We start from the raw sequence: 57,671 nt of genomic DNA on the forward strand, positions 1-57,671 counted from the left end.
ACCAGATCATCGAAGAAGCCGCGGTCGTAGGCCGCCGCCATGTTCTTGTGGCTCGCTGCGGCCAGTTCGTCCTGGTCCTCGCGGCGGACGCCGAATTCCTTGGCGGTGATGGCGGCGTGGTCACCCATCGACAGGCCGGTGCGCGGCTCGCCGTTGCGCGGGATCTCGATGCCGAGCATGCCGGGGCGGACGTTACCGAGGAGCTTGATGCGGTCGGTGGTGCTCTTGGCCCGGTTCAGCGACAGCAGGAACTCGCGCAGTTCGTCATTGACACCGATTGGGGCGTCGGACGTGGTGTCGACACCGCCACCGATACCGGCGTCGATACGGCCCGACGCGATGGCGTCGCCGACGGCGATGATCGACTGAAGACCGGTGCCGCAGGCCTGCTGGATGTCGAAGGCCGGGGTGTACGGGCTCAACGCGCTACCGAGTACGACCTCGCGGGTGAGGTTGAAATCGCGCGAATGCTTGAGCACGGCACCGGCGGCGACGAGGCCCAGGCGCTCGCCCTGCAGACCGAATCGCGAGACCAGCCCGTCGATGGTCGCGGTGAGCATGTCCTGGTTGGACGCCAGCGCGTACTTCTTGTCGGAGCGCGCGAAAGGAATGCGGTTGCCACCGACGATTGCGACCGGTCGTAGCTGCTTGCTTGTCACTGACGTCTCCAAACATCGTCGAAAAAGGCCCTGGTGGAGTTTCATCTTACTGGCGAGTAAGTTGGTTGTCGACACCCGGTCGTGCGCCTCGCTCCTCGAGCGAGCAGCGCTGAATGAAAGGTACGACAGTGGCAGCCTCCAAGGGAGCCCCAGATCTCTACTCAACGTTCCTCGCGTCCGCGCCGGGAGCCTTCATCGCCAAGCAGGCCGGCCTGCCGCAGCCCGAGAAGCTGCGCCGCTACAAGGCAGGCGAGCCGCCGCTGGCCGGACCGGTTCTGATCGGCGGCAACGGCCGCCTCGTCGAGCCGCTGCGTGAGCTGCTCTCGGACTACCCGCAGTCGCAGCCGCACGACGACAAGCACGGCGGACTGGTGTTCGACGCCACCGGCATCGGCAACGTCGCCGAGCTCGAGCAGCTGTTCAAGTTCTTCCAGCCGGTCATCCGCAACCTGGCACCGTCCGCTCGCGTCGTCGTCATCGGCACCACTCCCGAAGAGACCTCGAGCGTCGACGAGCACATCGCCCAGCGCGCCCTCGAAGGCTTCACCCGCAGCGTCGGCAAAGAGGTCAAGCGCGGTGCCACGGCGCAGCTCGTCTACATCTCCCCCAACGCCTCGACCGGTCTCTCCGGTCTCGAGTCCACCCTCCGCTTCCTGCTCTCGGCCAAGTCCGCATTCGTCGACGGCCAGGTCATCGCCGTCGGTGACGCCGATTCGCAGGCACCCGCATCGTGGGACAAGCCGCTCGCAGGCAAGGTCGCCGTCGTCACCGGAGCCGCCCGCGGTATCGGTGCCACCATCGCCGAGGTCCTCGCCCGCGACGGAGCCACCGTCATCGCAGCCGACATTCCTGCTGCCGGAGAAGCACTCTCGCAGACGGCCAACAAGGTCGGCGGCACCTCGCTGGCCCTCGACGTCACCTCGCCCGACGCCGGAGAGGTACTGAGCAAGCACCTGCTGGAGCGTCACGGCGGCGCCGACATCATCGTGCACAACGCAGGCATCACCCGCGACAAGACCCTCGCCAACATGGACGACGCCCGCTGGAACTCGGTCATCGGCGTCAACCTTGCTGCCCCGCAGCGCATCACCGACGAGCTCGTCGAATCCGGCGCACTCAAGGAGGGTGGCCGCGTCGTCGACGTCTCCTCCATCGCCGGTATCGCAGGCAACCGCGGCCAGACCAACTACGGCACGTCCAAGGCCGGCGTCATCGGCTTGGTCCACGCGTCCGCACCGGTGCTGGCGAAGAAGAACATCACCATCAACGCCGTCGCCCCCGGCTTCATCGAGACCGCGATGACCGCGGCGATCCCGTTCGCCACCCGCGAGGCCGGGCGACGCATGAGCTCGCTGCTGCAGGGCGGCGAGACCGTCGACGTCGCGGAGTTGGTGTCGTACTTCGCTTCTCCCGCATCCAACGCCGTTACCGGCCAGGTCGTACGCGTGTGCGGCCAGAGCCTGCTCGGCGCATGAGCGTCGTCCAGCTCCGGGAGCAGCCCAAGACCTCCGAGATCTACAGGTCGGCTGCGCTCGGCGCGCTGCCCTTCTTCGGATCCACGTCGTCCACGGTGCCCAACACCGTGTACGAGCTCGAGGGTCTGCGAGTGGACCCCGACAACCTGGCCGGGTACTGCCGCGCGACAGGGTTGCGATTCGGCGATCAGCTCCCGGTGACCTACCCCTTCACCCTCGTCTTCCCGACGGTGATGAAACTGATGGTGTCCAAGGGCTTTCCGTTCGCGGCCATCGGCTCGGTGCACGCCGAGAACGTCATCGAGCAGTTCCGTGGCATCTCGGCCTCCGAGCCGCTGGACATACGCGTGCACGCGGAGAACCTGCGCGAGCACCGCAAGGGCTTGCTGGTCGACCTGATCAGTGAGGTCAAGGTGGGACGCGAACTGGTCTGGAAACAGACCTCGAGCTTCCTGAGCCTGCAGAAGACCTCACTGTCCGGTGGTCCCCGAGAAACGCCGCCCGCCGACGAGGTGCCGCCGCCCCCGACCCGCACCCTGCGCGTGGACCAGCGGATCATCAGTCGGTACGCGGCCATCTCCGGAGACCGCAATCCGATTCACGTATCCTCGCTCGGCGCAAAGGCATTCGGATTCCCGAAGACCATCGCGCACGGCATGTGGAGTGCGGCAGCCGTCCTGCAGACCGTCGAGGGCCGAATCCCGGAGGCCGTGAACTACAGCATCCGCTTCGGTAAGCCGATCATCCTGCCCGCGACGGTGAACGCCTACGCCGACGCCGTCGGTACGGGGTGGGACCTGTCGCTGAAGAACCCGAAGAAGGGGTACCCGCATCTGACGGGAACCCTGCGCTGACTGGCTCGAACTCGAAGTTATGGACGGATTTCCTCGGATTTTCGTCCATAACTTCGAGTTCGGCAGCGCTAGGTCGTGACGGCCAGCTAGGTGGCGGCGGTCTTCTTGCCGGCCAGGCCGCGCCACGCCAAATTCTCCAGCAGGTCCGCTGCCGCGTCGACCTCTATTTCGCCGCCTGCCACTCGGTCGGCCACGGCCTCGCCGGCCCCGACCAACGCGACGGCCATCAGCCCGAAATTCTGCGACTGCTCCGGATCCCTCGTACTCATCGCGAGCAAGCCGGCCGTCAGCTCGATCAGCCGATCACGACTGCTCTGCACCTGTGAGGCGAACGCCTGCTGACCGATCGCCTGACGGTAGAGCACCATCCACGACTTCCGGTTCTCGCCGACGAAGCCGAGGAAGCCGATCAGCGCCTTGCGCAATTGCTCGCGTGGCGTCAGGGTCGGATCTGCAGCGGGTGTCAGAGCTTCGACGAACTTGACGCCCTCGCGGTGGATGCACGCGGCGAACAACTCGTCCTTCGACCCGTAGTACAGGTAGAGCATCGGTTTGGAGATGGCCGCCTTCTTGGCGATCGAATCCATCGACGTCTCATGAAACCCGTTGTCGGAGAACACATCCACCGCCGCGTCGAGCATCTGCTGCTCGCGGACGGCGCGGGGCAGTCTCTTGGTGCCGCCAGCCATGGACCCTCCAATACGTACGAAGTACTAGACGTTACTCCACGGTAAGGTCCATTACCTCCCAATCAGGCCCCGCACGCCCCCTTGAACCGGGCAACCGTCGCTGCGGCCTCGTCCACCTGACCCGCCGGGAGGCGTCCCGTCGCCACCGCGTCCTCGAGATTGTCCAACACTGCGGGCACCTGATCGGTGGTGAGCCACAGCGCCACGTCGGCTCCCGCGACAAGGGCCGCCTCGACCGCGTCGACGATCCCGAGTCGAGCCGTGATCGCCGCCATGCCGCTGAGGTCGTCGGTGAAGATCGGGCCGTCGAACGGCGCGGCACCGTATCCGACGCCGTCACGCAGCAACGCCATCGCTGCCGGGCTGATACTCGCAGGCACTCCTGGCTCGGTCAGCCCCGGCACGTCGAGGTGCCCCACCATGACGCCGACTCCTGGGCTGTTCAGCGCTGCGAACGGCAGGAGATCCTTGGCCTTCAACTCGTCGAGCGAAGGAGTCGTCACCGCGCCGGTGTGCGAATCGCCCGAACCCGAACCGTGTCCGGGGAAGTGCTTGATGACCGGCTTGACGCCCGCGTCTTCCAGACCCCGCGCGTAGGCCCCCGCATAATCGATGACGACCTGCGGATCGTCGGAGAACGACCGATCGCCGATGACGGAATCAGCAGGCTGAGCGCTCACGTCGACCACCGGGGCGTAGTCGACGGTGACCCCGAGGTCCTTCAGACCCCGACCGCGTGTCAACGCCTGCTGATACGCCTCGTCCACCGACACCGTCTGGGCCAGCACGCGCGCCGACGGTGCCTCCCCCAGCAGATCCGCGACCCGCGAGACCCGTCCACCCTCCTCGTCGATCGTGACCATCGGAGCCACCGCGGAGGCGTCGAGCACCTGCGGAACCTCACGATTACCGAGCATCGACTCGTCGGTCCAACTGCCGATGAAGATCCCACCCACCTGTTCGGTGGACATGATCTGCACCGCGTCCGCAGTGCCGGTGACTCCCACGGTGAGGAGCTGAGCCAATCGCTGGCGCTCCGACAATCCATCGACGAACGCAACGCAGTCGTCGACGGGCGGTACCGGTTGCGGGACCGTCGTATCGACGGCGGTGGTCGTCGACGCAGAGGCCGCAGCCTGCGTCGACGCCACCTGCGCGGACTCGGTGGAGCACGAGACCAACAGGCCGACACCGACCGTCATCACCGCAGCGGACCGAACAGAAAACCGAAGTCGCATGATTCGACGGTAGCCGAGATGGGGAGTGTTGCTGCCACCCCTCCGGTTGGGATCAATGTGGCTTTCTTGCACTCCGAGCGACTGGAAGCCACATTGATCCAGACCGGGGGCGCTAATCTGGACGAACGCGACATGAGGAGGAGTTCGAACCATGACCGCAGACCTCATCCTGATTGCCTACGACGGCTCCGACAACGCCAAACGCGCCATCGACTACGCAGGCCGATTTCTCACCACCTCGCGAGCGATCGTTGTCACCGCCTGGGAACCGATGGTCCGTCAGGCCGCTCGAATGTCCGGCCTCTCCGGCGTCATGCAGCCCGAGTGGGTGCCCGACGACGAGGCCGAGGATGTCGCGCTCACCGATGCGAAAGTGACCAACAGTGAGGGCGTCGCCCTGGCCGAGGCCGCAGGCCTGAAGGTGGAAGGACAGTGCACCGAATGCACCACCGCCATCTGGAGCGCGATAGTGGAGAAGGCCGACGAGATGGACGTCGACATCATCGTCACCGGTACCCGAGGTGCCACCGGACTACGTGCGTTGCTGCAGAGCTCGGTGGCCGAGCACGTTCTACGACACAGTCATCGACCCGTCCTGATCGTTCCCCCCGGCAAGTAACGCGTCCAGCGGCCTGATGGGCGGATGCGAGTGATACCGTGATGCCCGCGTGGGGGTCCACCTCACCCGCTTCTTTCCTGAGCCGACTGACTGGAGAACCGAGATGAAGTTCGCTGTCCCGGGTGTCATTGCCGCCGTCGTCGGAGCCGTGTTGGGTGCGGGCGTCGTGTTCGGAGTCACCGCAGCCGCAGCCGACAATTCTCGTCCGGATATCGATCGCTCCGGAAACGCCGACTCGTCCTTGCTGAACCAGGTTGAGTACGGCAGCCGCTGACGCTGGTCGCTTTCGTGAATCGATGATCTCGGCCGAGTCGCTCGGCCGTAAGTGGCTTCTCGGCGTCTCGATTCTGGCGTTCCTCCTCACCTTTCTGCAGGTCCCCGGCTTCACCGTCGCCGACACCAAGTACGACCTGGCTCAGAACCCCCTCGGATTTCTCGAGCGCGCCTCCCATCAGTGGAACAGTGCAGCGCCGCTCGGCCAGGTACAGAACCAGGCCTACGGCTACTTCTTCCCGCACGGGGCGTTCTTCGCCGGCGGGGATCTACTGTCGATTCCGCCGTGGATCACTCAACGACTCTGGTGGGCGCTGCTGCTCATCGCCGGTTTCTGGGGAATCGTCCGGCTCGCCGAAGCCCTCGGTATCGGCAGCCGCACCTCCCGGCTGATCGCAGCGACGGCCTTCGTTCTCTCGCCCCGAGTCATCACCACCCTCGCGTCGATCTCCTCGGAGACGATGCCGATGATGCTGGCACCGTGGGTGCTGGTCCCGATAGTGCGGTGTCTGAACACCGAGTCCGTGAAACAGGCGCTCTGGCGACCGGCTGCACAGTCGGCGCTGGCAGTGGCGTTGATGGGCGCAGTCAATGCCGTGGCCACCGCCGCCGCCGTTCTGGTGGCCGTGATCTGGATGCTCACGCATCGACCGAACAGGCGTTGGTTCGTCTTCGCTGGTTGGTGGACGGGCTTCCTGGTACTCGCGACGCTGTGGTGGATCGTCCCACTGCTGTTGCTGGGGAAGGTCTCGCCACCGTTTCTCGACTACATCGAATCGTCCGGCACCACCACGCAGTGGACGTCGCTGACCGAGGTGCTGCGCGGCACTGGTAGTTGGACGCCGTTCGTTTCTCCCGAGCGAGTGGCCGGAGCCGTTCTGGTGACTCAGCCCGCTGCAGTCATCGCGACGGGCCTGATCGCGGCGGCTGGAATCGCGGGCCTGGCGATGCGCTCGATGCCCGCCCGCGGCCGGTTGACGATCATGCTGTTCGTCGGACTCGTCGGTCTCGGTGCCGGGTTCGTCGGCGATCTGGACGGTCCGTTCGCAGCCACTGTCCGATTGTTCCTCGATTCCGCAGGCGCACCGCTGCGCAACATCCACAAGCTCGAACCGGTCATTCGCATCCCGTTGGTGCTGGGCCTGGCTCACCTGTTGGCGCGAGTTCCGCTCCCGGGCTCCGCTCCACGGACGCAGTGGCGCGAGGCCGTCGCGCATCCCGAGAAACACCCGATGGTGGCGGTGACGGCGTTGGTCCTCGTGGCCTTGACGCTGTCCACCTCGTTGGCGTGGACGGGCAAGCTCGCGCCGCGCGGCGCATACGAGGCCGTTCCGCAGTACTGGCACGACGCCGCCGACTGGCTCACCGACAATGCCTCGGGGTCGAGCCCCGACGGGTCCGACGCCCAGCGAGCGCTGATCGTGCCCGGCGCGCCGTTCGCCCTGCAGACCTGGGGCCTGACCCGCGACGAACCACTGCAGGCTCTGGCCACCACGCCCTGGGCCGTGCGCGACGCCGTCCCGCTCACCCCGCCGGGTGCCATCCGCGCACTGGACTCCGTGCAACGACTCTTCGCCGACGGACGGCCGTCGGCCGGATTGGCCGATACCCTTCGGGGCCAGGGCATCAGCTACGTCGTGGTGCGCAACGACCTCGATCCCGAGGACTCCCGATCCACCCGTCCGGCATCGGTGCACCAGGTGCTCGACGGTTCGCCGGGACTCGAGAAGGTGGCCGAATTCGGTGAGGACGTGTCTCCCGGTGAGGTCGACGGCGTCGTTCTCGACGGTGATCTGCGCCCTCCCTATCCAGCTGTGGAGATCTATTCGGTGGGCGATACGGCAGACATTCCCGCGTCCGGTCCCTACACCGTCGACCTCGACCGCGTCCCCGTGATCCAGGGTGGCCCGGAGTCGATTCTGCGCTCGAACGAACTGCGGAACAGCGGGATTCGCACTCCCGTGCCGGCCGGGCCGACACTGCTGGCGTCGGACGCGGCTGCCGCCGGCATACCCGTCGACTCGGTGACGGTGACCGACACCCCGATGAATCGCGAGACCGACTTCGGCCAGGTCGACAATCACAACTCTGCACTGCGAGCCGCCGACGAGCCGCGACGTTCGCTCAACGAGGTGTCCGACTACCCGGTGTACGGGGCGAAGACGGTGAACGCCGAGTGGGAGGGCGCAACTCTGACGGCGTCGAGCTCGGCGTCGGACGCCACGCAGATCGGCGGCAGCGCCCCCGGCAGCGGTGTCGCCGCCGCGGTGGACGGCGATCTGGCCACCGGCTGGATCAGCAACGGCATCGAACGTGCTGTGGGGCAATGGCTTCAACTGGACTTCGATACCCCGGTGCGCGGCGGACTGCTGCACATGCGCACGAGCCCGGGGACGATCGGCGACCCGGTGAAGTGGGTGGAGATCACCACCCCGAACGGCTCGACGGCGGCGCGCGTCGACGAGCCGGGTGAGCCGATGACGGTGTCGCTGCCGGGCGGCGAGACTCCGTGGCTGCGCATCACCGCGAAGTCGACGGTCGACGGCACCCGGGGCAGCCAGTTCGGCATCAGCGAGGTCTCGGTGGACGACTACTCCGACCGGGACAACCCGTTGCCGGTACCGATCGTGCACCGCGCGGTGCTGCCGGAGACTCCGGCCGGAGCGAGCGTCGACGCCTGGGAACTGGGCCAGGAATTCCCGGGCCGCTCGGGGTGCCTCGACACCGAGGATCGAATCCGGTGCAGCAGTGGACTGTCCAAGTCGCCCGAGGAACTGGGGCGCTTCTCCCGCACGATCGACGTGCCGATGGGCACCGCGGTCATTCCCGACCTGACGGTGCGGACCCGTCAGTCTCCCGAGCTCGAAGCGCTACTGGCGCAACCGGGTCGACCGTTGGCCCGCGGGGCGTCGGACGTCGCCGACCTGCACGGCTCGGCGTTTGCCGCAACCGACGGTGATCCGCGCACATCGTGGACCGCGCCGGAGAAGTCGATCACCGATCGAGCCGGCACCAACCCCACCCTGACCATCGAATTACCGGCTCCCACACTGGTGGACGGGCTCGAACTCACCCCCAGCCTCGGTGAACTTCCGGCACACCCCACTCGGGTCGCCGTCAACCTCGGCAACGGCCCGATGGTGCGCGACGTCGACACCGACGGCTCGACGACCCTCGAGCTGGCACCGTACATGACCGACAGGATCGTGTTGTCGATCGTGGACTGGGACGGCGTACTGGACCGAAACTCTTTGGGCTTCATCCAGTCTCAGCCACCGGGGTTTGCCGAAGTGACGCCGCTGTCCGGTGGAGAATCGATCGGCGCACCGTACGACGGCGATCGCGTGATCACCGTGGACTGCTTCAACGGTCCCATCGTCTCCATTGCCGGGCAGACGGTGCGCACGTCGGTGACCGCTACCGCCGACCGATTTCGCTCCGGCGAACCCATGAAGGCCTCGGTGTGCGACGCCGATATCCCGGTCGACGAGAACTTCGTCAACCCGGTCTCGTTGCCCGAGGGACGCCAGGACATCGTGGTGCAGCCGGGAGCGTCGTTCTTCGTCGACGGTATTCGATTGCGCACCATGCCCATTCCGGCGCAGTGGCCGACGAGCTCAGCACCGCAGTCCGCGAGGACCACCGCCTGGAGCCCCGATCACCGCGAGGTGACGCTCACCTCCACGACGGAGGATCGCTTGCTCGTCATCCCGGAAAGCAACAACAATGGTTGGCGCGCAACCACTCCCGGTGGCGTCGAACTGTCCCCGGTAGTGGTCGACGGCTGGCAGCAGGCCTGGATCGTTCCGGCCGGGGCGTCGGGCACGATCTCGTTGGATTTCGCCACCGATCGTTGGTACCGACTCGGCATCTTCGGTGGGCTGCTGCTACTGATCCCGCTGTTCTTCGCGGCGCTGCGTCGGCCGCGTACTGCGCCGGATGTCGGTCCGCCGCCTCGGCCGTGGCAGAGCGTTCCGGCCGCAGTTGCGGCGCTGCTCGCAGCCGCGATCGTGTTGGCCGGGATCACCGGCGCTGCCGCGGTGGCCGTGATCGGTGTCGGCGCGGTGCTCGTGGACCGCCGCTACGGTCCCGCGCTCTCGTCGCGCGTGTTGGTCTCCACGGCAGGCGGATTCACGCTGCTGGCTCCAGCGCTGCTCTCCCTCGGTCCGTGGCGATCTCCCGACGGGTATGTCGGCGGGTCCTACTGGGTGCAGCTGGCCGCGCTGATCGGGATCGTCGCGTTGGCGATCAGTGCGATACGGAAGCCGTGACCGCTTTCTTGCGGGATGCGAGGCGTCGTCGAGCAGGGTCTTCCACCAGGGCGTAGCTCGCCGCTGCCACCGGAATCGACAGTGCGAGAGTCACCGGCAACACGAACCACATCCCGCCCGAGAAGGGGACGATGCCGAATACCGGGAACACGACGGCCAGCACAGCCAGATGCCAGATGAACAACCCGTACGACCAGCGGCCCAGCGTCAGCATCACCGGATGCTCGAGGAAGCGATGCCGACGACCGTCCTCGGCGAGAATCAGCGGGGCAAGCATCGCGAAGGCCAGTATCGCGCCGAGCAGGATCTTGATCTCGAACTGCCAGGCCGCCGGGCGCACCAAGCCCTGCGGACCCGCCAGAGGAGTCGCCGACAGGGCGAACGCGGCAACCGCGATGGACGACATGACGAACCGGCGACGAGCCATCCGATGCACCCAGGTCGGTGGCCCCACCGAGATCTCGGCGAGCAGCATCCCAGCCGCAAACCACGGGAAGTAGCCGGGGAGCCAGTTGTCGTGGTGAATGCCGTCGGGAGTCGACACCGGAACGAAGGCCCACGACAGCGTCAGTACCGCAGCGCCCAGAATGACCGGGATACGGCGGGCGGCGGCCGCACCGCGCAGGCGCACCATCAGCCACGCGAACACCGGCAGCAGAAGATAGAAGGCGAGCTCGACCGACAGCGACCACATCTGCGTCAAGCCCTGGGTCAGGGTCAACGGCACGAACACCTGAGTGAACGACAGGTTCGCCAGCCACACGCGGTAGTCACCGCCGGCATCGGGTAGAAACATCAGGATCAGTGTCACGCCGACCAGGTAACCGGGCAGAATCCTCGCGAACCGCGATCGGAAATAGCGGCCGAGCGGCTGGGCACTCCCACGACCGCGGGCTGCCGCCGCATGCGGACGCCACAGCAGGAACCCCGACAGCGAGAAGAAGATCGCCACAGTCAGGTCGAACCTTCCCCAGACATGACCCAGGATCGGCGACGTCGCGCCACCGGTCTGAAAGGCCACATGGGTGACAACGATTCCGATGCACGCGACGGCACGCATCCCCTCGAGTGACGGTACGAACCCACGAAGCGGGACAACGCTTGCCGAACGGGTCTGGGTGCTCATGGTGGCCTCAAGTGTGCCGTGTCGAACCGGCGCAGACGAGACCGGTGCCACTGTCGACTGTTACTGTCACCTGCGACGTGTCGTACTAAAACGGGCATCGGGTCGGGGCGAACGTGTTTTCCGCCCGCGGTGTCTTCCATGAAGCGGTCAACTAAGGAGATTCAGCATGGCGGAGCGCTCAGGGCCGAGCCGGATACTTGCCCTCGTACTCATCGGCTTGGGCGCGTTCCTGGTGGTCGCCGCCATCCTCATTCCCACGTACACGGTGTCGGCACTGGCGAAGACGCCGTTGGACCTCGAGGTCACCACCGTCTCCACCGGTGAGGGCAGCGTGCTGGAGAGGACCTCGCTCGCAGCCGGACGCGTCGTGGTCGACCAGAACGTTCCGATCGTCTCGCAGCGATTCGTCACCGTCGAGGAGCCCTCCGACGCCGACATCATCACTGTTCAGGCCGGAACGACGTTGCGTCGCACCGACAAGCAGGCGGATACCGGCTTGCTGTCCGCCACCGTGGACCGCGTCACTCTCGACCGCAAGTCCTCGATGCCCGTCGAGAGCCCGATCGGCACCATCCAGGTGGCAGGCGACAAGCCCGCCGAGGAAGTTGCCCACACCGGTCTGCAGTACAAGTTCCCGTTCGACGCAGAGCAGAAGAGCTACCCGTACTTCGACATCAACACTCGCCAGTCCCAGGACATCGACTTCGTCGAGGCAACCGAGATCAACGGCACTCCGGTATACAAGTATCAGCAGACGATCGCACCGGTCGATCTGTCGACCGTTGCGAACCTGCCCACCAACAAGGTGACTCTGCCCGCCGACACCTGGGGTGTCGAGGGTGGAGCCGAACCCGTCACGATGACCCGCTGGTACGAGAACACCCGCACCCTGTGGGTCGAGCCCGAGACCGGCGTCATCGTCAAGGGCGACGAGGAGCTTCACCAGTACTACGCACGTGAGGCAGGCCAGCCCGAGGTCGACGTGCTGAAGACGGGACTCACGTTCGACGAGAACACGGTCGAGTACCAGATCCAGCAGGCGAAGGAGGGCAAAGATCAGCTCTCGCTCTTCGGCCGCACCGTCCCGATCGTCGCCGGCATCCTCGGCGTCATCTCGCTGATCGCCGGAGTGTTCCTGCTCCTGCGCGGCGGAAACGGTGGACACCGTCAGCCGGCACGGGCCGACAACGCGCTGCGACCGAACCCCGCAGGCGGAGCAGCACCCGCACCGTCCAGCAACCGCGACTGGACGACGGATCGCACGGAAGAGATTCCGAGGACGAACCTCAACAAGGAGTAGATGCGCTACGCGCAGTGGCGTGGTTGAGTGCCCGTGGGGGCACACAACCACGCCACTCGTCTATGTGGAGACGGGACCCAACTCAGCAATGCTCCCCGAATCGGTGCAGTCACGGTGACCGGGTCTCGTAGTCGACAGGCTTACTCGAACCCGATTACGCCAGATCATTGGTGCAGGGCTTCACCGCCGCGGCCGAAGGTATTTCGAGCCGACAAGAGGAAGTGTGAACAGGTTCGTCAGACCCCCTGGCGATCCACGCGGTTTCCCCACAACACCAGCCCGCACACCACCACCATCGTCACCGCGGCGGTAACTGCGGCGACGACGACGAACTGCGCGAGTGTCGACGCCACGAACAGCAACAGCAACACCTCCGCGGCGAGGGCGAACCAGGCGACGAAGGCAAGATGGGTGCGCTCACCCGCGATGGCCCACAGCAGCGCGCTCTGCAGCACGGCCAGGCACGCGCCCTGCAGCACGAACAGCCAGACATAGTTCTGCACACCGGAATACGTATCGCCCACCACCAACGGCAACAGCGGAGACGCCACTGCACCGCCGATCACCAGGACCGTGCCCAACCCCGCGACGACAGCCAGCGCCGATCGCACCGCGGAGGCAGAATGCAGCGGGTTCGCCATCCGCGGATACAGCACCACGCCGACGGCCTGAGGCAACCAGAACGCTGCCTTGGACGCAACGGCCCCGACGGCGTACAGCCCGGCCTCGTTGGAGCTGAGCAGCGTGCGCGCCAGCACCAGATCCAGCGCGGACATCGCGATCAACACCAACTGCACCTGCGACGCCTGCAGCACGGCCAGAACGGTCACCTTGGTTTCCGACACCGAATTCACCGGTACCCCGGCCGTCCACCGCGCGCCGAGCGCCACCACGCCGATACCCGCCGCCGTGGCCAATAGAACCGAACCGGGGCCACCGCCGAGCAGCAACACCAACACGGCCGGGGCCACCTTGCCGACACCGGCCGCGGCCAGCACGACGCTCAGAGCTCCGAAGCGCCCACGTCCCTGCAGCAGTCCCTGTTCGGCGGCCAGCAGAACCAGCACCGGCGCAGCGACGACCGCCGATACGGTCGCCGCCATCGAGATGTCCATGGCCGCGGACAGTGCGGGGGCCAGCGCCAGAGCGAGCACCCCCACCACCGCCGCGCACCGATACCCCAGGGTTCGCAGTTCACGAGAACTGCGACCGCGCACCACTTCACGCGCAACAACGGACTGCAACGCCAGCGCCGGAACCGCGAGAACCAGTTGCGCAGCAAGCAAACTCGCGAATTCGCCGTAGCCCTCGACCCCGAGCATCCGGCTCGCCAGAACCTGCAGCAGGTACGCCGCCACATTCGCGAACATCGAACCGGCCGTCACCATCCCCATGCCGGCGACCGACGCACCCGCTGTGGGGTCTGCCTCGGACGAGGCGCGGAAAGACATGAGCCCACGGTATAGGGTGCCGAACATGGCGCGGTCGAGGTCGAGGTGGACGCCCCCGCTCTACAGCCTGCTCCTCTCGGTGGTGATTCTCGGACCGCTGCTCGGCCCCGGTTATCTCCTGCTGCGCGACGCCGTCAGCACACCCCGTTCCTACTTCACCGACTCCGCCTGGGGAATCGCCGACGCCGCCGCACGCGCCGTGCCACAGGACGCCGCGATCGCCGCGCTGTCGACGGTGTTCGACGGTGGCCTGGTGGTCAAGGCCATTCTGCTGCTGGCCCTGTGGCTGACCGGATGGGGCGCAGCGGTCATGGCACGGACGGCGCTGCCGACAGCCCCACTGCCCGCGCTGCTCGTGGCTTCGACGGTGGCCGTGTGGAACCCGTACGTCGCCGAGCGACTACTGCAGGGACACTGGAGCCTGCTCGTCGGATACGCCGCCCTGCCGTGGACCGTGGTCGCTGCACTCGCGGTCAGGCAGGGCCGTTCCTGGTGGGCGCTCGCCGTCTGCCTCGCTGCCGCCGGACTCACCCCCACCGGCGCGCTGCTCGCCGCAACCATCGCCCTGGTCGTCCTCGCCCTCCCCGGGGGTGCCCGACGCGGCCTGCGCGTGGTCGGAGCCCTCGGGCTGGCGGCGGTGGCGTCGGCACCGTGGCTGGCAGCAACGGCGGTGTCCGGCAATGGCGTCGAGCAGGCAGATCCGGCGGGTTGGGCGGCGTTCGCGGCGCGGGCCGAGCCGGGCCTCGGCACCCTCGGCAGCCTCGCCGGTCTCGGTGGAATCTGGAATTCCGATGCTGTACCCGGTTCTCGGACAGGCATTTTCGCGCTCATGGGCACGGTGCTGTTGCTGACCGTCGTCGCGTTCGGTGTGCGTCCGCTGATCAGGCGTCGAGGAAATCCGGTGATCGTCGGACTCGGTGTCGTCGCCCTGCTTGCCATCGCCGTCCCTGCGCTGGCAGCGACGGGACCTGGGTTGGCGATGGCCCGCGCACTGGGCGAGACGGTACCCGGCGCCGGGCTGCTCCGCGACTCCCAGAAGTGGGTCGCGCTGGCGATGCCGATCTACGCGTTGGCCGCCGCTGCTGCATTTTCTCGCCGACATCGACCGAATCCGGTGCAACCAACCGCGCTGAGCGCGGTCCAGCGCACCCGATTCGGCAGCGCCGTTGCCATAGTGGCCCTGCTGATCGCGCTACCCGACCTGGCCTGGGGCGTCGGGAACTCGCTCAGGCCCGTGACGTACCCGGCATCCTGGCAGGCGGTCGCAACCGAATTGGACGGCGCAGCAGGCGATGTCGCGGTCCTACCGGCCGGGATGTTCCGCCGTTTCCCCTACAGCGGCACTGCCCCCGTCCTCGATCCCGCACCGCGCATGCTGCCGCTGGATGTGTTGCAGACCGGTGAGCTCATCGTTGCCGGCGGCACGGTACGAGGTGAGGGAAAACGCGCGACCGACGTCCAAAACGCCGTGCTCGCGGGTGAATCCGCAGACACGATTGCCCGTATGGGCGTCGGCTGGGTACTGGTGGAGAACACCACCCCCGGCGAACTCGGCGAATCCGAGCGAACGCTGAATCCCCTCGACGTCGTGTACTCGGACGAGCAGCTCACGCTCTACCGCGTGCCGAATCCGATGATCGTCGAGAGCCGTCCTGCAACAGTGGTCGTCGCGGCCCACCTTGCGTGGGCGATTCTGCTTCTCGGGGGCCTAGCGGTAGGACTGCTGGGCCGAATCCGAGTGCGGCGCACCCACCAGCCCTGACGACCACGTGCCACGCGTCGTCGCGTCGAGCACCGAGTAGACACCTTCTGCGCACTGCTCCCAGGAGAATTCCGCCGCACGCACTCGCGCCTTCTCGCCCAGGCGAGTTCGGGCGTCCGCGTCCTGCAGCAGTTCCGAGACGGCAGCGGTCAGACCGGAGACGTCCCGGTCCTCTTCACCATCCGACAGCCCGCCCACCAGAACACCGGTGACGCCGTCGATGATGGAATCGGTGAGCCCCTTGGAACTCCGGTAGCCGACGGTCGGCACGCCGTGTTGAGCTGCCTCGACGACTGCGAGACCCCATCCCTCCTTGCGGGAGGGCATGACGTGCACCCACGACCGACCGAGCAGCGCGTGTTTGCGGTCCTCGTCGACATGGCCGTGGAAGGTGACGTACTGCTCGATGCCCAGTTCGCTCACGTAGTCGCGGAGGTTCTGCTCCCACCAGCCGCCACCGATGACGTCGAGGTGGATCTCGGGGATCCGACCGCGCAGCGCGGCGACGACGTCGAGCGCGTCCTCGATCTGCTTGTGCGGAACCAACCGGGACAGCACGGTCAGCGACGGGTGGGCGGTGCGGGTGCTGTCGTCCCCCTCGGGGATCGACGGCGGGATCTCGTCGGCTCCGTTGCGCACCACGGCGATGCGCTCGCGATCGACGCCGAGCGCGACCAATTCGTCTGCGGACGGCAATGACACGGTCAGGTACTGGTTGCGGCGGTGGACCCTCGGCGACACGGTCGATTCGAGCCACCAGCCGAGCTTGGCCATCATCGGCCCCGCGACCGGCCACTGCTCGCGGTGGCAGTGGTGCACCAGCAACGTGACCGGAACGCCGAGCGCCGCACGGGAGAAGAAAGGAATGCCGTTCTGGGTGTCGATCACCGCGTCGGGTGCAATCCCCTTGAGCGGGCCGAATCCGAGCCGCCCGGCTGCGATGGCCGCCAGCGCTCGCGGATACACCGACAGCCGTCCGCCGCCGCGACTGATGCGCATGCCGTCGACGATCTCCTCGGCGGGAGCTCCTGGATACGACGCCGTCCTCAGCGTGACGCGGACACCGCGTCGAGCCAGACCTGCGCCCACCTGCTCGAGGTAACGCTCGCTGCCGCCGCCCTGCGGGTGCCCGGTATCGCGCCAGCACAGCAACAGAACCTCGCGCACAGCTCGCTTCACCCAATTTCCGCATGCTCGTCTCGACCGCCGTCGATTACCGCTGCCACAGTAACCGCTAGGGTTCGTTTTCGTGACTTCCGCCGTGACACGTCTGTTCGCCTCTCGCGCGACACTGCGCCGCTCGGTGAGTCTGCTGAAGGACTTCGGCCACGAACAGAGCGCTCCCGACATCTTCTACGGCGCACTGGCCCGCGATTCCGTGGAGCTGATCGGCGATCTGTATCGGGGCCTGACCGGCACCGACATGTCGGCGGCGACGGTGTTGGACGTCGGCGGCGGGCCAGGATATTTCGCCGAGGTCTTCGGTGCGAGCTGCAAGCGCTACCTGCCCGTGGAGCCCGATGCGTCGGAGATGCACGCGGCAGGTCTGCAGATTCCAGGTTCGGTGCGCGGCTCCGGGATGGCACTACCGTTCCGTGACGACAGCGTCGACATCTGCTTCTCGTCGAACGTCGCCGAGCACGTCCGCGAGCCGTGGACCATGGCCGAGGAGATGCTGCGGGTCACCAAGCCCGGCGGGTTGACGGTGCTCTCGTACACCATCTGGTTCGGTCCGTTCGGCGGTCACGAGACCCGGCCCTGGCATTACCTCGGCGGCGAATACGCGGCCCGCCGGTACGCCCGCACTACCGGTCACGAACCGAAGAACCGATTCGGTGAATCACTGTTCGACATCAGCGCGGCAGACGGATTGCGTTGGGCGCGAAGCACTCCCAACGCGACCCTCCTGGCCGCGTTCCCGCGCTACCATCCCCGCTGGGCGTGGTGGATGATGCGCGTTCCGGTACTCCGCGAGTTCCTCGGCAGCAACCTCGTCCTGGTCCTCAAACCAAAAACGGCTTGAATGGGTCGTTCCGCAGGCTCCACTCCCGCCTAACCCAGGTCTTTCCGCAGGCTCCACTCCCGCGACTAGCCTGGAACGATGACGGCACTCGCACTCGACATCGGCGGCACCAAGATGACGGCGGCACTCGTCGGCGACGACGGGCGTCCGCAGAACCCGGTGACAGTGCCGACGCCCGAGTCCGATGTCTGGGACGCCTGTGCGGACCTCCTGAGGAACGCGACAGAACCGGCCACTGTCACCCGCATCGGCGTCGCCTGCTCCGGTCCGGTGAATCTCGAAACCGGTTCGGTCGCACCGATCAACATCGCCGAGTGGAAAGACGGCTTCGGTCTGCGCGAGCACATCGCCGAGGTCTTTCCCGAAGCCGACATCCACCTCGCGATGGACGGCAGTGCAGCGGCGCTCGGTGAGCATCGGTTCGGTGCCGCCGTGGGTGTGCCGGACGTGCTGAGTCTGGTGGTGTCGACCGGCATCGGCGGCGGGTTGGTACTGGGCGGAAAGATTGTCGCCGGAGCCAGCGGCAACGCCGGCCACATCGGCCACATCGTTGTTCCCGGTTCGACGACGCCTTGCGCATGCGGCGGAATCGGGTGCGTGGAAACCGTCTCGAGTGGGCCGTCGGCGGTGCGGTGGGCGCGCGAGCTGGGTTGGACCGGCAGCACCGGAACCGAACTGGCCGCCGATGCCGCCGCCGGGGAGCCGATCGCCATCACCTCGTTGCAGCGCGCAGGCGTGGCACTGGGTCAGGCCATCGCCTCGGCCGTCGCCCTGGTCGACGTACGCATGGTGGTGATCGGTGGTGGCTTCGCTCAGGCCGGCCCGCCGCTGTGGAATCCGATCCAGGAGTCGATCGCATTGCATGCGCGTCTGAAATTCCTCGACGGCCTGCAGGTGGTGCCCGCTGCGCTGGGTGGCCTCGGCACCCTGGCCGGGGCGGCCGCGCTCACTGCCTGACCGCCATACCCACACAGCCAGAACGGGGCCCACCCCTCGGTGAGCCCCGTTCTGTCTCGTGAATACTACGCGCCCAGGCGCTGCTTGAGGGCGTCGAATTCGTCCTGAATTCCGGTGGGGAGCTTCTCGCCGACGAAGTCGAACCACTCCTGGATCAGCGGGATTTCGGCCTTCCACTCGTCGGAGTTCACCGCGAGTGCCTCGGCCACGTCCTCGACCGTGGTGTCGAGTCCGTCGATGTCGAGTGCCTCGGCGGTGGGGACCACACCGATCGGCGTCTCGATGCCAGCGGCCTTGTGCTCGATGCGCTCGACGATCCACTTGAGCACGCGAGAGTTCTCACCGAACCCGGGCCACAGAAAGCGCTTGTCGTCGCCGCGACGGAACCAGTTGACGTAGAACACCTTCGGGAGCTTGGACTCGTCGGCGTTCTTGCCGAGGTCGATCCAGTGCTGGAAGTAATCGCCCACGTTGTAGCCGAGGAACGGCAACATGGCCATCGGGTCGCGTCGGACGGTTCCGACGGTGCCCTCGGCGGCAGCGGTCTGCTCGGAGCCGACGGTGGCTCCCATGAACACTCCGTGCTGCCAGTCGCGGGCCTCGGTCACCAGCGGAACGGTCGTCTTGCGACGTCCACCGAAGAGGATTGCCGAGATCGGCACACCCTTGGGGTCGTCCCACTCGGGAGCCATCGACGGGCACTGCGCCATCGGCACGCAGTACCGCGAGTTCGGGTGCGCGGCATCGGTTCCGGACTCGGGAGTCCAGTCGTTGCCCTTCCAGTCGATGAGGTGATCGGGCTTGCCTTCGAGGCCTTCCCACCACACGTCACCATCGTCGGTCATGCCGACATTGGTGAACACCGAGTTGCCCTGGTCGATGGTCTTCATCGCGTTGGGGTTCGAGTCCCAGTTGGTACCCGGCGCGACGCCGAAGAAGCCGTACTCGGGGTTGACGGCGTAGAGACGGCCGTCCTCACCGAAGCGCATCCACGCGATGTCGTCGCCGATGGTCTCGGCGCGCCAGCCCGGAATGGTCGGCTGAATCATCGCGAGGTTGGTCTTGCCGCAGGCGGACGGGAACGCCGCCGCGATGTAGTACGCCTTGTCCTCGGGCGAGATCAGCTTGAGGATCAGCATGTGCTCGGCCAGCCAGCCCTCGTCGTGGGCCATTGCCGACGCGATACGCAGCGAGTAGCACTTCTTGCCCAGCAGTGCGTTGCCGCCGTAGCCGGATCCGTAGCTCCAGATCTCGCGGTCCTCGGGGAAGTGCGTGATGTATTTGGTGTCGTTGCACGGCCACGGCACATCGGCCTGGCCCTCGGCGAGCGGAGCTCCCAGCGAGTGCAGCGCCTTGACGTAGAACCCGTCGTCGCCGATCTTGTCGAGTGCGGCCTGGCCCATGCGCGTCATCACGCGCATCGAGACGACGACGTACTCGGAGTCGGTGAGCTCGACGCCCAGCTTGGGGTCGGCCGCGTCGAGCGGGCCCATGCAGAACGGCACGACGTACATGGTGCGTCCGCGCATGCAGCCGCGGTAGAGGTCGGACATGAGCGTCCGCATCTCGGACGGTTCCATCCAGTTGTTGGTGGGACCGGCGTCGATTTCTTCCTTTGAGCAGATGTACGTGCGCGACTCGACGCGAGCGACGTCCGACGGATCGGAGTTGCCGAGGAACGAGTTGGGCTTCTTCTCGTCGTTGAGACGAGTGAAGGTGCCGGCCTCGACCAGCTTGCCGGTCAGACGCTCCCATTCGGCGTCGGATCCGTCAGCGAACACCACGGAATCCGGTTCGGTCAGTTCGGCTACCTGAGCAACCCAGGCAAGCAGTTCTTTGTGTCGAGTCGGCACGTTGTCGGTGCCGCTCAAACCGGGAATGGTGGCTGAGGTCATCTAACTCTCCTGGGGTGAGCCGGAACCGGGAAGTACTCGCACGATCACTGTGGGCAAGCATGCGCGAGCAGCTCTCGGTTTTCCCCTCTCGGCGGGGCGCTGCTCGACCGTTCGAGTCGCAGTACACCATCGTAACGGGTACAGCAAGCCGAGAGTCGAGCGCCGGGTGTCCTGCTGTTCAGGTTAACGCCGAGCGACGTGAATCCGGAAACAGGGTGTTGTCCGATTGGTCACAGGACCGATTCAGATAGGGAAAGACCGGCGCAAGAAGCCTTCCACCAGCAGTAACGCGGTGGCCGGGCCGAGGCGCTACAGCTCGCCCGATTCGGTCAATTCACCCCGCCCGATACCGTTCGCTTCTCGAAAAATCTCCCACGATCGGTACCGCCCGTCACGTCCGAACGCAGTGAACTTGTCCGTCACACCGTCCCCGTCGACGTCGGTTGCCACCGTCATACCGACATCGGTACGACGTACGGTGGTCTCGTAATGACCGTCGCCGTCGAGATCGAAGACGCCCGTCGAATCCAGGGGCGCACCGGCGTCGTCGAGATCGTCGGGTTCCACTGCTTCCGTGAGGAAACCCCCTGCTGCGAAGCCATCCACCTCGATCATCGACGCTCCTCATCTCGAGACGAACCCGACACTGCACCTATTGACTCCGACGCACCGGCAGCGCCGACGGTTCCCCACGAGCGGGAGAAAGTTGGACCGGATCCCGAAGATCGAACGCACTGCGGTCGGGTCCGCGGAATCGCTCGAGTCCCCGATCGAGTGCGGTGAGATCGCGATCGCATGCAGACAGCAGCGCCGATCGATAGTCGGCGAGCCGACGCAACTCGGCGTCCACCTCGGCGAGAGCGGTGTCGATGCGGACCACTGCGTCCCGGTCCGCCATCGCAACGGCGGACGCGAGTGCCGACTCCGCATCGAGAATCCGCGAGAGCAACCGTTGTTCCACCGCGGACTTCACCCGGGCCAGGCTTTCCTGCGTCCAGCCGCGTAGATGGGCGCGATCGGCCACCAGCGCCCGCGAGCGGGTGATCCACCAGGCGAGCACGCCACCGAGAACGAGGGTGACCACAGTGTTGGCAACGGCCCAGGCAGGCACCAGAGCCATCGGAGACACGACCAGCCGCCCGAGACCTACCCCCGCCGACGCGCCGACCACGACCATGACGGCGTCCTCGATCCCCCGACGATGGGACGGCTCGCCGATCTCGACCGGGGCGTCGGCGGCACCCGTGTCCACCTGCGTCGGTGGGAGCCCGAGATCGGTTTCCACGGCCCGCAATCCGGCGATCAGAGCCGACTCGGCTCGACGCTGCGCACCGCGCGCGGACTCGGCGACATGCGCGGGCAGGTGCTTCAGTTCTGCGCGCCTGGCTCCGTCGACAGTCTTCCTGACCTCGACGCCCAGCGCGCGAAGATCCTCGGCGGCAGCGTGCAGGGATTCCACCCGCACCCGTTGAATTCGATTGTGCAGCAGCGCCCGTCGGTCACCCCCTGAATTGTCCCGTTCGCCGACGAGCTCGGCTCGCCGCGCACGGAGCGGAGCCGTGTCGACACCACCGGTCACGTCGCGGGCCCTCGCCACGATCGACGCTCGTGCTACCGACACGCAGCCCTGCACTGCCGCAGCATATTTGCGCCGCGATCCGAGAGCCGTGGCCTGCAGCAGAAGCGCGCCGAGCCGGTCCTCGACGGCACCGAGACCCGATTCGGCGTACATCCCGGCATCACCGCTCTCGCGACCCGTCCGCGCCAACCGAACCGAGATCGGGTGGACCGTGCACTCCACCGACCGTGGGACACACTCGGCAACGACGTCGCTGTCGGCGGAGACCACTTCACGCCAGTGTCTATGCACGTCGATCTTGTTCACCACGAACACAACCGGCGTGGATTCGAGGGCGGCGCGCCATTGCTCGATCTCCACGCGACCGACCGGAGCCGACGCGTCGACCACGATCATTACGACAGCGGCATCGGCCATCGAGTCCGTGAATTCGACGGCGGCACCGCCCGGTAAGGACAGCTCGCGGTGCAGTGCAGACTTGCCCGATCCTGCAGTGCCGGTGAGGTGAACCCCTGCAGGTCGACTGACCCTCGCTCGTTCGATCTCGTCGAGTGCAGTCGAATTCCAGCGCCGTAGAACGCTGGTCATGTCTTCCGGCAATGGCGTCATCGATGCAGAATCCGCACGTAGCCGCGACACAGGGCAAGCGCCGAACGACGTTCGTCGGAGCTGCCGGATGCGGCCGCACGCTGCTGCCACAGCGCCACCTGCTCCACTACGTCCCGCTCCGAACCGGTCTCGATCGACACCCCCAGACGCACTGCTGCGCACCGCATCTCGGCAGCAACGGCCTCATCCGAGGCAAGATACGACTCGACAGCGCTTCGTACCTGCCGATGACCGGCGGAGATCTGCTGCAGCGCGGTGTGCAGCTCGCCGTCACGAGTGGCCGCCGCCGAGGACACGGCGGTCGCCACTGCCGTGATCACGGCATCGACACCGGTGGCATCGGCCAGCACTCGCATCGCGTCGCTGTCGGAAATCGAGGTGTGACGGCGCACCACGTCGACGAGCAGCGCAAGACCGCGCAGCTCGACACACTCGATCAGCGCTTCTCGCCGACGCGGCGACACGGCGATGTCGGCAGCGCGAAACCTGTCGACCGTCATCATGTCGGCCGGGCGCAGATCGGCTGCCGCGACGGCCCGCACGTCGGCCATGTCCACGGTCGCACCGGCGCGGCCCACACCCCGCAGTCCCGCCGCGGTGGATCCCATCACCGGCAGAACTGTCCGCCCCAGCTGCTCCGAGGCCGTCGCGGCTGCTGCGGAGGGATCGTCGAGTGTGTCCGCCTTCGTCAGCACGACGACCGTTCCGTCCAGGAGACCCCTCGGTCGAGAGCTCAGAAATGCAGTGTCGACCGGCGACACCGCGCCCGCTACGACGTGGACGAGCACCTCGCCCACACTGCTGTCCGTTCTGCCCTCGTGTATTCGCACGTCGAGGCCGTCCGCGTCGAGTTGCACCGAATCGAGAACGGAGACGATCGGGGACTTCCCGACGCCGGCTCGGCCGGTCACTCGCACGATCATCGGCTGCAGGCGAGCGTGCAGGGCGGTCTCGACGGCCTCACGTGCCTCGCTCGTCGCAGCACGATCACGCAATCGGCCCAGACCGGCCTCCGTCATCGATTCCCCCAAGAACGACCCGCCGCGCACTTCGAATCGCGGCGCACAGCCCCCTGCTGCGGCACCGATTCTGGCACACGAGATCGGTTCCCGGCCGCCCGGCGAGAATTGCACTGTTGTAATTCGTTCAGCCCGTACCGCCGCTGATCAGGGACGAGACGGCAAGTCTCAACTTCAACTCGAGACCCACCTGTCACACCCCCCGTCGATGCGCGACAATGGTCCGGTGAACGAGCCTCAGGACACCTCTGTCGACACCGAGGAGAACGCCGCGCAGACCCACCAACGGGGCTCACGGCTGTACCCGCGCGTGACGAGTTTCCGCTCCAGGCGTGGAGCTCTGACCGAAGCTCAACAGACCACGTGGGACAACCTGTGGCCGCGCATCGGCCGCGACGTCGCCGACGAGCAGATCGACGTCGACGCCTGGTTCGGGCGCAGCGGTCCGGCAATTCTCGAGATCGGCTCGGGTACGGGCACTGCCACCACGGCGATGGCGTCGGCCGAGCCGCACGTCAACCTCATGGCCGTCGAGGTCTATCGGCCCGGTCTCGCGCAGACGCTGCAGCAGATCGAAAGAGAAGGCATCGAGAACGTTCGGTTGCTGCGCGGTGACGCGATGGACGTGCTCGAGAACATGCTGTCCTCTGAATCGTTGACCGGCGTGCGCGTCTTCTTTCCCGACCCGTGGCCCAAGGTTCGCCACCACAAGCGTCGGCTGCTGCAGGGACCGACGTTCGCGATGATCGCGGATCGGCTGAAGCCCGGCGGCGTTCTGCACGTGGCCACCGATCATGCCGAATACGCTGAGTGGATTGCCGAGGCCGGGAACGCCGAGCCCGGTTTGACCGTTCTCGATTGGGAATCGCCCATGACACACGAGCGGCCGGTGACCAAGTTCGAGGGCAAGGCACAGCAGGTCGGCAGCTCGGTGACGGAATTGATCTGGGGAAAGAAGACAGCATGAGCGTCAGTACGGACATGCCCGACACCGTGGTCGACCCCTCCGAACTCGGCGCGATCGGTGAATCGCGCCACAGCAAACGCGTCCTGCTGGTCTGGGACGCACCCAACCTGGACATGGGTCTCGGTGCAATTCTGGGTGGCCGCCCCACCGCCGCCTACCGCCCACGCTTCGATGCACTGGGCCGATGGCTGCTCAGCCGCACCGCCGAACTCTCCACCTCCGGCACCGCGACACTCGAGCCCGAGGCGACGGTGTTCACCAACATCGCCCCCGGCAGCGCCGATGTCGTCCGACCCTGGGTCGAAGCATTGCGTAACGTGGGCTTTGCGGTGTTCGCCAAGCCCAAGGTCGACGAGGACAGTGACGTCGACGCGGACATGCTCGACCACATCGACTTCCGCAACCGTGACGGTGGCCTCGCCGGTGTCATGGTTGCGTCCGCCGACGGTCAGGCGTTCAAAGGGCCGTTGGAGGCCATCGCAGCGACCGGAGTGCCCGTACAGGTACTGGGATTCCGGGAGCACGCAAGCTGGGCTGTCACGTCCGACATCCTGGAGTTCCTCGACCTGGAGGACATCCCGGGCGTCTTCCGTGAGCCACTGCCTCGGGTGAGTCTGGATTCGCTTCCCGACGAAGGTGCGTGGCTGCAGCCCTTCCGACCGCTGTCCGCCCTGCTCGTCGGGCGCCAAGGAGTTTCTTAAGTGTTCGCCAGATGGGGAGACATCGTCTACCGCCTGCGGTACACCGTTATCGGTGTCATGGTGGCCGGACTGCTGGGCTTCGCTGCCTACGGTCTCGATCTCAACAGCCATCTCAGTCAGAGTGGTTGGGACGATCCGACCTCGGAGTCGGCTCAGGCTGCCCGTCTGGCGGACACCACGTTCGGTCGCGACAAGCAGGGTGACGTCATCCTGCTCTACACCGCACCCGAGGGATCGACGATCGACGACCCCGAGTTCCAGTCCAAGATCGTCGCCAATCTCGACTCGCTCGCCGCCGACAACCCCGACCAGATCGAGAAGGTCAACGGCAGTTACTTCCGCACGGCCACTGCTCCGAACCTGGCCGCACTCGGCACCGCGGACAAGCAACACGCCATTGCCAGCGTCGCCATCGCCGGTGCCAACGACACCGAGCTGACCAACAACTTCCAAGCCGTCAAGGACGTCTTCTACATCGACGGCGTCGACGTGCAGGTGACCGGACTGCAAGCCGTGGCGGGCGCACTGCAGTCGACGATGGCCGGAGACATCCAGCGGATGGAGCTACTCGCCATCCCCGCCGTCGCGGTGCTGCTGTTCTTCATCTTCGGTGGTGTCGTCGCAGCCGCCCTCCCCCTGATCATCGGCGGTCTGACCGTCGTCGGTGCCAACGGCATCGTGAAGGTGTTCACCAACTTCACCGAGGTCAACTCCTTCGTCGCGCCCGTGGTCTCGCTCGTCGGCCTGGGCTTGGCGATCGACTACGGGTTGTTCATCGTCTCGAGATTCCGAGAAGAACTGGGTGACGGCTATTCGACGCCACAGGCCGTGCGCCGCACGGTCATGACGGCCGGTCGCACCGTGGTGTTCTCCGCGACGATGATCGTCGCGTCCCTCGGCGGCCTGCTGCTGTTCCCGCAGGGCTTCCTGAAGTCGGTGGCCTACGGCTCCATTGCCACCGTCGCACTGGCTGCTCTGACCGCCATCACGATTCTGCCCGCGATGCTCGCCATCCTGGGACCCCGCGTCGACGCGCTCGGTCTGAAGTTCATGCGCAAGACCAAATCGAGCGAAGAGATCGAGAACGGCATGTGGGGCCGCCTGACCCGCTGGGTGATGCGCAACCCCGTCAAGGTGACCGTCCCGATCGTGCTCGGCCTGGTGCTCCTGACGCTTCCCGTCGGCAACATCAAGTTCGGCGGCATCAACGAGACCTATCTGCCTCCCGACAACGTCACCCGAGAAGCGCAGGGCGAGTTCGATTCGCTCTTCCCCGGCCAGCGGACCGAGCCCATCAAGTTGGTCATCGAGAACGCGCAGGGCCCGACGCTCGCGGCGATCACCACTCAGGCGAACAATGCTCCCGGCCTGGTCGAGCCGTTCTCTCCGGTCGGTGCCAGCAAGGACGGCATCATCGTCTTCAAGGCCGGACTGGTCGATCGCAACGACTCCAAGCCCGCCATCGACTTCCTCCGCAGCATCGACGTGCCCGAGGGAGCGACAATGCTCGTCGGCGGTACACCCGCCATCGAGCAGGACTCGATCAGTGCGCTCATCGACAAGCTGCCGTTGATGGCCGTTCTGGTGGTCTTCATCGTGACGCTGCTGATGTTCCTGACGTTCGGATCGTTGGTGTTGCCGATCAAGGCGGTGCTCATGACCGTCCTCGGTCTCGGTGCCACCATGGGCATCCTGACGTGGATATTCATCGACGGCAACGGTGCGGGGCTGATGAACTTCACCCCGGGGCCGATCATGGCCCCGGTGTTGGTGCTGATCATCTCGATTGTGTTCGGGTTGTCCACCGACTACGAGGTCTTCCTGCTCTCTCGCATGGTCGAGGCTCGCGAAAAGGGTGCCAGCACAAGCGAAGCCATCCGCATCGGAACCTCGCATACCGGACGCATCATCACCGCCGCCGCCCTGATCCTCATCGTTGTCACCGGAGCGTTCGCGTTCTCCGATCTGGTGATGATGAAGTACATCGCCTACGGCATGATCGCGGCCCTCATCATCGACGCCACCCTCATCCGTATGTTCCTCGTGCCCGCCACGATGAAGCTGCTCGGCGACGACTGCTGGTGGGCCCCGCAGTGGATGAAGCGAATCCAGCAGAAGCTCGGACTGGGCGAGACCATCCTCGAGGACGAGCTGCTCCCCATCGAAAACGTGCCCGAGCTCGCCCTCGCGGGGGGTGCACCGTCGAGTACCGTCGCGCCGCCGATGCGTCCGGCACCGCGTCGCAGCGAGCCGCTCACCGAGCCCATTCCAGTGGTCGCACCGCACGGTGCCGGTCCGATCAGGGCGACCCACGCCGCGAAAGAGGAATCGCGACGGAGTGTGACGGGACGCCCCGCAACACCGCCGGAGCCGACGCATGGCCCCGCAACACCTCCGGCCTCGACTCCCGACCAGGTTCAGGAAGCTCCGCAGCAACGATCGGATTCTCGACCTGCCCCGAGCCAGCCGGTACGGCCGCGACCGATCGCCGAACCGGAACCCACTCAGGCCGCCGAGGTCGTTCGGCCCGCTCCCCCGGTCAACCCGGTGGCGGCTCCCCCGACAGCTCAGCCGCCCCGCGCGCCGAGCACACCGCCGAGCCGCACCCGTCCCGCTCGCACACCTCGCGCCGAGGAACCGGATTCGCGCTCCATCGAGAGCTGGCTCGCCGACCTGCGAGCACCGAGCGCGTCACCGCCGTCGAGCGCACCACGCAACGGTTCCAAGACCAATGGTTCGACCGCCAATGGTACGAGTCACAACGGTCACGGCGAGAACGGCTCGGCAGCGAACGGCTCTGCACCCCATGGTTCTGCCCGGAACGACCACGGCAGCAACGGCTCCGAGCACGACCGTGCCGACAGCAACGGCAATGCCGGATCCGCGCGGAACGGTACGGAGCACACGGATACCGACCGCAATGGCACCGACCGCGACAGCACCAGCGAAACCGCGTCGGGCGAGTCGAACACGCGGTCGGGACGTCGAGCCGCACCGTCCACCGAGGGCGGTGACAGCGGTCGCCATCGCGGCGGCGAGAACGGGCACGTACTGAGCGTCAGCGAATTGCTTGCGCGCGAACGCAACCGCTGAGAGCACTGACGCGCAGGCTGCACTCCTGCCTCGATAGTCGTTACGCAAGCTACACTCCTGCCTGACAGCGGGGGTCGACGTTTCATTCGCGTGGCGGCGGTAGTCGCGCGCTTTCGGGGGGAGTTACACACACGTGTTCGTGCGATGGGGAACCTTGGTCCACCGCCTTCGATACAGCGTTCTCGGGGTGATGGTGGCCGGGCTGGCGATCTTGGCGGCCTACGGTTGGGATCTACCGGACCATTTGAGCCAGAGCGGATTCGACGATCCGACGTCGCAGTCGGCCGCGGCCGGCAATCTTGCGAACGAGACGTTCGGACGTGACACCGAGGGCGATGTCATCGTTCTCTACACCGCCCCCGAGGGCTCGAACATCGATGATCCGTCGTTCGGTGCGGCGATCACCCAGAACCTCGATTCGCTGGTCGCCGACCACCCGGACCGCATCGCGAAGATCAACGGCAGCTATTTCAGAACCGCGGAAGCACCCGTGCTCGCGGCGCTCGGCACCACCGACAAGCAGCACGCCATCGCCAGCATCGCGATCGTCGGCGGCAACGACACCGAACTGACCGAGAACTTCCAGGCCGTCCAGAACGACTTCTACATCGACGGCGTCGATGTGCAGGTCGCCGGACAACAGGCGGTGGCTGCCTCCTTGCAGTCGACGATGACCGACGACATCCATCGCATGGAGGTCCTCGCCATCCCCGCCGTCGCGGTGCTGCTGTTCTTCGTCTTCGGCGGCGTCGTCGCTGCTGCGCTTCCCCTCATCGTCGGTGCGTTGACGGTCATCGGAGCCAACGGCATCGTGAAGCTGTTCACCCACGTCACCGACGTCAACACCTTCGTCGCACCGGTGGTGTCGCTGGTGGGGCTGGGCTTGGCGATCGACTACGGCTTGTTCATCGTCTCCCGTTTCCGAGAGGAGCTGGGCGACGGCAGATCGACGCCCGATGCGGTCCGTCGAACAGTCATGACGGCCGGTCGCACAGTGGCGTTCTCGGCGACGATCATCGTCGCGTGCCTCGGTGGCCTGTTGTTGTTTCCGCACGGGTTCCTGCGGTCGGTCGCCCTTGGTTCGATTGCGACGGTCGCTCTCGCGGCGTTGACCGCGATCACCATCCTGCCGGCCATTCTGTCGATCCTCGGCCCACGCGTCGATGCCCTCGGCCTCGCGTTCATGCGTAAGACGAAGTCCTCGGAAGAGATCGAGAACGGCAGATGGGGCAGGCTCACCACCTGGGTGATGCGCAATCCCATCAAGGTGGTCGTCACCATCGTTCTCGGACTGCTGGCCCTGACGTTGCCCATCGGCAATCTCGCGTTCGGCGGAATCAACGAAACGTATCTGCCACCGGACAATCCGACACGAGTGGCGCAGGAACAGTTCGACGAGTTGTTCCCCGGCCAGCGCACCGAGCCCATCAAGCTGGTCATCCAGAACGCGCAGGGCCCCAACCTCGCCGCGATCACCACCCAGGCGAACAACGCACCCGGCCTGATCGAGCAGTTCACCCCGGTCGGTGCCAGCAAGGACGGCATCATCGTCTTCAAGGCCGGGTTGATCGATCGGAACGACAGCGCGCCCGCCATCGAATTCCTCCGCAGCATCGACACTCCCGACGGCACGACGATGCAGGTGACGGGAACGCCTGCGATCGAACGAGATTCGATCGACGCGATGGTCGACCGTCTACCACTGATGGCGGTACTGGTCGTCCTGGTCGTGACCGTACTGATGTTCCTCACATTCGGATCTCTGGTGCTGCCGATCAAGGCGGTACTGATGACGACACTCGGCCTCGGGTCCACCATGGGCATCCTGACCTGGATCTTCATCGACGGCCACGGGTCCGCGTGGATGAACTTCACGCCGGGGCCGATCATGGCGATGATTCTGTTGTTGATCGCGGCGATCGTCTTCGGACTCTCCACCGACTACGAGGTCTTCCTCCTGTCCCGAATGGTCGAGGCTCGTGAAAATGGCTCCAGCACAAGCGAAGCCATCCACATCGGCAGTTCTCACACCGGACGCATCATCACCGCTGCGGCCTTGATACTCATCGTCGTCACCGGAGCGTTCGCATTCTCCGATCTGGTCATGATGAAATACATCGCCTACGGCATGATCGCCGCCCTCATCATCGACGCAACGGTCATTCGCATGTTCCTGGTGCCCGCGACGATGAAACTGCTCGGCGACGCGAGCTGGTGGGCACCGGCCGGCATGAAACGAATGCAACGCAAACTCGGTCTCGGCGAAACGGCTCCCGAGGACTCATGACCCACCCTGCCGTCGCCCCCTCGCAACGCGTGAATGGACCACTGCACCGCCGAGACGTATGCAATGGTCCATTCACGCGGAGTGGCCGGGCCGGGGTCAGTCATGTCAATGGACCACTGCACCGTCGAGACGTATGCAATGGTCCATTGACGCAGCTGGGGGTCAGGAAGAAACTGCCGCACTTTCTCGATCCGCGAACACCTTGGCGTATCGGGTACCTGCGATCAGCAGCAGCAGTCCCACTGCGATGAAGGCGATGACTCGGAACAGGCCGTCCAGGGCGACGAGGTCGAACAGGAACAGTTTTGCGATGGCCGCGGCGGTCAAGGACAGTCCGGCCAGCAGGGCCAGATGAGCGTGGGTCGCGCTACGCAAACCGAACGCCAGTAGCGCGAAGGCTGCGATCATCCACTCGATGGTCGCCGCGGTGTGCCCTGCCGTGAAACCTGTTGTTTCGCCGCCGATTCCGATGCCGAGGGTCACGGTGGCCGCCGTCAGGCCGTACAGCGCGAGTACGCCGGAGACGATAGCGAGGGTCTGCAATCCGTCGTCGACCAGTTTCAGTTCGGCCAGCACGTAAGCAAACGCGAATGCCGTTGCAGCGAGCAGGATTCCACCGAGGGCGATGCCGACACTGCCCACTGCGTGATCGGAGTCCAGCAGCGCCTGTGGCGGACTGACCGAGACGAACATCAAGGTGCCGATCACGCCGAATCCACTGCCGATCGAGTATGCGAGCGTCGAACGCGTGCTGTGCGCCACCGCGATGAGAGCCAGGGCGAGGGCGAACAGCACGACCGGGCGGATCTCGAGGGTCGTCGACTCGACTGCGGCCTGCAGCGTCGCCAGGGCACCGATCACCGCGACGGTGATGCGGGCATGTGCCGGCAACCAGCGCACCAGAGCCACGATCGCCACTGCCGCAGTCGCGAGAACCAGTTGAAGGGCGACGGTGGCAGCGCGATCGAAGATATCGACGGAGAGCAGGACGGGCAGCGACGGCAGGGCGATCATCACGGTCGAGACCACATCGGAGACGTTGCGGCGCAACAACTCCAGCGACATCCCGATTCCGAGCACTGCCGTGAGCACGATGGCCAGGAGCAGCCAGTAGTTGTCGGTCGAGCCGTTCATGTCGGCAGCGGCGACCGCAGCCAACACCGCGCCGACGAGGGGAACGGTCCGAACGACCTGCAGCAGCTGCCAATTCCGACCGATCTGAGCCGGGAAGCTCGCGACATAGGTGGCGATGAAGAAGGCGATCAAGGCCAGCGTGAGGCCGTCGGTCAGTACCGGACCACACACTGCGACGCCGGCGAGAATCAGCACCGCCATCGGCTGCGACTTCCACTGCACTGCGAGTGCTGTTCCGGCTGCGGCAATTCCGAATGCGGTGATCAGCCCGAGTACGGGATCGAGCCAGCCGTACAGGACGGACGTCGCGAGTACATCGAGGTACAGGCCCGCGATACCGGTGGCAGCGAGGGCAATTCCGCCGACGCGTCCGCCGGACCGGCCGAACACTCGGACGCCTGCACCGATCAGCGCGAGCGAGAACACTGCGCCCGCAGCGACCCGCAGCGGCGGGCCGAACCACCCGGCTTGTGCAGCGAGAACGAGCAGCATCACCACGCCGACGAGGGTGACGCCCGCACCGGCGACGGCCAGCAGACGGCTGATCACTCCGTCCCGCTGCCACCACGGCTCACGAGGTGGAGCCGGCGGTCGAGGCGCGACGACCGGCCCCCGTGGTGGCAGCGGGTACGTAGGGACGGGCTGCGGCCGAACCATCTGCTGCGCCTGCGGCCGACCGACAGTGTGGCCGAACGGCTGACCGTACGGCTGTGGGGGAACTGGTGGTGCGGCGGCAGGATGTACCGGGGCCGATGCCTGCCGCGTCGGAGCGGGAGCCGTTGCGGCCCCGAGCTGCGACTGCAAGGTCTGCAGATCGACGGCCACCTGACGCATGTGGTCGCCAAGGGAATCGAAGCGGCTGGACAGGCGAGCGACGAGTTGCGGATCCAGCCCGGAGTTCTGGGAAGAAGTCATGGGTTAGATCCTGCGACCGTCGCGGCCGAAAAGCGTGAGTAGTGCTACTCGGATTGCTCGAGTAGAACCGCCTCGCTAGCCGAACATCCGGCGGATCGAGCTACCGAAGGGGTGCTTGGCGGTCACCGAACCCAAGCGGACCTTGCCCGAGACCACGAGATGAAGCGGCCCGTACGGCGGCCCGGTGCGAACCTTGTTGGTGGCACTGCCCGCCACCGTCTCGACGCGGTTGAGATCGACGGTCGCTTCGGTCGGCACGATCAGTGTCACGGTGCTGCAGTAGTCGTCGACGTGTATCTCGACCACCTGCGTCGACATGACCGCCTGGGTGAAGTCGAGTGTCACCGTGGACATACGGGTGGAGACGCGCAGGCTCGGCGGCACGTTCCAGGGACCCTTGCGGGTGACGGTGGACATGGTGCCGCGCAATGTGTCCGACGCGCCGCTGCCGTGCCCCCAATGCTCCTGAACGACGCGACGCGGGGTCGGTTGCGGGGTGGGCGCGGCGAAGGGTTTCGGTGCCGGGCGATGTTCCTCGGCAATCTGCATCCCGGGTAGGTCGGCGAGAACCGAGTTCAGCTCACCGCGGGTCTTCGACGCCAATGCGGTGTCCATTCGCTCGGTGAACTCGCCGAGCGACAACATGCCCTGCCCCACGGCGCGCTGCAGCAGCTCTCCGACGTGTTCGCGTTCGGCATCGGACACTCGCAGATCCCTTGCCTCCATGGACTCAGGGTAGCGAAGATCTCAGGCTGCGCGACCGCCCAGTACCGAGAGCATTCCGGAGATCGACGCGGGCCATCCGAACTGTTCTGCACGCGACCTCGCGGCGACGCGGCGGCCGTCGACCGGTAGTTCGAGTACTCGTTCGATCTCGGCGGCGAATCCGGCTGCGGTGTTCTTCGAGGAGCCGCCGCAGTGCGGGGTGACGATCTGCGCCAGAGCCGAGGTCTCGGAGACGACGACGGGGGTGCCTGCGGCGAGCGATTCCAGAGCCGCGAGGCCGAACGTCTCGTGCGGCCCAGGCGCGAGGGCGATGTCCGCCGAGGCCAGCAGGGCCGCGACAGCCGACCTGCCGTCGACGAAACCGAGGAAGTCGACGGGAAGACCGCGGGCGCGTCGTTCCAGGCTCGCTCGGCGGGGGCCGTCGCCTGCGATGATCAGCCGCGCCTGCATACCCGAGTCGCACAGCGCGGCAAGCGAGTCGATACTTCTCTCGACGTGCTTCTCGACCGAGAGCCGGCCGCAGTGCACGAGCAGCCGATCGGCGGTGCCCAACCACGCGGTGCGCTCGCCTACCTGCCGACGACGCGGATGGAACAGGTCGAGATCGACACCGAGTGGCACTCGGTGCACGTTGCGAACACCGATGCGCTCGAACTCCTGTTGCGCGAACTCCGTGGTGCACACCACGGCGTCGTACGACGCGGCGGTGCGACGGTTGGCCACGTCCGCGATGGGGCGGGCGCAGCGCATCGGCATGGTCTGCGCGAGCAGACGGTCGAGGCGTTCGTGCGAGATCATCACGCTGCGTACGTCTCGGCGCGCCGCCCAGGCACCCATTCCGCGCAGCGTGAGGCGGTCCGATACTTCGATCACATCGGGTCTCAGTCCGGCCGCGACCGACGACACCCGCCGCGGATCGGCCACCCGATAGCCGCCGGTGAACGGGATCTGCGGTGCCGGTACCTCGATGCGCACCACTCCAGACGGCAGCAGTGTCTCGCTCCATCGATCTCCCGGCACGATCAGACTCACGTCGTGGCCCCTGGTGACGTACCCCGACCCGAGCTGGTCGACGGCCGTCCGCAAACCGCCGGACCGCGGTCCGTAGAAGTTCGCGAGCTGGACGATGCGCACTCGATCAGTCTGCTCGGCGACAAGTCCGCCCGACGGCGCGGCGATGGATGCCGGCCGAACCTTCGCGGAATTCTGTGTGGGGATCGCTACCAGCGGGTAGAGGACACAGATGCGAGTGACACTGCAATCGACCGGAAACGCCGCGGCTCCCGAGGTCTGGGAGCGCTACATGGAACCGACGGCCTGGAAGACCTGGGCACCGCAGATCATGGGCGTCGAGTACCGCGGTGAGCGACTCACCGCCAACAGCATTGGCCGAGTACTGGGGCCGCTGGGTGTGCCGATCGACTTCCGGGTGCATTCGGTCGACGAGCATTCGTGGACATGGGCATGGTCGGCGTGGTTCCAGAATCAGGCCGTCGGGGTCGATCTGACGCACGGTGTCGTCGCACGACCCAACGGCACCAGGGCATGGCTGACGATCGACGGCCCCCTGCCGCTGGTGCTTCCGTACGTGCCGGTCGCCAAGTTCGCGCTCGGCAGGCTGTGCGCCCAGTAGCGCTACTCGGACCGCGTGACGGTCTTCTCGTCGGACTGATCGGCGACGTCGGTCGGCTCGGGCGTCGGCAACGAGGAGTCCTCGCCCGACCCGTCCAGATGGCCGTCGAACTCGTCGATTGCCTCGGCGCGCTCGTCGCCGGTCTGATCGAGATCGGCATCGACACCCTTCGAGTGCTTTGCCGGGTCGACGGTGGTGTCCACTGCATTGTCGTTGTCGGTCATGGGATGCAGAGTGCCCCTCGGCTGCAGACGCAAACCCTCACAGCCCCTTCTCGATGACGTAACGGGTCAGTTCGACGCGGTTGGCCAGTTGCAGTTTTCGCAGGGTCGCCTGCACGTGATTCTCGACGGTGCGGTGACTGAGCGTCAGCCGGGTGGCAATCTGCTTGGCGCTCAGACCCTTTGCCACCAGGCGTAACACCTCGGTTTCGCGGTCGGTCAGCGTCGGGCGCGTATCGGACGCCGGTTCCGGTGACGAGGACATTCGGCGGAACTCTCCGAGTACGAGGCCCGCGAGGCCGGGAGTGAACACCGCCTGTCCGGCCGAGGTGGCGCGAACTGCGTCGAACAACTCCTCGGCCGATGCACTCTTGACCAGATAACCCGTCGCGCCCGCCTTGATGGCGTCGAGCACGTCGTTGCGTTCTGCGGACGCAGAGAGCACCAGGATCTTGGTCTGCGGCGACGCGTCGAGGACGGCGACGGTGGCGTCGGCTCCGTTGCCGTCGGGCAGATGCATGTCCATCAGCACGACGTCGGGGGTGGTCGCTCGGGCGCGGCGGCCGGCAGCGGCGACGCCGTCCGCCGTGGCGACGACGCTGAAACCGGCGGCGGCGAGATCTCGGGCGACGCCGTCCCGCCACATCGGATGATCGTCGACGACCATCACCGCGATATCGGCATTCGTTTCCTCGGTCACTTCGGTTCCCTCGTTCGTGGAATACGGATCTCCCATTCGGTGCCCGCCCCGTCCTCTGTATCGAGTATCGCAGTGCCACCGAGAGATTCGACACGGCCGAGTATCGATTTCGAGACGCCCATCCGCCCCTCGGCTTCGGCGGCTGCGAGCCGTCCGGCAGGGATTCCGCGGCCGTCGTCGCGGATACTGACGATCAACTCCCCGTCGACATCCTCGAGCAGTACGTACGCCTTGGCTTCCGCGCCCGCATGGAGTTCGACGTTGGACAGCGCAGTCGCGACGACTGCAGCGAGTTCCTCGGCCACCTCGGATTCGACGAGCACCGGGTCGGCAGGCGTCGAGACGGCGACGGCGGTACCTGCCTGCCTGCGCAGCAGTGCCCTGACGTCGACGATCGAGTCGGTGTGATCGCCGCGCGGTACTGCCTGTTCCGAGATCAGCACGCGCAGGGCGACTTCCTGTTCACCGGCCAGCTCGGCGAGTTCGGCTGCCGGACCGCCTATTTCGAGACCTCTGCGTCGAACGAGGGCCAATACCTGCAGCACCCCGTCGTGCACCTGTCGGGCGAGCCGCTCACGTTCCTCCGTGATCGCGGCCGATCGTGCTGCCCGACGCAACTCTCGGTGGGCGCGCCGGGCGGTGTTCGACGCCAATCCCAGCGCCAGTCCGGCCGAGAGCAGCACCGGGGCGGTGGCGTCGGACCAGAGGTCGGAGTCGAAGCGGTCGCGGACGAGCGCGCTGACCACCGACATCGCCACCCCGGACGCGATTCCGCCCTTGGGGCCCCACAGGATCGCTGCGGAGATGACGGCGTTGGTGGCCCACAGTGTGGTCGGCAGAGTTTGGCGGGTGCTGTACCAGTCGTAATCGGCCACCAGTCGCGTCGATGCCATCAGTGCGAGGACGATGACCTGGTCTGCGAGCACCACCTGCCAGCGCGGAAGCGAGGCGCGTGCGAGCAGCAACGCCGACGCCCCGGACCACACGGCCATCAGGGCCACGAGGAACCAACTCAGTCGTGGGTTGGTGTAGTTGTCGACGGTCGCGGCCTGGTAGCTCACGGCGTAGACGAGTGTGACCAGACGAAAGGCCTGCGAGGCCCGCCAGAGCGGGGTGTCCGGATCGGACGAGGACAGCGTGGCCCTCACCCGGTCAGCCGTCCGCATCGGTCTTCGGACCTGCGCTCGTGGAATCCGGGATCGTCAGCTCTCCCTTGGCAAGCCGATCCGGCTCGTCGCTACCCGGTGGGGTGTGTGGGTCGCTCGGGTCCGCGGAGTACAGCGGGTCGGTCACCTCGAGTTCCTCGTAGACCTCGTCCGGATCGTCGGCGAGCAACGACCGCACGGCAGTGTTGAGGACGGCGACGATCGGCACGGCCAGCAGGCCGCCGACGATGCCGGCGAGCAGAATGCCGACGGTGATGGACAGCACCACCGCCAACGGATGCAGACGCACGGCACGACCCAACAGAAGTGGTTGCAGCACATGGCCTTCGAGTTGCATGACGGCCACCACGATGCCGAGAGTGATCACCGCGGTGATCAGGCCCTTGGTGACGAGAGCGATGAAGACCGCGACGAATCCGGTCAGCACTGCACCGATGATCGGGATGAAGGCTCCGATGAACACCAGCGAGGCCAACGGGAGTGCAAGCGGCACACCGAGGATGGCGAGGCCGGCACCGATACCGATGGCATCTGCGGCCGCGACGGCCACCGTCGCCCTGACGTAGCCCACCAGCGACCCGAAGCCCTGGATGCCCGCGGTGCGGATCCTTCTGCGGGCCGCGGTCGGTGCCAACCGGGTGACGAACTGCCAGATCTGATCGCCGCCGTACAGGAAGAAGATGAGGACGAACAGCGTGAGCAATGCGCCGGTGAGGATCTCACCGATCACCGCCGCAGTGGTCAGCGCACCGCTGGTGACAGCTTCCTGGTTGTCCTGAATGACCTTGACGACACTGTCCGTCGCCTGCCGAATCTGGTCCTCGCTGATGTGCAGCGGTCCGTTGCTGAGCCATTCTTCGATGCCGTTGATGGACTGAGTGAACTGATCACCCACCTGCGGGAGACCCTCGATGAACTGCTCGACGATGAAGGTCATGATGCCTGCGACGATGCCGATGCTGGCCACGATGACGACGATCACCGCGACGGCCCGTGGGACTCCGCGCCGATGCATCCAGTCGACGACCGGCACGAGCATGGCCGCCGCCAGCAGCGCGAGACCCAGTGGAATGACGACAGTGCTCAACTTCGCCACCACGTACGCAAAAGTGATGAATCCGGCAAAAAGGACAAGCAGTCGCCACGTCCATTCGGCACCGATCCGCACCAGCGGATGCACCGAATCCGCGGCCGAAGTGAGGCCCGGAGACGCCCCCGTACCTTGCGCCCGCAACTCGTCGGTGCTCACCCGCTAAATTTAACCCGTGCTGGCATCTTTCCGAGCGGTCTCGCTCACCCTGAAGAGTCGCTGGCCGCTCTATATGTTCTCGATGCTCATCGCCAATGTCTTCGGTGCGGTGCTCGTCTTCGCCTTCGTCCGCTACGGGCTGCCCATCCCCGAATCGGATTCGATCGTCGCCGACCGCGTGCGCAACGTGTACATCTTCGGGGCGTACCTCCTGGTGGCCCTCGTCGTCAGCCTGATCTACGCGTATTACCTCCTGCGCTCGGTGATCCGGTGGCAGCTCCGCGGGGGACCGCCCACCCGCAAGGAACAGATGACGACCCTGCATGCACCGTTGCGTCAGGCGATCGTGCACCTGATCCTCTGGATCATCGGCGGCGTCATCTTCGTACTGTTGACCATTGCGGAGATGCCGTCGCTGTCCATCGCCGTCATCGTCACCGTCGGCATGGCGGCCACCGTCACGTTCGGGTTCACGTACATGCTCGGCGAACGAATCCTGCGACCGGTTGCGGCACTGGCGTTGAGCGAGGGCCGATTCGACCGGACCATGACGCCCGGCGTCGGTACACGCATGGCCATGACGTGGGGCCTGGGCACGTTGATGCCCGTCATCGGCATCATCCTGCTGTGCGCCACACAGATCACCACCGATCTGGTGTTCTCCCCCAACTCGCTCGCCGTGGCCATCATCCTGCTCAGCGTGCTGGCCATCGTGCAGGCGTTCGTGCTCTCGATGCTCACCGCGAGCCAGATCTCGGATCCGATCAGCCAGCTGCACAGCGCCATCGAGCGCGTCCAGCGCGGCGAGACGGACGTCGAGGTGGATGTGTTCGACGGCTCCGAGATCGGCCGCCTCCAGGTGGGCTTCAACCGAATGATGGAGGAATCGGCCGAACGACGCGTCCTGCGAGAGTTGTTCGGCCAGCACGTCGGTGAGGACGTGGCGCGTCGAGCACTGCAGTTCGGAACCGAGCTGGGCGGCGAGACACGATTCGTGGCAGTGCTGTTCGTCGACATGGTCGGCTCCACCGCCACCGCCTCCGAGCGACCACCGAGCGAAGTGGTGGTGTTGCTCAACGAGTTCTTCCGAGTGGTCGTCGACGTCGTCGGACGCCATCACGGGTTCGTCAACAAGTTCATGGGCGACGCGGCCCTGGCGATCTTCGGTGCCCCACTGGACCGTCCCGATGCGCCGACCGCTGCTCTCGCTGCCGCGCGTGAACTGCGATTCGCGCTGAACGAGATCACCGGCCTCGACATCGGCATCGGCGTATCGGCAGGCCTGGCCGTCGCCGGCAACATCGGTGCATCCGAACGCTTCGAGTACACCGTCATCGGTGACCCGGTCAACGAGGCGTCACGACTGACCGAGCTGGCGAAACTGCGTCCCGGACGCGTCCTGGCGTCGACCTCGGCCCTGTACTTCGCCGACGACGAGGAACAGGAACAGTGGGAGCTGGGAGACCAGGTGCAACTGCGTGGTCGACGACGGGCCACCCATCTGGCCTGGCCTGTGGAGTTTCCCGACTCCCCGCCCCACGACGGTTAGTCTGACACGGTGCCCGACCCCAGCTCCACCCGCGGACCCGCAGTGCGGCGTCCGCGAAACCGACTTCGGTGGGTCAAGTGGATCGCCGGAATCGCCCTGGTCGCGCTGTTGGTGGGCGAGGCGATATATCTGTGGCCGCGGCTGCACGAATCCTGGACCGCCGTCCGCGAGATCCACTGGGGTTGGCTTGCGGCCTGCGTCTTCGCGCAGGCGGTGTCGCTGAGCGCATTCGGCAGAGTGCAGAAGCAATTGCTCGACGCAGGCGGCGTCAAGGTGCGCCAGCACAAGTCCGTGGCCGTCATCTACGGCAGCACCGCCATGGCGCTCACCCTCCCCGCAGGCCAGGTGTTCTCCACGGCGTTCACCTATCGCGAGACGCGCCGCTGGGGAGCGAGCCCGGTCGTCGCGTCCTGGCAGCTGGCCATTTCGGGCGTCATCGCCGCAGCCGGACTGGCCGTCCTCGGTGTTGCGGGCGGGCTGGTGGTCGGCAGTTCGTTCAACACATTCACCCTCGTGCTTCCGATCGCCGGAGTCATCGCCATCGTTGCCGCGGTTCGATACATCTCGAACCACCCGCAGTCGATCAAACAGATCGCTCGCTGGGGTCTGCGCAAGTACAACGCGTTTCGTAACCACGAGCTCGACGCCGGGGCCGAGGCCATCGACAAGATCATCGGCCAGATCCAATCCGTTCAACTCGGCAAGCGCGACGGCGCGCTCACCCTCTCGTGGTCTGCCGTGCATCGACTCGCAGATGTCGCCTGCCTGGCGTTCGCATGCTTCGCCGTCGGCGCGGATCCACGGTTGTCGGGATTGCTGATCGCGTTCGCGGCCGGCAAGGCCGTCGGATCCGTCCCTCTCGCGCCCGGCGGCCTGGTCGTCGTCGACGCGACCCTCATCGCGTTTCTCACCAGCGCTGCCTCGATCACCGCCTCGCAGGCCGTCGCATCGGCGCTGGTCTACCGCGGCATCAGCTTCATCCTCGTGGCCATCGTCGGATGGATCGTGTTCCTCGTACTCTTCCGCAAGCACCAGCACGCCGATCTCGATTTCGACATCGCACTGGAACAGCAGGAGACCGCGGAGCTGCGCCGCACCGAGGATGTTCGCGATGCACAGGGCGATCCGGACACCGCATAGACACTCGCCGCGGTATGGCGTCCGTCACCTTCTGTTCACCCGGAATATATACGGACCTCGGTCCGCTTGTGTACTATGAGCATTGAAACTTCAACCTCCGAGGAGACTTCATGACCACCGCCATCGCACTTCCCGAGCTCACCGCAGGCACCTGGGCCATCGACGCAACCCACTCCACCATCGGATTCACCGTCCGCCACCTGATGGTCAGCAAGGTCCGCGGCCGCTTCCAGACCTTCACCGGCACCGTCACCGTCGACGCCGACGGCACCCCGTCGGTCGACGCCGAGATCGACGTCGCGTCCATCACCACCGACAACGCGCAGCGCGACGGCCACCTCAAGACCGCCGACTTCTTCGAGGTCGAGAAGTTCCCCACCGCTACGTTCAAGTCCACCTCGGTCAAGGCCGACGGCGGAGACTTCATCGTCACCGGAGACTTCACCCTCCACGGCGTCACCAACTCCATCGATCTGAAGCTCGAGTTCAACGGCGTCAACCCCGGCATGGGCAACGGACCGGTCGCAGGCTTCGAGGCCAGCACCGTGATCAACCGCAAGGACTTCGGCATCAGCATCGACATGCCCCTCGAAGGCGGCGGCGCGGTCGTCGGCGACAAGATCACCCTGAACCTCGACATCGAAGCCGGACTGCAGGCGTAATTCGTCGGCACCCGCACCACCGAACGGCCCGCACTGCATTCGCCGGTGCGGGCCGTTCGCTGTCGGTGTCTACAGTGGTGCGCGTGAAGTTTCGCTCCCCTGCCGTAGCTGCCGTCATCGATCTCGCCATGATCGTGCTGTTCGCCGCCATCGGTCGCCGCAGCCATGACGAGGCCACCGCGCTGTCCGGCCTGTTCCACACCGCGTGGCCGTTCGTCGTCGGTGCCGCCGTCGGCTGGGTCGTCACGTTCGCTCTGTACCGCAACAAGTTCGACGCGTTCCTCGTCGTTCCGACGGGCATCGTCGTGTGGGTGACGACAGTTGTCGTGGGCATGGTGTTGCGGGCACTGACCGGGCAGGGAACGGCCGGCGCGTTCATCGTCGTCGCGACGGTGTCCACTGCAGTTCTACTGCTGGGCTGGCGCGCGCTGACGCGATTCGTGCCCAGCGTTCGTTGACTTCGAGTTCGTCGCGAACGCCTCGGCGCGATAGGATCGACCACGGTGCGCCGGGAAGTCTGGTCGGCAACAACTCTGTGCTGCGCGTCTACCGTCCTACCCGAGGTTGGCCCGCAGCTCGACCAAGCTACCGAAAGGCGCTGTCACCGTGACAGATTCATCATCTCCCAAAACGCGATTGCCGCTGTTCTCGCGGGGCTCCTGGTCCGAAGCAGACCGTATGGCACAGATCCTGCGTAAAGAGACAGTCGGCGGCGCACTGCTACTCGTCGCAACCCTGGCCGCATTGGTCTGGGCCAACTCACCCTGGTCCGCTGCCTACGACTCGCTGATGGATACCCGCGTCGGGCCCTCGGCGTTGCACCTCGACCTGACTCTGTCGACATGGGCGGCCGACGGGCTGTTGGCCATCTTCTTCTTCGTGGTCGGACTCGAACTCAAGCGAGAATTCGTCGCCGGAGATCTTCGCGATCCCGCACGCGCGGCGCTACCGGTGGCGGCCGCTATCGGCGGAATGGCCGTTCCGGCAATCATTTTCGTGCTGATCAACCTCGGCACCGGGGACGGCGCACTACTCGGCTGGGCAATCCCGACGGCCACCGACATCGCGTTCGCCGTCGCCGTCCTGGCCGTCATCAGCACTCACCTGCCGACTGCGCTGCGGACCTTCCTGCTGACCTTGGCCGTCGTCGACGACCTCCTGGCCGTCACTGTCATCGCGATCTTCTACACCGACGACATCAACTTCGTCGCCCTCGGCTTGACGCTGATCCCCCTCGCACTGTTCGCCGTTGCCGTGCAGATGCGCGTCCGGTCGTGGTGGATCCTCATCCCGCTGGCTGTGGTGACGTGGGTTCTGATGCACGAGTCCGGCGTCCACGCCACGGTCGCGGGCGTTCTGCTCGGCTTCGCCGTCCCGGTGATGCGCAGCAAGGCCAACGGAGGGCCGGAGGCAGGCCCCGGCCTCGCCGAACACTTCGAGCACAAGATTCGGCCCATTTCCGCGGGTATCGCTGTGCCGATCTTCGCATTCTGTGCAGCCGGCGTCACCGTCGGCGGATTCTCCGGCCTGGCCAGCGCACTGACCGACCCCATCGCCATCGGCATCATCGCCGGACTCGTGATCGGCAAGACCGTCGGTATCTTCGGCACCACCTACCTCGTCTCTCGCTTCACGCGGGCAACCCTCGACGCCGGACTGAAATGGCTCGACGTCCTGGGCGTTGCGATGCTCGCGGGTATCGGATTCACGGTGTCGCTGCTGATCGGAGACCTGGCCTTCGGTGAAGGAACCGAGCGCGACGACCACGTCAAGGTGGGCGTGCTCACCGGTTCGATCATCGCCGCCTCGCTGGCCGCCGTCATCCTGCGCAGCCGTAACAAGGCCTACCGCGACATCCACATCGAAGAAACCCGCGACGACGATCACGACGGCATCCCGGACGTGTACCAGAACAAGAAGTAGGCACACACCTCGATCGTGTGATCGACGTGTGTCTACAGTTGTCGCCGTGATCGAGAACCGGCTTCGGCCGTGACACAGCCGCTGGCTCGTCGCCTCGGACTGTTCGACGCCGTCGTCATCGGGGTTGGCTCGATGGTCGGGGCAGGGGTGTTCGCGTCGTTCGCCCCAGCCTCGGCCGTCGCGGGCACGGGCCTGCTCATCGGGCTTGCCGTCGCTGCGGTCGTGGCGTTCTGCAACGCGACCTCCTCGGCTCAGCTGGCCGCCCAGTATCCGACGTCGGGCGGCACGTACGTCTACGGCCGCGAGCGACTCGGCGAGTGGCCGGGATTTCTGGCCGGGTGGACGTTCGTCATCGGCAAGACTGCAAGCTCGGCGGCCATGGCGTTGGTGTTCGCGGCCTACGTCGCCCCGGCCGGGTACACCGAACTCGTTGCGGTACTTGCTATCACAGCGCTGACCACGGTGAACTACTTCGGCATCACCCGCACGGCGACGCTGACGAAGATCTTGATCGCCGCTGTGCTGACCGTACTTGTCGTCGGGGTGGTGCTCGGCGTCACCGGCTCGTCCGGGCCGGTCGATTCCGAGCTCGGCTCGTTCATCGAGAACGGGTGGTACGGCATTCTGCAGTCGGCGGGGTTGCTGTTCTTCGCCTTCGCGGGCTACGCCCGCATTGCCACGCTCGGCGAGGAGGTGACACGGCCGGAGCGGACCATCCCACGCGCCATCGTCTCCGCCCTCGGTATCGCGCTCGTGGTCTACGCGGTGGTTGCGTTGACACTGCTGTCGGTTCTCGGCCCCGAACTCCTGGCCTCGTCGTCTGCCCCTCTGGTCGATCTCGTCGTCACATCGGGGAATTCGTGGGCGTCGCCGGTGATGCGCGTCGGCGCCGGCCTGGCTGCGCTGGGAGCGCTGCTCGCGCTGATCGCGGGCATCGGCCGCACCTCACTGGCGATGGCTCGCCAGCACGACCTGCCGTCGTACCTGGCGGCGGTCCACCCCCGCTACTCGGTTCCGCATCGCGCCGAGATCACCCTGGCCGTGATCGTCTGTGTGCTGGTCCTGGTGGTCGATCTACGTGACGCCATCGGCTTCTCGTCGTTCGGGGTGCTGCTCTACTACCTGGTGGCCAATCTCAGCGCGTTCACCCAGGATGCCGAGCACCGCCGCTACCCACGGGCTCTTCAGGTCCTCGGCAGCATCGGGTGCGTGGTGCTGATCGCCACGTTGCCGGCGTCATCCATCGCGGTCGGAACAGTCGTGGTCGCGCTCGGAGTCGTGTACCGCGTTCTTCGGGTTCGGCAACTGTTCACTTGACGCCTGATTCGATGAGCGTCAATATAGACGAATGTCGAATCAAGACCGGTCATCCGTCGATGGTGACTGCTGCTCGCCGCTGATCCGCGAACCCCTGAACGCGGATTGGGCCGGAGACCTGGCCCGCATGTTCAAAGCTCTGGGAGATCCCGTCCGGCTGCGTCTGCTCAGCCTCGTCGCCAGCCATGCAGGCGGCGAAGCGTGTGTCTGCGACATCTCCCCTGCATTCGACCTGTCGCAGCCGACGATCTCCCACCACCTCAAGGTGCTCCGCGAGGCGGGGTTGCTCGACTGCGAACGGCGCGGCACCTGGGTCTACTACTCGGTGGTTCCCGCTGCCCTGCAGCAACTTTCCGCAGTGCTGAACGCTGCAGAGTCCACGGAGGTCATGGCATGAGTACGACGACCGATACTGCCGTAGTAGGCAAGCTCTCCACTCTCGACCGGTTCCTGCCCGTGTGGATCGGCGTGGCCATGGTCGTAGGTCTGCTCCTGGGACGCATGATTCCCGGAATGGACGAGGCGCTGTCCACCATCTCCATCGACGGCGTCTCGCTCCCCATCGCCATCGGACTGCTCGTCATGATGTATCCGGTGCTGGCGAAGGTTCGCTACGACCGCCTCGACACCGTCACCGGAGACAAGCGCCTGCTGATCGGCTCGCTGGTGCTCAACTGGGTCCTCGGTCCGGCTCTGATGTTCGCTCTCGCATGGCTTTTCCTGCCGGACCTCCCCGAATACCGAACCGGCCTGATCATCGTCGGTCTGGCTCGATGCATCGCGATGGTCATCATCTGGAACGACCTCGCTTGCGGTGACCGGGAAGCCGCCGCGGTTCTGGTCGCGATCAACTCGGTGTTCCAGGTATTCATGTTCGCCGTCCTCGGATGGTTCTACCTCTCGGTTCTGCCGGGATGGCTCGGGCTCGATCAGACCACCATCGAGGCGTCGCCGTGGCAGATCGCCAAGTCGGTGCTGATCTTCCTCGGCATCCCACTGATAGCGGGATTCGCGTCTCGCTTCTTCGGCGAACGCGCCAAGGGCCGCGAGTGGTACGAGAAGAAGTTCATCCCCAGGATCGCCCCGTGGGCCCTCTACGGCCTGCTGTTCACGATCGTCATTCTCTTTGCGCTGCAGGGTGATCAGATCACGTCACAGCCGTTCGACGTCGTTCGTATCGCACTGCCACTACTGGTGTACTTCGCAGTGATGTGGGGCGGCGGCTACGCCCTGGGTGCCGCGATGGGTCTGGGCTACGAACGCACCACCACCCTCGCGTTCACGGCCGCAGGCAACAACTTCGAGTTGGCGATCGCCGTCGCCATCGCGACGTACGGCGCGACATCCGGACAAGCACTCGCTGGAGTCGTCGGACCACTCATCGAGGTGCCGGTGCTGGTCGGCCTCGTCTATGTCTCCCTCGCTTTGCGTAAGCGCTTCTCCCCCAGCCTTTCCACGACCACGTCATCGAAGGAATCCTGATGTCCGACACACCCAGTGTTCTGTTCGTCTGTGTCCACAACGCCGGCCGCTCTCAGATGGCCGCCGGATTTCTCACTCATCTCGCCGGCGACACCGTCGAGGTGCGTTCTGCCGGTAGCGCTCCCGCGGACACCATCAACTCGGCAGCAGTCGAGGCCATGGCCGAACTCGGTATCGACATCTCGGCGCAGTCCCCGAAGATCCTGACCCCGGAGGCCGTCGAGACGTCCGATGTCGTGATCACCATGGGCTGCGGGGACGCGTGCCCGGTGTTCCCCGGAGTGAGCTACCGCGATTGGGCACTGGCCGACCCGGCAGGCAAAGGCGTCGAGGCGGTTCGTCCGATCCGAGACGAGATCAAGAGTCGAATCGAAGAATTGATCGCCGAACTGGTTGCGGCGAAGCAGAGTTCGGCGTCATGACGACACCCAGCGTGCTGTTCGTCTGCGTCAAGAACGGCGGAAAGTCTCAGATGGCGGCCGGTCTGATGCGCAAAGCGGCCGGCGATTCGGTGGAGGTGCACTCGGCGGGAACGAGGCCGAGCGGAACGGTCAATGCACTATCGGCCGAGGCACTCCTCGAAGTCGGCGTCGACCTATCCGGTGAACAGCCGAAACCGATCGACCCGGAGTTGTTGTCTCGCATCGACTACGTGATCACCCTCGGGAGCGAGGCGACGGTCGATCCCATCGACGGTGCGACGTTCGAGAACTGGAATACCGACGAGCCGTCCGAACGTGGTATCGATGGGATCGAACGGATGCGTCTGGTGCGCAACGACATCGCCGCTCGTGTCGAGGAACTCGCATCCCGACTGCGCGGCACCGACGGTTGACTCGCATGACTTCGGAGGTGGTGGTGATCGGCGGCGGTCAAGCAGGACTGGCCGCCGGCTACTACCTGCGACGAGCCGGGCTGGACTTCGTCGTACTCGACAACCAGACGCATGCCGGCGGCTCCTGGCAGGACTACTGGCCATCGCTGCACCTGTTCTCGCCGGCGGAGTATTCACGACTACCCGGTTGGCCGATGCCTGGGTGGCCCAACGGGTTTCCTCCGGCGTCGCACGTCGTCGACTACCTGCGGGCATACGAGAAGAAGTACGAGTTGCCGGTGCGCAGGCCCGTCGACGTGAAGTCGGTGCATCGTACGACCGAAGGCTATCGAGTCGATACGGACGGTGACTCGTATTGCGCCACAACGGTCATCAATGCCACCGGGACGTGGTCGCGACCGTTCTGGCCCAGCTACCCCGGGCTGCGACAGTTCGCGGGATCGCAACTGCATGCTGCCGACTACCGAACACCGGATAGGTTCGTAGGCAAGCGAGTAGGGATTGTCGGCGGCGGAAACTCGGCCGCACAGATCCTGGCCGAGATCTCCACCGTAGCCGACACCGCGTGGTTCACCAACCGCGAGCCCAGGTTTCTACCCGACGAGGTCGACGGCCGAGTGCTGTTCGATGTCGCCAGCGATCGGGCCCGCGCTCTCGCCGAGGGCGAAGCGGACTCCGGCGGGGTCGCCGGCCTGGGAGACATCGTCATGGTCCCGCCGGTGAAGGACGCGCGCGATCGTGGAGTTCTGCATGCTCGGCCGATGTTCACCGCAATCACCTCCGACGGCGTCACCGACGGGCACACGACAGAGATGCTGGATGCGATCGTGTGGTGCACCGGTTTCCGCCCTGCTCTGCGGCATCTGCAACCGTTGCACCTGCACACCGGCAAGTCGGGAATCGTGCTGGACGGCAACCATGTTCGAGACGAGCCGAACCTGCTGTTTCTCGGCTACGGCGACTGGACCGGCCCGGCGTCGGCAACGCTCATCGGTGTCGGCCGCACAGCGCGTGCAGCCGTGGACACTGTCATTCGAAGAAGAAAGGTAGATCAGCCATGAAGACACACCCCGTAGTGGTGGTCGGCGCAGGGCCCATCGGCCTGGCCGCCGCGGCGCATCTGACCGAAACCGGTTCCGACGTAGTCGTTCTCGAACGCGGACCGTCGGCCGGATCGGCAGTGTCCGAGTGGAATCACGTTCGGCTGTTCTCCCCGTGGTCCGAGATCGTCGACCCCGCTGCTGCCCGACTGCTCGAACCCACCGGTTGGACCGCGCCGGACGGCGACACCTACGCCACCGGACGCGAATGGGTGGAGCAGTACCTCGCGCCCCTCGCCGCCGTTCTCGGCGATGCCGTCCGAACCGACTCCGAGGTGGTCGGCGTCGCTCGCCACGGACGCGACCGCGTGGTCGACGCCGGCCGCGACACCGAACCGCTGTCGGTGCACATCCGCCACTCCGACGGCAGCGAGGAACGCATCCTCGCCCGCGCCGTCGTCGACGCATCCGGCACCTGGGGATCACCGAATCCACTGGGCAGCGAGGGTCTTCCGGCCATCGGTGAGAAGGTCGCCTCAGATCGGATCGAGTACCGGGTGCCCGACCTGACCGATCCGGACGTTCGATCCACCTTCGCAGGCAAGCACATCGTCATCGCCGGCAGCGGTCACTCCGCTCTGACCGCGATCATCACTTTCGCCGAACTGGCCGCGGACGAGCCCGGTACGACGCTCACCTGGGCCGTGCGCCGAGGCGTCACCGCGGAGGTCTTCGGCGGCGGCGAAGCCGATGAACTCGCCGCCCGCGGCGCTCTGGGCCAACGCGCCAAGAAGGCCGTCGACGACGGCTTCCTCACCGTGGTCTCCGGATTTCGCACCGAAGCCGTTGCTGTGCACGGTGATCGGCTCGCCCTCGTGGGCGACGGCGGGACTCGCATCGAGAACGTCGATCGCATCGTCGCACTCACCGGCTTCCGACCGGATCTGTCCTGGCTGTCCGAAGTGCGCCTCGATCTCGATGCAACCCTGCAGGCACCGAGATTCGTCGCAGAGTTGGTGGACCCCAACATGCACTCCTGCGGATCGGTGTCCCCGCACGGCGTCGAGGAACTCACCCAGCCCGAACCGGGCCTGTACCTGGTGGGCATGAAGAGCTACGGCCGTGCCCCGACATTCCTGGCGATGACCGGATACGAGCAGGTTCGCAGCATCGCCGCCGAACTCGCAGGCGATCACGAGGGCGCGCGAAAGGTGGAGCTGACGCTTCCCGACACCGGCGTCTGCGGTGGCGCAGGCCTGTTCGACGAGCCCGACGCCCCGTCGACCGGCGGTTGTTGCGGAGCCCCTGCGGCACCGGAGCTGATCACCCTCGGCGCACCGTCGAGCAAGTAGCGAACAGGTGACCTGAGTGTCCACTATTCCGGTCCAAAAGCGGGATCGCGCCTCCCGGCCAAAATAGTGGACAGTCAGAGCACCTGCACCGTTCAGCCGAACGCCTGGTAGCCCAGCCAACCGGCGAGACCGAGACCCAGAATCCCGACGCCGATGCGCAACACGATCGGTGAGATCACCTTGACCGTCGGCGGCCCGCACGCGCCGCCGACGAAACACCCGATCGCCAGTGCGAGCGCAGCCCACCAGTTCACCTGGCCGGAGAACGCGAAGATGATGGCAGCAATGAGATTGGCGATACCGAGGAAGAAGCTCTTCAGAACGCTTGCGCGCCAAAAGGTATCCGCGGTGCAAATCAACGCCAGCGCTAGAAATATGACGCCTGCTCCGGCACCGAAATAGCCGCCGTAGATCGCGACGGCGAACAATGCCAGGGGATAGAGCGTCGGAAACTGCTTGTCTCCGGACAGCTTTCGAATGCTCGGCTGCAGCAGGAGCGCAATGGCTGCCATCGCCACCAGGAACGGGACAACCGCCTCGAACGAACCGTCCGGGGTGACGAGCAACAGAACGGCGCCGGTGCTACCGCCCAGCGCGGAATAGATCGCGTACCGAACCAACTGCTTGCCGTCCTTGGCCAGCTCGGCCGAGGAACTCGCCGTCGCGCCCACCCCGGCGGCGACCAACGCGACCGTGTTCGTCACGTTCGCGGACACCGCAGGTAGACCCACCGCCAGCAGAGCCGGATAGGACACCAGCGAGGCGAGCCCGGTGACGAACCCGATGAGCCCAGCGAAGAACCCGGCCACCACCAGAAGTCCGAAATCGAGCACAGTCACCGAACAAAACTACCGTGCCTAACTATCTGGTCCACATCACTCGACGGGGTTGGCCATCTCCTGCAGCAACCGGCTCGTCATGCGCACTGCCTGATCTCCACCGTCTGCGTCCTCGATGTAGACCGCGAACGCGACGTCACCGCTGGTGGCGAGCACGAAGCGATCGTCGGCACTTTCCCCGGCGAATCCCTGCACACCGTCGAACGTATCGAGGCCGCTGCTCCTCGACGAGTCGGCGAGCATGCCGCGCAATCGATTTGCCGCATCGGAACCGATGGCCACGGACTCCCGATTCGCGACGGCGGTCTGACCGGCGACGATCGTCGGAATCGGAGCGCTGCCCCGGGAGATCGCGGCCGCCATCTGCGCGAGTCCGAACGGCGTCACCGTCGCCTCGTCCCCGGAGGACGTGGACACGGTCCTGATGCCGTCGATCGCGCTGCGACTGTCGGCGGGGGTACCGGTGTAGGCATCGAGCCCGGGCATCGAGTAGCTGATTCCGAGACCGAGCCCCGCAGCCGCGTCCTCGGCGCTGGCGTCACCGCGATCGGACTGCACTGCTCTCACCAACTCGGACGCGGTGCCGGCCGGGTAGGAGCCCCCGAACACGACGTCGCCCTGCTCGTTCGCGTAACTGTTCTGTGCCGCAGCGAGAATCGCGCCGGTCGTGGTGGACAGTGCGACGATCGACGCCGACGACCCCGCCATGACCACTGCGTTCTCGGCTGCCAGCTGGACGCGCGGATCGAGCGTCGCGTGCAGGTCCGGTCCGCCGGGTCCTTGGAATCCGACGCGGCGTTCGCCGGTGCCGTCGACGGTGTAGGTGTCGACGGCCCAGCCTGCGGTGGCGTCGCGTCCGGCCTGCCAGGCGCTGCGCAGGGAGTCGAGCACGGGTGAGGTGATCCGACGGTCGTCGACGATGAGCTTGGGTTGCGGAGAAACCACCACTCCCGGCACGGCTCGCAGGTCGTCTTCGAGGACGGCGAAGTCGTCGTCGCGCAGAGTCACTGCCGTGATCGGCGCACCGCCGGACGAATTCAACTCTGCCAGCATCGATTCGGAGGTGATGAGCGGTGCGACGACGTCGATGACGTCCGCGAGTTGTGCGGTGGACGCCGCCGGATCGCTCATCTGCGCCGGGTCGAGGGTAATGGCGTTGATGGTTCGCTCGCTCATCAGCACGTTGTTCGCGGCGTCGAAGATCAGCGGCGGCGCGGCGTCGGTGCGGGTGTAGCGAACAGATCCGCCCGAGGCGAGGTCGGGAACGAGGGTGGCCGGATCCCACGCGATGCGCCAGCCGACGCTGAGCTTCTTGGTCGAGCCCTGTGCGCTGTACTTCCAGTCCTTGCCCTCACCGAAGTTCCACGCGGACGCGAGAGTGAAGAAGCCACTCTCGTCGGAGAGGTCCATGTACTGGGTCAGATCGAAATCGCCGGTGGACGTGCCGCCGGCCGACAAGCCGTCGAACATCTGGTTCAGCGCGGCCGTCGCGGCGTTCGGGTAGGTCGTCATCGCAGCAGCCGTCGCGACGTCTCGGTTGTCCAGAGCATCGACGAACTTCGAGACCAGCACCTCGGCCTCGCTCGGCGGGCGATCGACCATCCAGAACACTGCCGAGACCGTCAACGTCGCCGATGCTGCAACAGCGACGAGGTAGCGACCGCGGACCTTGCGCGGGCCACGACGGGCACGACTCATAGAACTCATGAGTCACAATATTCACTGTAGTCACACGAGTAACAAGCACGGGATTCATACGAGCCGGTCACGATTGGGATACGGCGTGGTCTGTTTACCTGAGGCTGTTCACCTCAGGAAACGTCCCGCAGCCTCGATGGCCGGCGTCGAGCTGCCCGCGTTGTTCACGAAGACCGCGAACGCCAGATCACCGGAAATCCCGACGAACCAGCCGTGAGCGCCCTCGTTGTTCGCACCGAACTCAGCGGTGCCGGTCTTGCCCAGCAACCCGGGGATGCCGTTGAGCGCCGTAGCCGTGCCGCCGGTGATGGTCTCGCGCATCATGGCTTTGACCTCCTCGGTGACCTGCGCATTCACCGCTGCCGGCTGCATGTTTCCCACGCCGGGCTCACCTGCGACAACCGTCGGTGGGAGCAAGCCGTTGTTCGCGATCGAGGACGCGACCATCGCCATTCCGAACGGCGACGCGGTCACCTGCCCCTGACCGATGGCGGATTCGACGCGCTGCGCCGGGGTGTCGGCCGACGGCACCGAACCGGTGACCGTCGTCAAACCGGGGGTTACGTAGTCGACGCCGAGGCCGTATTGCGCGGCCGCGTCGGTCAGTCCGTTCGGCGGGAGAGCCACGCCGAGGCGGCCCATCGTCGTGTTGCACGACTTGGCAAAGGCGGTGTGCAGCGGCACCTCACCGAGATCGAAGTTGTCGTCGTTCGGGATCTGCCTGCCCTCGATGTTCTCGGTCGCCGGGCACGCCAGCACGGTATCGGGAGTGACGGCACCGGACTGCAGTGCAGCCGAGGTCGTCACCGTCTTGAACGTCGACCCCGGCGGGTACAGACCGGTCAGCGCGATCGGCCCCTCGGCGTCCGCGGCGGCATTCTGCGCCACGGCGAGAACCGCTCCCGTCGACGGCCGAAGCGCGACGATCGCGGCCTGCTGCGGCAGCGACGCGAGGGCATTTTCGGCTTTGAGCTGCAGAGCCGAGTCCAGGGTGGTCGCAATGTCGTCGCCGGTTCCCGCATCGCGTCCGGCAAGCGGAGTGATGGTGCCGTCGGCGGCGACGGCCTGCACGGCCCACCCACGATTGGCCGCCTGCTCCTGCTCCCACAGCGTCGTCAGGTCGCTGAGCACCGGCGATACGAGGTTGCGGTCGGTGGCGAGCAGTCGCGTCTGCGGAGCCAGCGTGACTCCGGGGACGGTCGCGAGCTGGGCACCGATGGGATCGATATCCGCCTGACGGAGAGTGACGATTGTCGCTGAATTACCTTGCGCGCCAGCAATAGTCGCCGCGACCGACTCTGCTGTGATGCCCGGAACGACGGATCCGACGAGGTTCGCGACCGCTGCCGGATCCGCTGTCGCATCGACGTTGACGAGGGTGACCACCTGCTGCGACATGAGCTCGACGCCGTTGCCGTCGAAGATGCGCGGTGCGACGAGTGCGTCGGTCGGTGTGAAGCGCACCGACGAGTCGGCCGTCAGCCCCGGTGCCAACATCGCCGGATCCCACGCGATTTTCCAACCCTGCTCGGTCTCCGTCGCGGTCGCCGAGGTGGTGTAGCTCCACTCCTTCGGCTCACCGTCGGGTTCGGCGGTGCCGTCGGTGGTCGTCGAGAAGCGCCAGTCGGCATTCAACGTGAACGAACCGGCGTCCTCGTTGGGGTCGACGGCCTCGAAATCGGGAGTTGCCGTGACCGTTCCGCCGCCGGACAAACCGTCGTACAACGCGGTGAGCGCTGCCGTCGCACCCGCCGGATCGGTGGTCAACGCCGCCGCCTGATCGATGTTCGAGCTGTTCACCGCGGCCGCGAACTGCTCGGCGACCGTCTGCGGCTGATCCGGACCACTCTGACCGCAGGCGGCAAGCACCAACGCCGATACGGACACGATCACGGCCAGAGTCGTCGGTCTTCTCGAAGTGCGCACGGAGTCGATCATGCCCCAGCGCCTCCGCGAAACACTGGTGGCACGATCCTGAAATTGGGTGTAATTATGTAATCAGTCTTACAACCACAATCTCGGGAGCCCACATGAAACCCAACGGACGCTCGTTCGGTCGCCCCGGCGGCTGGCAGCACGCAGACATTCCGGACGCCACCGACGCAGCCGACTGGTTCGGTGGCCGACTCCCGGACACCTGGTTCGACGGTGCCGCCTCCGTCGAGGTCGATCGAGAGGAGATCGTCGTCGTCGGGACACTGCCTGCAGAGCAGGACAGTTCACCCGCAGCCACCGAGGGCCGTATCGCGCGGTTCCGGGAAACGACCCGCGGCGACCGCATGCAGATCGCCGACGAGGCCGAGAAGCGGTACGGACGCAAGGTCGCCTGGGGAGTGAGAACCGGATCCGAAACTGTTCTGTTCACCCACCTCGCGGTACCGGTCATGACCCGCCTACGTCAGCCCGAGCGTCGTGTCCTGGACACCCTCGTCGACGCCGGCGTGGCCCGGTCTCGCGCCGACGCCCTCGCCTGGGCCGTCAAGCTGGTCGGTGAACACACACAGGAGTGGCTCGACGAACTGCGCGGAGCCATGGAGACGGTCGACGAACTGCGCAAGAAGGGCCCCACGGTGTAATTCGCTTGCGCGCTCGTCGGGTGCGGGGCTAGCGTGGTTCTCGCCTTGTTGCCCACAGATTCGGAGAGGCCATTGCTCTTCCAGAGGTTCTAGACGCCTGCAGATCGTCCGCATGCACACCTTTGGAGCGCCCATGCCTCATTCATCCTCCCTTTCTGTCTCGAACCTGACGTTCTCCTGGCCCGACGGCGACCCCGTGTTCGACGCCTTGTCGGCCATCTTCCCCAGCGGCACAACAGGTCTCATCGGATCCAACGGTGCCGGGAAGTCGACGCTCCTGCGATTGCTCGCCGGGGAGTCGACACCGCAACGAGGGTCCATCTCGATACCGGGTGTCTTGGGGTACCTGCGTCAGGACGTCGCCCTGGACCCCGACCTGCCCGTGGATCGGGTTCTGGCGATCGATTCCGTGCGAAAAGCACTGCACCGCATCGAGTCCGGAGAGTCTACCGAGGACGACTTCGCGATCGTCGGGTCCGCCTGGGACGTCGAGGAACGCGCTCTGGCACTGCTGAGCAAGCTCGGACTCGGCGGCATCGTCGGCTCTCTCGATGACCTCGATCGACGGGTCGGCACCCTGTCGGGCGGCGAGACCATGCTGCTCGCTCTCACGGCAGAGCTATTGGCCGAGCCCGACGTACTGCTGCTGGACGAGCCCACCAACAACCTCGATCAGGTTGCGCGAGAACGCTTGTACACGGCAGTTGACGGCTACACGGGCGTGCTGATCGTGTGCACTCACGATCTCGAGCTGCTCGAACGCGTCGACACCATCGCCGAGGTCCGGGCCGAGCGCAGCGGAGTCTCGCGGCTGCGCATGTTCGGCGGCAACTATCAGCACTACCGCTCGGTGGTCGACGCAGAACAGGAGGCGGCACGGGCAACTATCCGCGACGCCAAGAACGACGTCCGCAAGCAGGAACGCGAATTGATCGACACACAGATCAAACTCGACAGACGCCTGCGCTTCGGCAAGAAGATGGAAGAACAGAAACGCGTGCCTCCGATCCTTGCAGGCCGACGCAAGCGGGCCGCCCAGGAATCAGCCGGCAAACTTCGCGGAACCCACAGCGACCGCGTCGACGACGCCCGATCATCACTGTCGGCCGCCGAGGATCTCCTGCGCGACGACCGCGAGATTCGCGTCGAGCTCCCGGCAACGAAAGTTCATCCTGGACAAGTGGTTCTGACTCACGACGACATCCGCATCGTGGGTCCCGAACGCATCGCCCTGATCGGACCGAACGGTAGCGGCAAGACCACCCTGTTGCGGGCCTTGGACGCCACCGGGGCAGAGGTGCCGTGGAAGTATCTGCCGCAGCGACTCGACGTCTTCGACGAAGCTCGCACCGTCGCCGAGAACGTTTCCGACGTAGCCCCACAGGCCACCGCCGAACAGATCCGGGGACAACTCGCGCGCTTCCTGTTCCGCGGATCCGACGCCGACGCCGTCGTCGCCACCCTCTCCGGAGGAGAGCGACTCCGGGCCGCACTGGCGCGAATTCTGCTGGCAGACCCTGCCCCGAAACTACTGATGCTCGACGAGCCCACCAACAACCTCGACATCACCAGCCGACAGCACCTGATCGACGCACTCGAGAAATTCGAGGGTGCGCTGATCATCGCGAGCCACGATCGACCGTTCCTCGACGCCATCGCCCCCACCCGCACCATCGACCTCACCCCCACCTCCGCGTCCGCCGAAGAAGCGCCCACCCCGTAGGGACTCAATGTGACATTTGGTGGCCTTTGTGGGGGTCAATGTCACGTTGAGTGGACTCGAAGGAAGACAATCGCGGGGTGGAGTACGCCTCGAATGCAGATGATGGAACACGGATCGCGTACACGGTGGTGGGGTCCGGACCGCCGTTGTTGATGGTGCACGGCAGTTTTCTGACGCACACGATTTGGCGGACGTTCGGCTATGTGAAGGCGCTACGTGGCAGTCGACAGTTGATTCTGATCGACAGTCGCGGGCACGGCCGCAGCGAGAAGCCGCATACTCCCGACGCCTACGCAATGGGCAACATCGTCGGCGATCTGACGGCGGTGCTCGACGCAGTGGGTGTCGACACCGTCGACTATCTGGGGTATTCGTTCGGGGCCCGGGCGGGCTTGGCGTTGACCGCGGCGAGGCCCGAGCGAGTGCGATCACTGGCCGTCGGCGGCGGTAGTCACGGCGCCCAGGCCGGCGCGTTCGATCGCCTGTTCTTTCCAGGATGCGCGGATGTGTTGGAGCAGCGCGGCATGGACGGCTTTCTCGAGGTGTGGAGCAGCCACCGCATGTTCCCCATCGACGCCGGAACGCGAGCGGTGTTTTCCGCCAACGACGCTCGAGCCATGGCCGCGTACATCCGAGCGTCCGACGCCGATCCCGGCCTACCCGACGAGGCGTTGCAGCGGTTCACCCAGCCGTCGCTGCTCTACGTCGGCAGCCAGGACGGCACCAGGCTCGACGACACACGGGCCGCCGCCGCGCTGGTTCCGAACTCCGAATTGCACGTCATTCGCGGCTTCGACCACGCGACAACGATGGCCGCTTCCGAGGAGGTACTCGGCGTCCTCGAACGGTTCTGGGGCAGGTGACCTGAGTGTCCACAATTCGCCTCGAGAATCGGGATCCCGCCTCCCACAGCAAATAGTGGACAGCCACATCACCTACGGCAA

Annotated in this window: 49 protein-coding genes (1 of these 49 cut by a window edge); 29 read left to right on the forward strand and 20 right to left on the reverse strand. The window is 65.9% G+C overall.

All coding sequences use genetic code 11. The annotated features are described in order from the left end of the window. Positions 1-704, reverse strand: the 5' portion of a protein-coding gene (locus tag AABD04_RS22830) for an acetyl-CoA C-acetyltransferase (RefSeq protein ID WP_423228179.1). Its footprint begins 640 nt before the window's first position; only the first 704 of its 1,344 coding nucleotides appear in the window; it begins with the start codon at positions 702-704; its stop codon lies off the left edge, out of view. A gap of 83 nt (positions 705-787) precedes the next feature. On the opposite strand from AABD04_RS22830, the gene AABD04_RS22835 reads away from it, so the two are divergent. Both AABD04_RS22835 and AABD04_RS22840 read left to right on the forward strand, forming a co-directional pair. After that, positions 788-2,134: a 3-oxoacyl-ACP reductase gene (locus tag AABD04_RS22835; protein WP_341442597.1), complete on the forward strand. Its 1,347-nt coding sequence runs from the start codon at positions 788-790 to the stop codon at positions 2,132-2,134. Continuing rightward, positions 2,131-2,988, forward strand: a complete 858-nt coding sequence (locus AABD04_RS22840) for a MaoC/PaaZ C-terminal domain-containing protein (RefSeq protein WP_341442598.1) — start codon at positions 2,131-2,133, stop codon at positions 2,986-2,988. The genes AABD04_RS22835 and AABD04_RS22840 overlap by 4 nt, the downstream gene beginning before the upstream one ends. Before the next feature lie 86 nt (positions 2,989-3,074). On the opposite strand, the gene AABD04_RS22845 is transcribed toward AABD04_RS22840, so the two are convergent. Then, positions 3,075-3,677: a TetR/AcrR family transcriptional regulator gene (locus AABD04_RS22845; protein ID WP_032377568.1), complete on the reverse strand. Its 603-nt coding sequence runs from the start codon at positions 3,675-3,677 to the stop codon at positions 3,075-3,077. A 62-nt stretch (positions 3,678-3,739) separates the two neighbouring features. After that, complete coding sequence (locus AABD04_RS22850) at positions 3,740-4,915, reverse strand: glycoside hydrolase family 3 N-terminal domain-containing protein (RefSeq protein ID WP_341442599.1); 1,176 nt, start codon at positions 4,913-4,915, stop codon at positions 3,740-3,742. 151 nt (positions 4,916-5,066) lie between these two features. Between AABD04_RS22850 and AABD04_RS22855 the strand changes: the two genes are divergently transcribed. The 3 genes from AABD04_RS22855 (at position 5,067) to AABD04_RS22865 (ending at position 10,078) form a co-directional block, all read left to right on the forward strand. Beyond that, the gene (locus tag AABD04_RS22855) at positions 5,067-5,534 is read left to right on the forward strand and encodes a universal stress protein (RefSeq protein WP_243595210.1); all 468 of its coding nucleotides are present in this window, start codon (positions 5,067-5,069) and stop codon (positions 5,532-5,534) included. A gap of 103 nt (positions 5,535-5,637) precedes the next feature. Then, positions 5,638-5,808: a DUF2613 domain-containing protein gene (locus AABD04_RS22860; protein ID WP_082073827.1), complete on the forward strand. Its 171-nt coding sequence runs from the start codon at positions 5,638-5,640 to the stop codon at positions 5,806-5,808. A 22-nt stretch (positions 5,809-5,830) separates the two neighbouring features. Then, the gene (locus AABD04_RS22865) at positions 5,831-10,078 is read left to right on the forward strand and encodes an alpha-(1->3)-arabinofuranosyltransferase (protein WP_341442600.1); all 4,248 of its coding nucleotides are present in this window, start codon (positions 5,831-5,833) and stop codon (positions 10,076-10,078) included. On the opposite strand, the gene AABD04_RS22870 is transcribed toward AABD04_RS22865, so the two are convergent. After that, the gene (locus AABD04_RS22870; RefSeq protein WP_341442601.1) at positions 10,056-11,204 is read right to left on the reverse strand and encodes an acyltransferase family protein; all 1,149 of its coding nucleotides are present in this window, start codon (positions 11,202-11,204) and stop codon (positions 10,056-10,058) included. The two genes, AABD04_RS22865 and AABD04_RS22870, sit on opposite strands and share 23 nt — an antisense overlap. Positions 11,205-11,370: 166 nt before the next feature. Here AABD04_RS22870 and AABD04_RS22875 point away from each other — a divergent pair, with 166 nt between their 5' ends. Next, on the forward strand, positions 11,371-12,504 hold the full coding sequence (locus AABD04_RS22875; protein WP_341442602.1) for a PorA family protein: 1,134 nt from the start codon (positions 11,371-11,373) through the stop codon (positions 12,502-12,504). Between the two features lie 236 nt (positions 12,505-12,740). Here AABD04_RS22875 and AABD04_RS22880 read toward each other — a convergent pair whose 3' ends face one another. Beyond that, entirely contained in the window at positions 12,741-13,955 is a 1,215-nt protein-coding gene (locus tag AABD04_RS22880; protein WP_341442603.1) for a polysaccharide biosynthesis protein, read from the reverse strand. A 25-nt stretch (positions 13,956-13,980) separates the two neighbouring features. Here AABD04_RS22880 and AABD04_RS22885 point away from each other — a divergent pair, with 25 nt between their 5' ends. After that, positions 13,981-15,717: a hypothetical protein gene (locus AABD04_RS22885; RefSeq protein WP_341442604.1), complete on the forward strand. Its 1,737-nt coding sequence runs from the start codon at positions 13,981-13,983 to the stop codon at positions 15,715-15,717. On the opposite strand, the gene AABD04_RS22890 is transcribed toward AABD04_RS22885, so the two are convergent. Beyond that, positions 15,664-16,884: a glycosyltransferase family 4 protein gene (locus AABD04_RS22890; RefSeq protein WP_341443116.1), complete on the reverse strand. Its 1,221-nt coding sequence runs from the start codon at positions 16,882-16,884 to the stop codon at positions 15,664-15,666. The genes AABD04_RS22885 and AABD04_RS22890 overlap by 54 nt on opposite strands. An 82-nt stretch (positions 16,885-16,966) precedes the next feature. Here AABD04_RS22890 and AABD04_RS22895 point away from each other — a divergent pair, with 82 nt between their 5' ends. Then, positions 16,967-17,740, forward strand: coding sequence for a class I SAM-dependent methyltransferase (locus AABD04_RS22895; RefSeq protein WP_341442605.1), 774 nt, complete (start codon positions 16,967-16,969; stop codon positions 17,738-17,740). Between the two features lie 78 nt (positions 17,741-17,818). Further along, a complete protein-coding gene (locus tag AABD04_RS22900) occupies positions 17,819-18,697 on the forward strand; it encodes an ROK family protein (RefSeq protein ID WP_341442606.1) in 879 nt (292 codons plus the stop codon). Between the two features lie 65 nt (positions 18,698-18,762). Here AABD04_RS22900 and AABD04_RS22905 read toward each other — a convergent pair whose 3' ends face one another. The 4 genes from AABD04_RS22905 to AABD04_RS22920 all read right to left on the reverse strand — a co-directional run bounded on the left by AABD04_RS22905 (position 18,763) and on the right by AABD04_RS22920 (position 23,799). Further along, on the reverse strand, positions 18,763-20,592 hold the full coding sequence (locus AABD04_RS22905) for a phosphoenolpyruvate carboxykinase (GTP) (RefSeq protein ID WP_341442607.1): 1,830 nt from the start codon (positions 20,590-20,592) through the stop codon (positions 18,763-18,765). Between the two features lie 309 nt (positions 20,593-20,901). After that, on the reverse strand, positions 20,902-21,207 hold the full coding sequence (locus AABD04_RS22910) for a DUF6802 family protein (protein ID WP_341442608.1): 306 nt from the start codon (positions 21,205-21,207) through the stop codon (positions 20,902-20,904). Between the two features lie 37 nt (positions 21,208-21,244). Further along, positions 21,245-22,780 carry a P-loop NTPase family protein gene (locus AABD04_RS22915; protein ID WP_341442609.1) on the reverse strand — a complete coding sequence of 512 codons (1,536 nt, stop codon included), beginning with the start codon at positions 22,778-22,780 and terminating at the stop codon, positions 21,245-21,247. Beyond that, complete coding sequence (locus tag AABD04_RS22920) at positions 22,777-23,799, reverse strand: hypothetical protein (RefSeq protein ID WP_341442610.1); 1,023 nt, start codon at positions 23,797-23,799, stop codon at positions 22,777-22,779. Before AABD04_RS22920 ends, AABD04_RS22915 begins: the two co-directional genes overlap by 4 nt. Positions 23,800-24,007: 208 nt before the next feature. On the opposite strand from AABD04_RS22920, the gene trmB reads away from it, so the two are divergent. From trmB to AABD04_RS22940, 4 genes are all read left to right on the forward strand, one after another. Continuing rightward, the gene (gene trmB / locus AABD04_RS22925; protein WP_243595222.1) at positions 24,008-24,766 is read left to right on the forward strand and encodes a tRNA (guanosine(46)-N7)-methyltransferase TrmB; all 759 of its coding nucleotides are present in this window, start codon (positions 24,008-24,010) and stop codon (positions 24,764-24,766) included. A gap of 14 nt (positions 24,767-24,780) precedes the next feature. Then, entirely contained in the window at positions 24,781-25,467 is a 687-nt protein-coding gene (locus AABD04_RS22930) for an NYN domain-containing protein (protein ID WP_230596533.1), read from the forward strand. Further along, a complete protein-coding gene (locus AABD04_RS22935; protein WP_341442611.1) occupies positions 25,468-28,560 on the forward strand; it encodes an MMPL family transporter in 3,093 nt (1,030 codons plus the stop codon). It begins immediately after the preceding gene. Between the two features lie 133 nt (positions 28,561-28,693). Continuing rightward, positions 28,694-30,847, forward strand: coding sequence for an MMPL family transporter (locus AABD04_RS22940; RefSeq protein WP_341442612.1), 2,154 nt, complete (start codon positions 28,694-28,696; stop codon positions 30,845-30,847). A 162-nt stretch (positions 30,848-31,009) separates the two neighbouring features. Here AABD04_RS22940 and AABD04_RS22945 read toward each other — a convergent pair whose 3' ends face one another. The 3 genes from AABD04_RS22945 to AABD04_RS22955 form a co-directional block, all read right to left on the reverse strand. Beyond that, positions 31,010-32,896: a DUF2339 domain-containing protein gene (locus AABD04_RS22945; RefSeq protein WP_341442613.1), complete on the reverse strand. Its 1,887-nt coding sequence runs from the start codon at positions 32,894-32,896 to the stop codon at positions 31,010-31,012. Positions 32,897-32,971: 75 nt separating this feature from the next. After that, a complete protein-coding gene (locus tag AABD04_RS22950; RefSeq protein WP_243609172.1) occupies positions 32,972-33,622 on the reverse strand; it encodes a DUF1707 SHOCT-like domain-containing protein in 651 nt (216 codons plus the stop codon). Between the two features lie 21 nt (positions 33,623-33,643). Continuing rightward, positions 33,644-34,756, reverse strand: coding sequence for a glycosyltransferase (locus tag AABD04_RS22955; RefSeq protein ID WP_243595227.1), 1,113 nt, complete (start codon positions 34,754-34,756; stop codon positions 33,644-33,646). 109 nt (positions 34,757-34,865) lie between these two features. Between AABD04_RS22955 and AABD04_RS22960 the strand changes: the two genes are divergently transcribed. Then, on the forward strand, positions 34,866-35,255 hold the full coding sequence (locus AABD04_RS22960) for a MarR family transcriptional regulator (protein WP_341442614.1): 390 nt from the start codon (positions 34,866-34,868) through the stop codon (positions 35,253-35,255). 2 nt (positions 35,256-35,257) lie between these two features. Here AABD04_RS22960 and AABD04_RS22965 read toward each other — a convergent pair whose 3' ends face one another. The 4 genes from AABD04_RS22965 to AABD04_RS22980 are packed head-to-tail and all read right to left on the reverse strand — an operon-like array spanning position 35,258 to position 38,522. Further along, a complete protein-coding gene (locus AABD04_RS22965) occupies positions 35,258-35,479 on the reverse strand; it encodes an autophagy-related protein 2 (protein WP_341442615.1) in 222 nt (73 codons plus the stop codon). 37 nt (positions 35,480-35,516) lie between these two features. Then, positions 35,517-36,143, reverse strand: a complete 627-nt coding sequence (locus AABD04_RS22970; protein WP_374230291.1) for a response regulator — start codon at positions 36,141-36,143, stop codon at positions 35,517-35,519. 29 nt (positions 36,144-36,172) lie between these two features. After that, positions 36,173-37,342 carry a MacS family sensor histidine kinase gene (gene macS / locus AABD04_RS22975; protein ID WP_243609175.1) on the reverse strand — a complete coding sequence of 390 codons (1,170 nt, stop codon included), beginning with the start codon at positions 37,340-37,342 and terminating at the stop codon, positions 36,173-36,175. Further along, positions 37,329-38,522, reverse strand: a complete 1,194-nt coding sequence (locus AABD04_RS22980; RefSeq protein WP_243595324.1) for an AI-2E family transporter — start codon at positions 38,520-38,522, stop codon at positions 37,329-37,331. The genes macS and AABD04_RS22980 overlap by 14 nt, the downstream gene beginning before the upstream one ends. 142 nt (positions 38,523-38,664) lie before the next feature. Between AABD04_RS22980 and AABD04_RS22985 the strand changes: the two genes are divergently transcribed. The 12 genes from AABD04_RS22985 to AABD04_RS23040 all read left to right on the forward strand — a co-directional run bounded on the left by AABD04_RS22985 (position 38,665) and on the right by AABD04_RS23040 (position 49,891). Further along, positions 38,665-40,140 carry an adenylate/guanylate cyclase domain-containing protein gene (locus tag AABD04_RS22985; RefSeq protein ID WP_243595325.1) on the forward strand — a complete coding sequence of 492 codons (1,476 nt, stop codon included), beginning with the start codon at positions 38,665-38,667 and terminating at the stop codon, positions 40,138-40,140. Positions 40,141-40,149: 9 nt separating this feature from the next. Next, positions 40,150-41,280 (forward strand): lysylphosphatidylglycerol synthase transmembrane domain-containing protein, encoded by a 1,131-nt coding sequence (locus AABD04_RS22990; RefSeq protein ID WP_341442616.1) that lies wholly within the window; start codon positions 40,150-40,152, stop codon positions 41,278-41,280. Between the two features lie 110 nt (positions 41,281-41,390). Further along, positions 41,391-41,942, forward strand: a complete 552-nt coding sequence (locus AABD04_RS22995; RefSeq protein WP_243595232.1) for a YceI family protein — start codon at positions 41,391-41,393, stop codon at positions 41,940-41,942. Positions 41,943-42,025: 83 nt separating this feature from the next. Next, entirely contained in the window at positions 42,026-42,400 is a 375-nt protein-coding gene (locus AABD04_RS23000) for a DUF3054 domain-containing protein (protein WP_374230281.1), read from the forward strand. A gap of 220 nt (positions 42,401-42,620) precedes the next feature. Next, positions 42,621-43,865, forward strand: coding sequence for a Na+/H+ antiporter NhaA (nhaA, locus tag AABD04_RS23005; RefSeq protein WP_341442617.1), 1,245 nt, complete (start codon positions 42,621-42,623; stop codon positions 43,863-43,865). Positions 43,866-43,934: 69 nt separating this feature from the next. Then, on the forward strand, positions 43,935-45,182 hold the full coding sequence (locus AABD04_RS23010) for an APC family permease (protein WP_341442618.1): 1,248 nt from the start codon (positions 43,935-43,937) through the stop codon (positions 45,180-45,182). Positions 45,183-45,213: 31 nt separating this feature from the next. Beyond that, complete coding sequence (locus AABD04_RS23015) at positions 45,214-45,579, forward strand: ArsR/SmtB family transcription factor (protein WP_335740393.1); 366 nt, start codon at positions 45,214-45,216, stop codon at positions 45,577-45,579. Beyond that, a complete protein-coding gene (gene arsB / locus AABD04_RS23020) occupies positions 45,576-46,664 on the forward strand; it encodes an ACR3 family arsenite efflux transporter (protein ID WP_341442619.1) in 1,089 nt (362 codons plus the stop codon). Before AABD04_RS23015 ends, arsB begins: the two co-directional genes overlap by 4 nt. Further along, complete coding sequence (locus AABD04_RS23025; protein WP_341442620.1) at positions 46,664-47,086, forward strand: arsenate reductase ArsC; 423 nt, start codon at positions 46,664-46,666, stop codon at positions 47,084-47,086. The genes arsB and AABD04_RS23025 overlap by 1 nt, the downstream gene beginning before the upstream one ends. Further along, positions 47,083-47,499, forward strand: a complete 417-nt coding sequence (locus tag AABD04_RS23030; protein ID WP_341442621.1) for an arsenate-mycothiol transferase ArsC — start codon at positions 47,083-47,085, stop codon at positions 47,497-47,499. Before AABD04_RS23025 ends, AABD04_RS23030 begins: the two co-directional genes overlap by 4 nt. A 5-nt stretch (positions 47,500-47,504) precedes the next feature. After that, a complete protein-coding gene (locus AABD04_RS23035; RefSeq protein WP_341442622.1) occupies positions 47,505-48,560 on the forward strand; it encodes an ArsO family NAD(P)H-dependent flavin-containing monooxygenase in 1,056 nt (351 codons plus the stop codon). Next, positions 48,461-49,891 (forward strand): FAD-dependent oxidoreductase, encoded by a 1,431-nt coding sequence (locus AABD04_RS23040; RefSeq protein WP_341443117.1) that lies wholly within the window; start codon positions 48,461-48,463, stop codon positions 49,889-49,891. Before AABD04_RS23035 ends, AABD04_RS23040 begins: the two co-directional genes overlap by 100 nt. A 92-nt stretch (positions 49,892-49,983) precedes the next feature. Here AABD04_RS23040 and AABD04_RS23045 read toward each other — a convergent pair whose 3' ends face one another. The 3 genes from AABD04_RS23045 to AABD04_RS23055 all read right to left on the reverse strand — a co-directional run bounded on the left by AABD04_RS23045 (position 49,984) and on the right by AABD04_RS23055 (position 54,366). Continuing rightward, a complete protein-coding gene (locus tag AABD04_RS23045; RefSeq protein WP_341442623.1) occupies positions 49,984-50,730 on the reverse strand; it encodes a sulfite exporter TauE/SafE family protein in 747 nt (248 codons plus the stop codon). A gap of 36 nt (positions 50,731-50,766) precedes the next feature. Beyond that, entirely contained in the window at positions 50,767-52,428 is a 1,662-nt protein-coding gene (locus tag AABD04_RS23050) for an NTF2-like N-terminal transpeptidase domain-containing protein (protein WP_341443118.1), read from the reverse strand. A 108-nt stretch (positions 52,429-52,536) separates the two neighbouring features. After that, positions 52,537-54,366, reverse strand: coding sequence for a penicillin-binding transpeptidase domain-containing protein (locus AABD04_RS23055; RefSeq protein ID WP_341442624.1), 1,830 nt, complete (start codon positions 54,364-54,366; stop codon positions 52,537-52,539). A gap of 92 nt (positions 54,367-54,458) precedes the next feature. Between AABD04_RS23055 and AABD04_RS23060 the strand changes: the two genes are divergently transcribed. From AABD04_RS23060 to AABD04_RS23070, 3 genes are all read left to right on the forward strand, one after another. Beyond that, positions 54,459-55,004: a hypothetical protein gene (locus tag AABD04_RS23060; protein WP_341442625.1), complete on the forward strand. Its 546-nt coding sequence runs from the start codon at positions 54,459-54,461 to the stop codon at positions 55,002-55,004. Positions 55,005-55,137: 133 nt separating this feature from the next. After that, a complete protein-coding gene (locus AABD04_RS23065; protein ID WP_341442626.1) occupies positions 55,138-56,727 on the forward strand; it encodes an ABC-F family ATP-binding cassette domain-containing protein in 1,590 nt (529 codons plus the stop codon). Positions 56,728-56,777: 50 nt separating this feature from the next. Then, the gene (locus AABD04_RS23070; protein WP_423228180.1) at positions 56,778-57,590 is read left to right on the forward strand and encodes an alpha/beta fold hydrolase; all 813 of its coding nucleotides are present in this window, start codon (positions 56,778-56,780) and stop codon (positions 57,588-57,590) included. The last annotated feature ends 81 nt before the right edge of the window (positions 57,591-57,671 follow it).

This window comes from Rhodococcoides navarretei, from assembly GCF_038069675.1.
Lineage (GTDB): Bacteria > Actinomycetota > Actinomycetes > Mycobacteriales > Mycobacteriaceae > Rhodococcoides > Rhodococcoides navarretei.

Bases quoted from the DNA above. Each gene is read 5' to 3' on its own strand.
- AABD04_RS22840 (WP_341442598.1), top strand. From the start codon at position 2,131: ATGAGCGTCGTCCAGCTCCGGGAGCAGCCCAAGACCTCCGAGATCTAC.
- AABD04_RS22845 (WP_032377568.1), bottom strand. From the start codon at position 3,677: ATGGCTGGCGGCACCAAGAGACTGCCCCGCGCCGTCCGCGAGCAGCAG.
- AABD04_RS22850 (WP_341442599.1), bottom strand. From the start codon at position 4,915: ATGCGACTTCGGTTTTCTGTTCGGTCCGCTGCGGTGATGACGGTCGGT.
- AABD04_RS22855 (WP_243595210.1), top strand. From the start codon at position 5,067: ATGACCGCAGACCTCATCCTGATTGCCTACGACGGCTCCGACAACGCC.
- AABD04_RS22860 (WP_082073827.1), top strand. From the start codon at position 5,638: ATGAAGTTCGCTGTCCCGGGTGTCATTGCCGCCGTCGTCGGAGCCGTG.
- AABD04_RS22865 (WP_341442600.1), top strand. From the start codon at position 5,831: ATGATCTCGGCCGAGTCGCTCGGCCGTAAGTGGCTTCTCGGCGTCTCG.
- AABD04_RS22870 (WP_341442601.1), bottom strand. From the start codon at position 11,204: ATGAGCACCCAGACCCGTTCGGCAAGCGTTGTCCCGCTTCGTGGGTTC.
- AABD04_RS22875 (WP_341442602.1), top strand. From the start codon at position 11,371: ATGGCGGAGCGCTCAGGGCCGAGCCGGATACTTGCCCTCGTACTCATC.
- AABD04_RS22880 (WP_341442603.1), bottom strand. From the start codon at position 13,955: ATGTCTTTCCGCGCCTCGTCCGAGGCAGACCCCACAGCGGGTGCGTCG.
- AABD04_RS22885 (WP_341442604.1), top strand. From the start codon at position 13,981: ATGGCGCGGTCGAGGTCGAGGTGGACGCCCCCGCTCTACAGCCTGCTC.
- AABD04_RS22900 (WP_341442606.1), top strand. From the start codon at position 17,819: ATGACGGCACTCGCACTCGACATCGGCGGCACCAAGATGACGGCGGCA.
- AABD04_RS22905 (WP_341442607.1), bottom strand. From the start codon at position 20,592: ATGACCTCAGCCACCATTCCCGGTTTGAGCGGCACCGACAACGTGCCG.
- AABD04_RS22910 (WP_341442608.1), bottom strand. From the start codon at position 21,207: ATGATCGAGGTGGATGGCTTCGCAGCAGGGGGTTTCCTCACGGAAGCA.
- AABD04_RS22915 (WP_341442609.1), bottom strand. From the start codon at position 22,780: ATGACGCCATTGCCGGAAGACATGACCAGCGTTCTACGGCGCTGGAAT.
- AABD04_RS22920 (WP_341442610.1), bottom strand. From the start codon at position 23,799: ATGACGGAGGCCGGTCTGGGCCGATTGCGTGATCGTGCTGCGACGAGC.
- trmB (WP_243595222.1), top strand. From the start codon at position 24,008: ATGCGCGACAATGGTCCGGTGAACGAGCCTCAGGACACCTCTGTCGAC.
- AABD04_RS22930 (WP_230596533.1), top strand. From the start codon at position 24,781: ATGCCCGACACCGTGGTCGACCCCTCCGAACTCGGCGCGATCGGTGAA.
- AABD04_RS22945 (WP_341442613.1), bottom strand. From the start codon at position 32,896: ATGACTTCTTCCCAGAACTCCGGGCTGGATCCGCAACTCGTCGCTCGC.
- AABD04_RS22950 (WP_243609172.1), bottom strand. From the start codon at position 33,622: ATGGAGGCAAGGGATCTGCGAGTGTCCGATGCCGAACGCGAACACGTC.
- AABD04_RS22960 (WP_341442614.1), top strand. From the start codon at position 34,866: ATGCGAGTGACACTGCAATCGACCGGAAACGCCGCGGCTCCCGAGGTC.
- AABD04_RS22965 (WP_341442615.1), bottom strand. From the start codon at position 35,479: ATGACCGACAACGACAATGCAGTGGACACCACCGTCGACCCGGCAAAG.
- AABD04_RS22970 (WP_374230291.1), bottom strand. From the start codon at position 36,143: ATGGTCGTCGACGATCATCCGATGTGGCGGGACGGCGTCGCCCGAGAT.
- macS (WP_243609175.1), bottom strand. From the start codon at position 37,342: ATGCGGACGGCTGACCGGGTGAGGGCCACGCTGTCCTCGTCCGATCCG.
- AABD04_RS22985 (WP_243595325.1), top strand. From the start codon at position 38,665: ATGTTCTCGATGCTCATCGCCAATGTCTTCGGTGCGGTGCTCGTCTTC.
- AABD04_RS22995 (WP_243595232.1), top strand. From the start codon at position 41,391: ATGACCACCGCCATCGCACTTCCCGAGCTCACCGCAGGCACCTGGGCC.
- nhaA (WP_341442617.1), top strand. From the start codon at position 42,621: ATGGCACAGATCCTGCGTAAAGAGACAGTCGGCGGCGCACTGCTACTC.
- AABD04_RS23015 (WP_335740393.1), top strand. From the start codon at position 45,214: ATGTCGAATCAAGACCGGTCATCCGTCGATGGTGACTGCTGCTCGCCG.
- arsB (WP_341442619.1), top strand. From the start codon at position 45,576: ATGAGTACGACGACCGATACTGCCGTAGTAGGCAAGCTCTCCACTCTC.
- AABD04_RS23025 (WP_341442620.1), top strand. From the start codon at position 46,664: ATGTCCGACACACCCAGTGTTCTGTTCGTCTGTGTCCACAACGCCGGC.
- AABD04_RS23030 (WP_341442621.1), top strand. From the start codon at position 47,083: ATGACGACACCCAGCGTGCTGTTCGTCTGCGTCAAGAACGGCGGAAAG.
- AABD04_RS23035 (WP_341442622.1), top strand. From the start codon at position 47,505: ATGACTTCGGAGGTGGTGGTGATCGGCGGCGGTCAAGCAGGACTGGCC.
- AABD04_RS23050 (WP_341443118.1), bottom strand. From the start codon at position 52,428: ATGAGTCGTGCCCGTCGTGGCCCGCGCAAGGTCCGCGGTCGCTACCTC.
- AABD04_RS23055 (WP_341442624.1), bottom strand. From the start codon at position 54,366: ATGATCGACTCCGTGCGCACTTCGAGAAGACCGACGACTCTGGCCGTG.
- AABD04_RS23060 (WP_341442625.1), top strand. From the start codon at position 54,459: ATGAAACCCAACGGACGCTCGTTCGGTCGCCCCGGCGGCTGGCAGCAC.
- AABD04_RS23065 (WP_341442626.1), top strand. From the start codon at position 55,138: ATGCCTCATTCATCCTCCCTTTCTGTCTCGAACCTGACGTTCTCCTGG.